The following is a 57,523-nucleotide window of genomic DNA, read 5'->3' as shown; positions in this document are numbered from 1 at the left end:
ACGGCAACGCCATTTGCCCGCAACCCCCGCGCCATGGCGTCGATCCGGTCGCTTTCCTTGACGCGCAGCTCTTTGACGCCCGCCATCATGGTCTCGCCCCGCGCAAAGGAGGCAACGACGGAGAGCACCGGGTATTCATCGATCATCGAGGCCGCGCGTTCAGGCGGCACCTCGCCCCCCTGCATGGAGGGGGAGTAGCGCGCCCGCAGATCGGCGACCGGCTCACCGCCCTCGACCCGCTCGTTTTCATATGTAAGGTCCGCGCCCATTTCCCGCAGGGTGGTGAACAGTCCCGCGCGGGTCGGGTTGAGGCCAATACCCGGCACCAGCACATCCGATCCGGGCGTGATCAGCGCCGCGCAGACCGGGAAAGCCGCCGAGGACGGATCGCGCGGCACCGCAATCACCTGCGGTTTCAGCTCGGGCCGACCAGTGAGGGTGATGACGCGACCTTCTTCCGTCTCTTCGGTGGTAATCTCGGCGCCGAACCCTTCGAGCATCCGCTCGGTATGGTCGCGGGTGGCTTCCTTCTCGATCACCACGGTCTGCCCCGGCGCGTTGAGCCCTGCCAGCAGAACAGCCGATTTCACCTGCGCCGAGGGCACCGGCACCACATAGCGCACCGGCACCGGATCCGCCGCCCCGACGATGGTCATCGGCAGCCGCCCGCCAGAGCGGCCCACCGCCTGCGCGCCGAACAGGGCCAGCGGATCGGTAACCCGCGCCATCGGGCGTTTGTTGAGGCTGGCATCGCCGGTGAAGGTCACGGAAATCGGCGAGGTCGCCATAGTGCCCATGATCAGCCGCACGCCGGTGCCGGAATTGCCACAGTCGATCACATTGTCCGGCTCGGCAAAACCGCCGACACCGACACCAAAGACCGACCACTTTCCGCCGCCATGGTTGATGACCTCGGCCCCGAAGGCCTGCATCGCCTTGGCCGTGTCCAGAACGTCCTCGCCTTCCAAAAGTCCCGAAATCCGGGTTTCGCCCACGGCCATGGCGCCAAGGATCAGGGACCGGTGCGAAATCGACTTGTCGCCCGGCACCTTGGCCACGCCTGCCAGCGGGTCGGCACGGTGAGAGATCATCGGGGTAGGCGTACCGTGTCCGGACATGAAGGCTTCCTTTGTCAGAGTGTCGCGAATGCTTTTGTTTCCGCTATCGGTAACGAATTGCCGTGATCCGGTCCAGCGCCGATCAGCGCAAGATCACGCCCATATCACCCCGATATCAGCCAAGGCGGCGGAAGGTCAGGTAATGCGGCGTGCGCCCCTCTCGCAGGGCCTTTTGCTCGTATCGGGTGGAAATCCAGTCGTCCCAGGGTTCGCGCCAGTCGGCAGGGCGCTCGGCCAGCCACTCAAAGCCCGCTCTTGGCACTTCTTCCAGGGTCTGGCGGACGTAATCAGGAATATCCGTCGCCACCCGGAAAATCGCGCCGGGTTTCAGGCAGCGGGCCAGCGGCTCCAAATGTTCCGCAGTCACAAAGCGGCGGCGGTGATGGCGTTTCTTCGGCCAGGGATCGGGATAGAGCAGGAAGGCGCGCGAAATCGACGCTTCGGGCAGCACATCCATCAGATCGCGCGCATCGCCGGGATGCACTGCGATATTATCCGCATTTGCCTTGCGGATCTTGCCCAGTAGCATGGCCACCCCGTTGATAAAGGGTTCGGCACCGATGATGCCGACTCCTGGGTTGTTCTGGGCCTGATGTACCAGATGTTCGCCGCCACCAAAGCCGACCTCGAGCCAGACATCGCGACCGCCAAACAGCGCCTGCAGATCCAGCGGATTGCGCTCCGGGTTTTCATCCCAGCCCACCGCCCCGGGCGACAACGCCCCGAGGTCCTCGTCCAGATAACGTCGCTGGCTGTCCTTCAGGGTCTTGCCGCTGAAACGGCCATAGAAATTGCGCCAGGGCGCGCCGCTGGCGTGTTTGTCGGCCGCATCGGTCCGCGCCGGGTGGCTGGCAGAGCTGGTTTTCTTGTCATCAGACATCGGACGGGCCTTTTCATTGCCGGTGTTTCCACGCCCGAATTTGCGTTTCGCCATTAACAGGCGCAGGCGGGCGAATGCTGGGCGTCCATCTGCCGCAAGCCGCCCTGCGGGTCAAGAGAGCTGTCCCGGTGCTACTGATCCTGCGGCGCCTGTTCCCGCAACACTCCGGCCGCAACCAGACGTAACCGCGACGGGTACCATTCGGCATTGGGGCGCACCCGCATGGTTTCAATCGCAAAGGCCGGATCGACCCCGCGCGATACCAGATAGGTCAGCTGTTCGTAGATTTCCTCCTGAGTGTCCTGATAGATCCAGGAGCCGAATTCAAAAGGGGTGGCCCAATCTTCGTCATCGCGCCATTCCCGGTAATAGCTTTGCACCGCTTCCGGCGCCCAACTGCGCTGATGAAACCCGATCTTGGACCCCAGCATCATGCGCCGCCGCTGCCCGGCCAGGAAGATATCGACACAGGCGCTGACGCATTCGCCATCGACCGAAGTATTCAGCCCATGGTCCATGACGATCCATGCGATTTCGGCCCCGGCATAGACACTGCCGCCACCACTGTTCAGCCGGATCTCGGTGACCTGCGGGTTGTCTGCCAGGATGCTGCGAAAAGCGTCGATGTCCTCGGGGGTGATCTCGGACGCCGCGCCGGTGATGTCGGTTTCAGTGTCAAACACCAAGGCCTCGCCGTCGATGCGAAATTTCTGCGGAAGTGGCTCCCTGGCCAGCAGGGGTAACGGCAATGCCAGCATCACAAGGCAAAGCAGCGAGAATATAGGCAGGGATGAACGGTTCATATGGACATGGCTTCCTTTGCGCGAAGGGCATTCCCCGCCGGAGAAGACTAGTTCGGCCCCGGCGCGTAGCTCAAGCCCTGCGCCCTACACCAGTCGCGGATCAAAAAAAGGGGCAGGCCCCGTGGCCCGCCCCCGTTTTGCAATACACGGCCTGACCGGATCAGACGGCCTTTTTCAGCGCCTCGACCAGATCAGTGCGTTCCCAGCTGAAGCCGCCATCGGCATCGGGTTCGCGGCCAAAGTGACCATAGGCTGCGGTGCGCTGATAGATCGGCTTGTTGAGGCCCAGATGCGAGCGGATGCCGCGCGGGCTGAGATCCATCACCTGACCAATGGCTTTTTCAATCGCCTCAGGCGCGACGTCGCCGGTGCCGTGGGTGTCGGCATAAATCGACAACGGCTGGGACACGCCAATCGCATAAGACAGCTGGATGGTGCATTTGTCGGCCATGCCAGCGGCAACGACGTTCTTGGCCAGATAGCGCGCGGCATAAGCCGCCGAACGGTCAACCTTGGTCGGATCCTTGCCCGAGAAGGCGCCGCCGCCATGCGGGGCCGCACCGCCATAGGTGTCGACGATGATCTTGCGGCCGGTGAGGCCAGCATCGCCATCGGGGCCGCCGATCACGAACTTGCCGGTCGGGTTTACGTGCCAGATGGTTTCTGCGGTCAGCCAGCCCTCGGGCAGGGTCTCGCGGATATAAGGTTCCACGATCTGGCGGATATCGTCGGATGTCAGCGACTCGTCCAGATGCTGGGTCGACAGCACCAGCGAGTTGACGCCCACCGGCTTGCCGTTCTCATAGTTGATGGACAGCTGCGATTTCGCATCGGGACCCAGCGCCGGTTCGGTGCCGTTCTTGCGCACTTCGGCAAGGCGGCGCAGAATCGCGTGGCTGAACTGGATCGGCGCGGGCATCAGCGCGTCGGTTTCATTGGTGGCAAAGCCGAACATGATGCCTTGGTCGCCAGCACCTTCGTCCTTGTTCTCGGCCGAATCGACACCCTGCGCGATATGGGCGGACTGTTCATGCAGCAGGTTGGTGATTTCCACGGTCTCGTGGTGGAACTTGTCCTGCTCGTAGCCGATGTCCTTGATGCAGGCGCGGGCGATCTCGTCGATCTTGCCCATGTAATCGTGCAGTTTGTCCTGGTCGGACAGACCCACCTCGCCCCCGATCACAACGCGATTGGTTGTGGCAAAGGTCTCTGCCGCGACACGCGCTTCTGGCTCTTCCGCCAGAAAGGCGTCCAGAACGGCATCGGAAATCCGGTCACAGACCTTATCCGGGTGGCCCTCGGAAACGGATTCCGAAGTGAAAATATAGTGCTTGCGGGTCATGAAAAGTGCTCCATTTGGTTTCGCCTCGCCACGCCAGGAAGCCGTTGTGGGAGGAACCGAAACTACCTACGTGGGAAGACGGTTGTCGTCAATGCTTTTACCGGCCAGAGGTTGAGCAGCTATGAACGCGCCTGCATATTTCCGCCGCGGCGCAGCGCCGCACCTGCCAGCCCCAGCAGCAGGATCAGCACCGGCCAGTCCCCGGTTCCGCTGTAAGGGGTCGCGGGAAGCGCCGCGGGCAGGATCACATCCACATAGCCAGCCTCCCCCAAGGGCAGCGACGGGCCAAGGCGCCCATAGGGGTCAATCACGCCGGAAATACCGGTATTGGCGGCGCGCAGCATCGGCAGCCCCTGCTCTGCGGCCCGCATCCGCGCCTGCACCAGATGCTGATAGGGCCCCGAACGAGTGCCGAACCAGGCATCATTGGTGATCTGCACCAGCATGTCCGGGCGATCGGGGACGGCGTTCACATCCTGCGGGAAGACCGCCTCGTAACAGATCAGCGGCAGTGCATTGCCGATGGGCAGATCCATCAGCCGCGCGCCGGGTCCCGCTGCATAGCCCGCCCCGGCCTGAGAGGCCAAACCATGGAATCCGAACCGCGCCATCAGATCGCCAAAAGGCACGTATTCCCCGAAGGGCACCAGATGTGCCTTGTCATAGATCTGCCCGGCAGAACCATCGGCGCTGATCAGAGCAGCCGAATTGAAATAGGCGCCGCCTTCTTCGCGCTGGATCCCCAGCAAGAGCGGCACGCCTGGCGCCTGCTCAAGGATCGCCTCCAGCGTATCCTCGGCATAGTTCAACAATTGCGGCACCGCGGTTTCCGGCCAGATGATCATATCAGGGCGCGTGCCTTGGGCGTTAAAGCCCATGGCGCGGCGCACGAAATCCCACCGCAGATCTGGGTGCCATTTCTGGTGCTGCGGCGCATTGGGCTGCACCAAGCGCACCTTATGCTCGGTCAGCGCAACCTCTGGCAAAGACGGCAGCAGCGCCACAAGGGCAACAAGCACACCGCCGGGCAGGACCGCACGTGCGGGGCTAGAGCGCAGCAGCGCCAGCGGCAGAAAGGCGGCAAGCGTCAGCACCGCCAGCCCCTGCGGACCAATCCACGGCAGCAGCTGCGCTGCGGGCGTATCAATCCAGAACTGTCCGAAAGCGGCCCAGGGAAACCCCGTCAGAAGATAGGCGCGGGCAAATTCTGCAAGGCTCCAGAAGGCAATCAGCAGGGCGACCCGCGCTGCCCCCCTGCTCCACCGCACGGCCCCGGCAAAGGCGGCACCCCAGAACAGCGCCAGACCACCGGCCAGAAACACAAGGGCAAAGGGCGCCATCCAGGCGTGCCGCTGCGCATCCACCTGAAAGGGTTCAACGATCCACGACAGGCCAAAAGCGAAATACCCAAGCCCAAAAGCCCAGCCCAACATGGCGCCAGACCAGGACGTCTGCGCCCGCAGGGCAAAGGCGCCAATCACCGCCAGTGCAATTGGCACGGTCCAGAGCATGTGATTGGGGGCCAGCGCCAGCGACATGAGCGCGCCAAAGCCAAAGGCCAGCGCAAGGACCGGCAAATGGGGTGCTAGCCGCCCCAACCTGCTGCGCAGAACGGAAACCTTCGTCATTCCGCGGCGTGGGGCACCAGTACCCGCAGCCGTTTGATCCGACGGGGATCGGCATCCATGATTTCGAACTCAGGCCCGTCCGGGTGCACGATCACCTCACCGCGGGCGGGCACCCGGCCCGACAGCATGAAGACCAGTCCACCCAGCGTGTCGATCTCTTCTTCGTCGACATCGTCGTGATTGGTCAGCGACTGGCCGATCTCGGCCTCAAATTCATCCAGTGGCGTGCGGGCTTGGGCGATATAGCAGCCGGATTTTTCCCGGAACCAGGTCTGATCCTCGCCGGTGTCGTGTTCGTCCTCGATCTCACCGATGACCTGCTCAATGAGGTCTTCGATGGTCACCAGACCGTCAACACCGCCATATTCGTCGATCACCAGCGCCATGTGCCGACGTTCGGCCTGCATCTTGGCCAGAAGCACCCCGATGGGCATAGACGGTGGCACGAATAGCAGCGGGCGCAGCATCTCGCGCAGATTGAACGGCTCCGCCCCGCAGTTGAACCCATGGGTCAGGGCAAAATCCTTGAGGTGAGCAAAGCCAAGCGGCGTGTCCAGCGTGCCCTCGTAAACCGGGACACGGGTAAAGCCGCTGTCGCGGAAGACCTGCACCAGATCGTCGCTTTCGATTGTCACGGGGACGGCCACGATCTCGGCCGAGGGGATAGCAACATCTTCAACCCGCATCCGGCGCAGATTGATCATGCCATGTGGCTGAACCTCGGAGACAGCGTCTTGGTGCTCTTCCTGTTCCTCCGTCGCGGCAGAGGCCGACAAGGAGCCGAAAATACGCCCCAACAGTCCGGTCTTTTCCGCGTGTTCCGTGGCCTCGATGGCCTCACTCTTCATATGCAGCGCGCCATGCGCTGCGTTAGAACTGCCTTCTATGTCGCCCATTTATCCTATCCAATATGCCCCGTTCAGGGGCTTCCATTTACCGTATATGGGTTATCGATACCCAGTTTGCCAAGTATCTCGACCTCCAGCCCTTCCATAAGTGTGGCGTCGGGGTCGCGAATGTGATCGTAACCCAAAAGATGCAACACTCCGTGAACAAGCAGATGACAGAGGTGATCTGCCAGCGGTTTTCCCGCTTCCTCGGCCTCACGGGCGCAGGTTTCATAGGCAATGGCAATGTCACCCAGCGGGATTTCGCCCGTAAAATCAGCCTCTGGCGGCAGAGGGTCCCCGCCCGGCTCCTCGGCAGAGAGTTCCTCGGCTGGCCAGCTGAGCACATTGGTCGGGGTCGGCTTTTCACGGAATTCTGCGTTCAGATCCGCGATGCGCGCATCGTCGCAGGCCAGCAGGGAAATCTCGCACTCCTCGGCCTCCAGATCAAAATGCGCAAGCGCAGCGCCGATGGACCGCTCCGCCAGCGCCTCAAGCGCAACCGCATCCCAGCGGCTGTCTTCGGTGGAAATCTCTAATGTCATCTGTCGCTTTCACATATCCGCTGGGGTCCGACATCACGGACCCGGCGCAGGGCGCCGGGATCAGATTGCCGGAACATCCGCGTCATAGGCTTCGATGATCGCCGCCACCAGTGGGTGACGCACCACATCGCGGGCGGTGAAATAGTTGAAGCTGATCTTGGGAATGCTGCTCAGCAACCGCTCCGCATCCGCCAGACCCGAGGGCACGCCGCGCGGCAGGTCCACCTGGCTGCGGTCGCCGGTGATCACCATGCGCGAACCTTCGCCAAGGCGGGTCAGGAACATCTTCATCTGCATGGTCGTGGCGTTCTGTGCCTCGTCCAGCACCACAAAGGCATTCGAAAGCGTGCGCCCCCGCATAAAGGCCAGCGGCGCGATCTCGATCGTCTTCTCTTCCTTCAGCTTGGCCAGTTGCTTGCCGGGCAGGAAGTCATTCAGCGCGTCATAAAGCGGCTGCATATAGGGATCGACCTTTTCCTCCTGGGTGCCAGGTAAGAAGCCGAGCCGTTCGCCCGCCTCAACAGCAGGACGGCAGAGGATGATCTTGTCCACCTGTCCAGTGATGAACATGCTGACCCCGACCGCGACAGCCAGATAGGTCTTGCCGGTGCCGGCCGGGCCGATGCCGAATGCCAGCTCGTGTTCATATAAGGCCTGCACATAGGCCTTCTGCGCGTCGGTGCGCGGCTCCACCAGCTTCTTGCGGGTCTTGATTTCGACCTTGCCGCCACTGAACATTTCCAACTGGCCGCCCGGATCGGTCTGATCCGACGGCCCCATGCGCAGTTCGCGGTCCACATCGGCGCTTTCGACGCTGCGGCCTGTTTCCAGCCGGTCATAGAGCGCAGTCAGAACCGCTGCGGCCTGTTCGCGGCTTGCTTCCTCGCCCATCACCGACAGAAGATTGCCGCGGCGCAAGATCTGCACGCCCAGCTTCTGTTCGATATCGGCGATATTGCGGTCGTATTCCCCACAGAGGTCGATCAGCAGGCGATTGTCAGGAAATTCCAGCAGCACTTCATGTGCGGTGTCGGGATGGGGGTGGGACGACGACGGCGGGGCGCTGGTGACCAATCTCTATTCCTCTGGCTTGCGGTTTCCTTCAATGTGCCTCTGCCGCGCGCCCGGTGCAAGCGCAGCCCGGCAAAATTCACACGGTTGAAACAAAAATGGGCTGACACAATACGGACGGGGTCAGAACGGCAAAAGAAAACAGCCGCCCAGAGACGGGCGGCTGCGTTGTTCTCAAAACCGTTCGATGCGCTTACAGCGGGTCGCCATAGGTGGAACCGGACTTGAACGGGCCGGTTGCGACATTGCGCGGCAATTCGCTGTTGCAGACGGGCTTGCCATCCGGCGTACGGCGCAGGTCGGCATAGCCTTCGACACCGTCATCGATGATCCAGTGTTCACAGCCCTGCGGATCGACCCAGATACCGGCAGTCAGCTGCGAAAGATCGCCACTTTTGCCGTCAAAAATGTTCTGGTCGCGAGTCTTGTCGGTGACATCGGTACACGCAGCAACCGAAAGCGCAAGGCACAGAGCAGCGGCCCCTTTGAGAATGGTCATGCTGTAATCCCCCTTAGCGCACACAATAGATTTCGACGCGACGGTTCTGCGCCATATTGGCCGCGCTGGTATTGGGAACGCGCGGATCACGTTCGCCGTAGGCGCGGATATCACCAACCCGCGCACCGGCAGATCGTGCGACCTGAGCCACCGCATTGGCCCGGCGTTGCGACAGGCCGATATTGTATTCATCCGAGGCGCGGCTGTCGGTGTGACCGGCAATCACGAAATACCGTGTGCTCGGTTTTGTCTTCTGGAAGAATTCCGTCAGGCGCTTGCGGCCTGCCGCGTTGATGAAATGCTTGTCCGTGGCAAAGAACTGATCCGTCGGCATCATACCGCACAGCAGACCGGGACGACACACAGGTTTGCCGTCCGGTGTGACATGCGGTGTCATGTAACCTTCGGCGCCATCGTCCATTACCCAATGTTCGCAGCCATCCGGATCAACCCAGATGGTCGGTACATAGCGTTCCCCGACAACAGTGCGTGTCTGCGTATCCTGCGCCTGAACAGACGCCCCTGCCAGACTGAATGCGACCGTGGCAGCGGCCAGCAAAGCGCCTGCTTTTCTCAACTTGAAATTCAGCACAACCAGATATCCTTCACCTAAGTCCCCCCGGGAGCATGCCACCACGAGCGTTAAGCCTCACGGTAACAGCATCAATCCATGTATAAACAATAAACTACACAACTTTTCAGCCTATTGCCCCTTGGCGGAGCCTATTTTTTCCCAAAACTATGCGGATTTCCCCAACACTCAAACAAATTTCTTAAAACTGTCCACAAAATGGATGCAATAAAGACTCACCCCGCGCCAAAGGAGCGAGGTGATCAAAGGCTGCAAAGGCCCGAGGAAATGGTCAGCCGATCAGTTCACCGGCCAGCGAATTTGCCCCCGAGGACACGATGCGCACCCGCGCCAGATCGCCGATGGCGCGGTCGCAATCGGCCACATGCACCGCGTGCAGATAGTCGGATTTGCCCACCATCTGCCCGGGCAGACGGCCCGCCTTTTCGAACAACACGCCAACTTCGCGCCCGACCATGCTGTCCTGCACCTCGCGCTGCTGGCGGGTCAGCAGGGCCTGCAGCCGCTGCAGGCGTTCATCCGCCACTGCGGCCTCTACCTGCGCGCGCTCGGCCGCCGGGGTGCCCGGACGGGTCGAGTATTTGAAGGAATAGGCAGTGCCGTATTTCACTTCCTCGATCAGGTCGAGCGTGGCCTGGAAGTCCTCTTCGGTCTCTTCCGGGAAGCCGACGATGAAATCGCCCGAGATCAGGATATCCGGCCGCGCGGCGCGAATGCGTTCGATCAGGCGGATATAGCTTTCGGCGGTATGGCTGCGGTTCATTCGTTTCAGGATCCGGTCCGATCCGGCCTGCACGGGCAAGTGCAGATAGGGCATCAGCTTTTTGCAGGTGCCATGCGCCTCGATCAGGTCGTCCATCATGTCGTTGGGGTGCGAGGTGGTAAAGCGGATCCGCTCCAGCCCGTCGATCTTGTCCAGTTCCCAGATCAGCTGCGCCAGGGTCCAGTCCGCGCCATTCGGCCCCTCGCCGTGGTAAGCGTTGACGTTCTGCCCCAGCAGCGTGATCTCGCGCACGCCGCGCTCCACCAGTTCCTGCGCCTCACCGATGATGCGGGATACGGGGCGGGAGACTTCGGCACCACGGGTATAGGGCACCACACAGAAGGCACAGAACTTGTCGCAGCCTTCCTGCACCGTCAGGAATGCCGTCGGGCCACGCTTGGCCTTGGGGCGGTTCTTGAGCTTTTCGAATTTGTCCTCTTCGGGGAAATCGGTGTCGAGCACCTTCTCCCCCGCGCGCGCCTTGCTCTCCATCTCTGGCAGGCGGTGATAGCTTTGCGGTCCGACCACCAGATCGACCAGCGGCTGACGGCGCATGATCTCTTCGCCCTCGGCCTGCGCAACGCAGCCTGCAACGCCGATCTTCAGATCCGGCTTCTCTGCCTTCAGACCCTTGAACCGGCCCAGCTCGGAATAGACCTTCTCGGCGGCCTTTTCCCTGATATGGCAGGTGTTCAGCAGGATCATGTCGGCATCATCCGCCGATTTCGTCTCGACATAGCCCTGCCCGCCCAGCGCCTCGGCCATGCGTTCGCTGTCATAGACATTCATCTGACAGCCGTAGGTCTTGATAAACAGCTTCTTGGGGGCGCTCATGGGTTCGTTGCCTTCCAGCCGGACATAGGGATCAGCGGCCTGCCATACTGGGAAATGACGCCGCTTGCAATGCAGGCGCACTTACCCGATTTTGGGAGCAAATGCCAGAAAGGCAGGAGCAGACCGCCGTGATGTATTCTTCCCTCGACGATTTTCTTGAGCAGCAGTCGGCGCTGCTGATCAAGGGGCCCGTCGCGCTGATCTTTTTCGAAGATGACGTGGAAATCGGCACCACCCTGCGCCACCACCTGCAAAGCGGCTTTGCCGAGGTGATCGCCCTGATCCCCGATGCCTTTGACCTGCCGGGGGATGTGAAAAACCGGGTGCACCGGGTGCCGTTTGACTGCAGCGTGCCCGAAACCGTCTTTGCCGCAATCAACAAGGTGATCCGCACCGCAAGCCCCGGATGCTGGCTCTACTACTGCTACAACGCGGAATACCTGTTCTTCCCGTTTTGCGAAACGCGGACTGTCGCGGAAATGCTGACCTTTCACACAGAGGAAAAGCGCGCGGCGATGCTGACCTATGTGATCGACCTCTATGCAGGTGATCTTGAGGCTCACCCCAACGCCGTGTCGCTGGCCAATGCCTATCTGGATAAATCGGGATACTATGCGCAGTCCCGTTACATTGGTGCCAAAAGCAGCCCCGAGGAACGGCAGCTCGACTTTTTCGGCGGTGTGCGCTGGCGCCACGAGGAACACATCCCGCAGGCCAGCCGCAAGATCGACCGGATTTCTCTGTTCCGGGCCAGACCCGACCTGGAGTTGCAGCCGAACCACACCTTCAATATCGACGAATACAACACCTATTCCTGCCCCTGGCATCACAACCTGACGGCAGCCATCTGCTCCTTCCGCACCGCCAAGGCGCTGAAACGCAATCCCGGCTCTTCGTTCGATATCCATAGCTTCCGCTGGCACAATTCCACCCCGTTCGAATGGCATTCGCGCCAGTTGCTGGATCTGGGGTTGATGGAGCCGGGGCAGTGGTTCTGAGGCCGGTTTCCCCGGCACCCCCTGCCCCGCCTTCATAGCAGCCGCTTACCGCTGCAACAGCACCGGGAACCAATCCTCGCGCAGGTGCTGGCCCGGCTGCATGTCATGGCCCGGAAACGGCGGTGAGGTCGGGCCGGGGCGTTCGACATAACGTGCATCGTCGCCCACCAGCCGCAGGGAAAAGGCACGGCGGCGCTGATCTGCGGTATTACCGCGCGCACCATGGAGCGTGCGATAGTTGAAGGCCACGGCGTCGCCCGGCTCCATCTCCCACTCCATGACCCGCATGCCTTCGGCATCGGGATCGGGCACCGGCATGTACTGGCCCTCGTCGGCAAAGAACCCCTCTTCCGAGACCCAGCGGGTGGGCAGCACTTCCTTTTCCCAGGCATGCGATCCGGCAACGCAGCGCAGCGATGCCTCCCGCACGGGATCAAGCGGCGACCAGAAACTGATCGTCTGCTGGCCCTCGACAAAGTAATAGGGGCCATCCTGATGCCAGGGCGTCGCCATCGAGGTGCCCGGCTCCTTGACCAGCACGTGATCGTGGAACATCTGCACCCGGTCAGAGCGCATCAGATCGGCGGCAACCTCGGCCACTGGCGAGGCCTTGATCGCTTCGTCAAACTCGGAAATCCGTGTCCAGTTGCAGTAGTCGTCAAAGAAACGCCCGGTCTGGCCCTTCTTTTCGTTGTTGGAGGCATAGGGGCCCGGCTCTGCCATATTGGCCTCTACCCCCTTGCGCAGCAGATCGACCTGATCCTTGAACAGGCCCTTGATCATCACCACCCCGTCGCGCTGGTAGGCTTCGACCTGCTCTTCGGTGATCAGCGGATGCACCATCTTTCGTCTCCCTTATTGGACGTCTTGCTGCTGGTAAAGTTGATCTGGCTAGAACATAATTTCAAATCATATCTTTCTAATATACCCTTCGGAACATGTTATACCTCACTCTGCGCCACTATGAATATGTCACCGCCATCGCCCGCCACGGCAGCCTGTCGGGTGCGGCGTCGGCGCTGCATGTCAGCCAGCCCGCCCTATCCGCCGCGCTGGCCCGGATCGAGGCACATCTGGGTCGGGTATTGTTCCTGCGCAGAAAAGGCGCGGCGCTGGCGCTGACACCACAGGGGCGCGAGTTTGTCACCGCAGCCGAGGCGCTGTTGTCGGAGGCCGCGCGGCTGGAACACGCGGGCACCGGTGCTGCACCGCAGGGGCGGCTGGTACTGGGATGTTTCCGTGATCTTGCGCCCTTTCTGCTGCCGCGTGCCCTGCGGGTGCTGCGCCAGACCCTGCCGGGGGTGGAGCTGGACCTGCTAGAGAGCGATTTCGAGGATCTCATTGCAGCGCAACTGTCCGGCGCCTGTGATCTGGCGCTGACCTGGGATCTGGGGCTTGATTCCAGCTTTACCCGGCAGGAGCTTTATCGCGTCACGCCTCAGGCGCTGATGCCGCCGGATCATGCGCTGGCCGCCCGTGGCAAGGTCAGCCTTGGCGACCTCGCTACCGAGCCGCTGATCCTGTCGCGCGAGGGGCTTTCGATTGCTCATATGATGCGGCTGTTTCGCGGCGCCGGGCTGGTGCCTGCCATCGCCCATCGCGCCGCCTCGCTGGAACTTCTGCGCAGCCTGGCCGCCAGCGGCGAAGGCATCGGACTGGCCTACAGCCTGCCGCAATCAGACCACAGCTATGAAGGATTGCCGCTGATCGCCCGCCCGCTGGCCGCGCCGCAGGCGGTGGAGCCGGTCGTGCTGACCTGCCACGCGGACCCGGCGCCGCACTCGCTCACTGCGCGGGCGATGGCTGCGCTGACACAGGCTTTCAAAAAGGACGCTACGGAGAGAGAATCAGAAGATCAGCCGTGATCGGCCTTCTTGCGCAAGCGGACCACTACATCGACCGATGCGATTTCCATGCCTTCGGGCGCCTCGGGCAGGCGCTGGATCACCAGCTGATCCGAGGGCGCATCGCTGACGCGGCCTTCCTGCTCCCAGTAGTAATGCGGGTGGTCATGGGTGTTGGTGTCGAAATAGCTTTTCGACCCGTCCACCGTGATCTCCTGCAGCACGCCCGCCTCGCAAAAAGCGCGCAGCGTGTTGTAGACGGTGGCCAGCGACACGGCCGCACCCTTGTCCTTGGCGGCTTCGAACAGGCTTTCGGCGGTGACATGGCGATGCTTGCCATCCCCGACCAGCAGTTCAGCCAGCGCCACCCGTTGCCGGGTCGGGCGCAGACCGGCCTGTCCCAGCCAGTTGGTTGCCAGATCTTCGCTGTTTGGCGTCATGTGCAGATCCTGCCTCGCGTTGCTGACCGTATATATAGGGGCAACGGGGGGGGATTTTCAAATGGATTCCCCTGCGGCGTCTTGCACCGCGCCCCGCGCAAAGCCCCCGCAGCACATGGACGGGACAGATGCAGAACCCTTGCAGGACCCGCAGGGCCGATGCTACAGGAGGCCAGATTGAAAACAGACACCTCAGCAGGAGCACCGCCAGCATGGCCGACTACCCGAGCAGCTTTGACAAAGAAGATTTGCTGAAATGCGCCCGAGGCGAGCTGTTCGGCCCGGGCAATGCCCAGCTGCCCGCGCCGCCGATGCTGATGATGGACCGCATCACCGAAGTGAGCGCCGACGGCGGCAGCCACGGCAAGGGCCACATCCTTGCGGAATTCGACATCACCCCGGACCTGTGGTTCTTCGAATGCCACTTCCCCGGCAACCCGATCATGCCCGGTTGTCTGGGTCTGGACGGGTTGTGGCAGCTCACCGGCTTTAACCTCGGCTGGCGCGGCTGGAAGGGCCGGGGCATGGCCGTGGGCGTCGGCGAAGTGAAGCTAACCGGCATGGTCCGCCCTGACCGCAAGATGCTAACCTACAAGGTGGATTTCAAAAAGGCGATGCAAACCCGCCGCCTGACCATGGGCGTTGCCGATGGCACGGTGGAGGCCGATGGCGAAGAGATCTATCAGGTCAAGGACATGCGGGTGGTTCTGAGCGAGGGCTGAGGCTCGCTACGGCCAAGCCCAGTCACAACCAGGTTAGAAGATCAGGAGGCCCCGCGGGGCCTCTTTTATTGGGGGGGGGGCAATGCGTGGATCAGCCTGCGGTCGTCGTTCCAGGGCTCACAACAGGGGGCTTTAACCTTTGAAAAAGCGCCTTTTGAATAGGGTCGGCTGGTGCTTTTAACGAACCACACCCAAAAGCACGTTTCACGCCCCACGACACAACAAAGGCGTGCATGGGGGCGAATGAATTGTTATCAAGGACCCTATATTTTCGACACTCGACAAATGCAGGCTATCTTCATGTCATTTTTCAGCGGAACACCAAAGCCAGAAGAGGTATTCACACCACGCTCAGCGAGCGTCAACCCTCGCCTATACATTACAAGACCTGATCTGGAGGAAGAACTCGCCGAAGGCCTTCTGGAAAGCCAACATTTAATAATTTTTGGCGAAAGTGGGAATGGAAAATCATGGCTTTACAAAAATGTTTTTGAAAATAAAGGCGTCTTTTACGAGGTAGTAAACCTAGTTCAGGCATCAGCGCTTGGCTCTCTCTCAGCCGCCTTTGAAGACAAGCTGTCTCGGCAAGAACGGTTAGAGAAGGAAGAGTATGAGCTGGCCAAATCGGGTGGTGTGAAGCCGTCAGGCGTAGGGATAGACATTGAGGGAACATGGAGGTACGTAAAAGGAAAAAAGGAGCCATTTGAAAAACTACTTGCCTACATTAGAAAAATGGCAGGCAAGAAGAATGCAGTTGTCGTGTTCGATAATTTTGAACAGGTTGCAGCAGACGCAACCATTTGCAAGGCGATATCTAATTGCGTTGTGCTTCTAGATGACCCCACCTACGCTGAATATGATGTAAAAATTGTAATAGTCGGCACACCAGCCGGAATAGATGAGAAGTTGGCGAAAACCGGGAATGTCCAAACAATATCCACTCGACTGAAGGAAATCCCTGAAGTCGAACGCATGACAGCCCAGGAGGCGAAGACCCTAATGAGCCTTGGCCTGGAAAGCATTCTAAAATTGGAGGTGGTGGGGAACAAGGAAGTATTTTATGAAAGAATGCTGAGGGTAACAGACCGAATAGCGCTCGAACTTCAGGAACTTGGACTAAGAATTGCCCGAGAGGCGAACAAGAAAAACGGGAAGATTGATCAAGTTGTGTTTGATCGGGCGGTTTTAAAATGGGCAAGAAACTCTATTCGAGCAAATTGCGCGATTGTCTCAGGGCGCCTAAACTCCAAGGAAACAAAGGCAGCGAGAAGGAATCAGTGCATCTACGCTTGCGGCGAGATTGAGTCAGATAGATTCAACTACAGGGATGTAGAAGAAAAAATTCGAGAACTTTTCCCAGATACAACAAAGGGTATCTCGCTAAACGTTTCAGGGGAATTAACTAGACTAGCAAATGGAGAGAACCCCCTACTAAGACGCCTCCCAAACGAAAATGCATACAGACTCTCCAGCCCAAAGATACGAATGGCAATACGCACGATGCTATCCATTGAACTCGGAAAAGTAGTCAGGAAAGTAGCTGAACTTTAGCCCAACGTCTGCATTTGACAACAGATGGCAAACAAAAGTTGTGAACACTTCCCCCCGGGCGAAGCCCTCCAACCCCAACCCATCTTGCACCCATGCCCTGCACGGCCTAGTAAGACAAAAGCTATTAAGGGAGTGCACCTATGCGTCGCGTCGTCGTCACCGGTCTTGGCATCGTCTCCTCGATCGGCAACACAGCCGAAGAGGTTCTTGCATCGCTCAAGGCCGGGAAATCCGGTATCGTAGCCAGCCCCGAAATGGCCGAACACGGCTTTCGCAGCCAGGTGGCCGGCACGCTGAAAATCGATCCTGCCGAACATGTGGACAAGCGCACCCTGCGCTTCATGGGGCCGGGGGCTGCCTATGCCCATATCGCCATGAGCCAGGCGATTGCCGATTCCGGCCTGTCCGAAGATCAGATCGTCAACGACCGCACCGGTCTCATTGCAGGGTCCGGCGGACCGTCGACCTCGTCCCTGCTGGCCGCGCATCAGACCGTTCTGAAAACTGGCGCGACCAAGCGGATCGGGCCCTTCGCGGTGCCGAAATGCATGTCGTCCACGATCTCCGCGAACCTGTCGACCGCGTTCAAGATCAAGGGCATCAACTATTCCATCACCTCGGCCTGCTCCACCTCGCTGCATTGCATCGGCAGCGCCGCCGAGCAGATCATGATGGGCAAGCAGGACGTGATGTTCGCCGGTGGCGCCGAAGAGCTGGACTGGACCCTGTCCTGCCTGTTCGACGCGATGGGAGCGATGTCCTCGAAATACAATGACACGCCCGAAAAGGCCTCGCGCGCCTTTGACCAGAACCGCGATGGTTTCGTGATCACCGGCGGCGGCGGCATCGTGGTGCTGGAAGATCTGGATCACGCGCTCGCCCGCGGCGCCAAGATCTATGCCGAGGTCACCGGTTTTGCTGCAACCTCGGACGGGCACGACATGGTTGCCCCCAGCGGTGAAGGCGGCGAGCGCGCCATGCGTCTGGCCCTGTCCACCCTGCCCGAGGGTCGCAAGGTCTCCTATATCAACGCCCATGGCACCTCGACCCCGGTCGGCGACCTCGGCGAAGTCGAAGCTGCCCGCCGCGTCTTTGGCGCAGGCCAGGTGCCGCCGATTTCCTCGACCAAGTCGATGACCGGCCACGCGCAGGGTGCTGCCGGCGCCTTGGAGGCGATCTTCTGCCTTCTGATGCTGGACAATGATTTCATCACCCCGTCGATCAACGTCGAAACCCTGTCCGAAGGCATCGAAGAGGGCGAAATCGCCACCTCCTATGTGGAGAACGCCGGTCTGGACAGCGTGATGACCAACAGTTTTGGGTTTGGGGGCACTAACGGCTCCATGGTTCTGAGCAAGTACAAGGGATAAGCACGTCATGTCTGGAGTTTTGACCGGCAAACGGGGCCTGATCATGGGCGTGGCCAACGAACGTTCCATCGCCTGGGGCATCGCCAAGGCGATGCACGAGGCCGGAGCCGAGCTGGCCTTCACCTATCAGGGTGAAGCCTTTGGCAAGCGGCTGGAACCGCTCGCGGCCTCTGTCGGCAGCGATTTCATGGTTGATGTGGATGTGACCGACGATGCCTCGCTCGACACCGCATTCGAACAGCTGGCAGCGCGCTGGCCGACGATCGATTTTGTGGTGCACGCGATTGCCTATTCGGACAAGACAGAGCTGACCGGCCGGTTCATCAACACCAGCCGTGCGAACTTCAAGAACTCCATGGATATCTCCGCCTATTCCTTCATCGAGGTGGCGCGCCGCGCCTATCCGATGATGGAGGAGAACGGTGGCACCCTGCTGACGCTGACCTATGGCGGCTCCAACCGGGTGACCCCGAACTACAACGTGATGGGCGTTGCCAAGGCCGCATTGGAAAGCGCCACCCGCTATCTGGCCAATGACCTTGGCCCCGATGGCATCCGCGTCAACGCGATCTCACCCGGCCCGATGAAGACCCTCGCCGGGGCCGCCATTGGCGGGGCACGCAAGACCTACAAGCATACCGAACAGAACGCGCCCTTGCGGTCCAATGCTACGCTGGAGGCCGTGGGCGGCACCGCCGTCTACCTCGCCTCAGATGCCGGCGCCTATACAACGGGTGAGGTTATCCGCGTTGATGGCGGCTTCCACATCCTCGGCATGCCGCAGCAGGAACACCTCTAGGCAACCTGCAGGCCGCATCCTTCAACATAGAAAACGGGCGCCCTCACCGGACGCCCGTTTTTCTTTTGTGGCAGGAACAACCCCCAAGCACTTCAGGCTCCGTCAGCCTCGTCCGGGCCATCCTTCTCCTGAACCTTGCGGCGGGAGCGGGCCAATCCTGCCTCGAACCCCTCGCCGTCTCCGAACTCAGAGAACTCGGCATAGCGCGCATGCGCGCCCGCCACCCGCGCCGCATGCTTGATCGGGCACCAATAGGCTTCGGTGCGGCTGGCAACCTCGCGCACCCAGGCGATCACCCCGTTGCAATAGCCGCAGTAGATGCAATTCAGTTTCTGCACCCCGTTTAGATAGGCCAGATGGTGCCGGTCCATCCGGATAAAATCGCGCCTCGGCACCTTTGGGATACCGTAAACCGGGAAACAGGCGGCCTGATAGACAAGCACGAAGAGGTCCAGCAGCACGAAGGGCACGATCAGCGCATAGATGAAAGGGGCGGTGATCAGCACCATCGGCCGTGTGTAGGCAAGAAAGCGTAGCCAGCGCACCCGCAACGCCCGGTGACGACGGCGGGCCTCTTCCTCCCAGACGATGCGGCCGTTCTCCAGCTTGTACTGGAACGCCGCGCGCTTGTCGGCGATTTCATCTTCCAGCTCGTCCTGCAGCTCCCGCATCCGGGCCAGCAGATCCTCCATTCGCGTGCTCATCTCATACCCTCCATCTGCTCGTTACACCGGCGCGCGGATCGCGCTCTGTTTCGCCCGCTGGTCTAGGCCATGGCCGCGCGCCATTCGGCAATCAGCGCAGCCATGATCTCTGCTGCCGGACCGCTGCAGGCATGCGGCGCGCCCTGGCCCGCCCATTGCGCACCAAACCCGGAAGCCCCGGCCGATTTGGCCGCCGCATTCAGCGCCTTTCCCGCATCATAGGCGATCGGGTAGTCCGGAACAGCCGCGCCTGCGTGCTCTGCCGCCCATGCGGTGAAATCGTTGGCGAGGCAACGGGCTGGGCGGCCTGAAATCGCCGCTGTCATCTGCGTGGCGTCTGCCGCTTTCGAATGCAGCCGGGCGCGGTACGCGCCATCAGCCAGGCTCTCGCTACAATCGATAAAAGCGGTGCCCAGCTGTGCTGCAGACGCCCCCAAACGCAGCGCCGCTGCGATATCGCCCCCCGTCATCAACCCGCCTGCGGTGACCACCGGCAGATCAAGCTCCGCCACCAGCCGCCGCGTCAGGTCAAGGGCGTTCAACCTTTCGTCTGGAGCTGCCGGATCAAAGATGCCGCGATGACCGCCAGCCTCCCAGCCCTGCGCCACCACCGCCTGCACCCCGGCGTCACGGATCGCACGCGCCTCCGCCAACGATGTGGCGCTCGCCATCAAAAAGATTCCCGCCTCTTTCAGCGCCAGGATCACATCCGGCGCAGGCAGGCCGAAATGAAAGCTGATCACCGCCGGGCGCTCTGCCAGCAGCATCTTCTGCATATCCCGATCCACCACAAAGCTGGTGTAGATTTCGCTCAAGGCCGCGGGCGGCGCCGCATTGAACCGAGCAAAGACAGGTGCGAGCAGATCCAGCCAGGCTGCCTCCCGCGCCGGGTCGGGTACTGCGGGCTGGTGGCAGAAAACATTGACGTTAAAGGGCCGCGCGGTCAGCGCCCGCGTCTGCTGGATCATCTCCTGCGCCTGCGCCACGCCCGATGCCCCGATGCCCAGCGCGCCAAGCCCGCCTGCATTGCTGACCGCCGCCGCCATGGCAGGAGAGCTGACCCCCGCCATCGGCGCCTGAAAGATCGGCACCTCAAGGTCCAGTGCCCGGATAAGCTCCGTTGCAGCCATGCCATATGTCTCCCTGTTTTGCCCCTCGGCCAGCAAAGCCGCAGTTTCATGCCCATGCAAGTAGAGAAAGCGAAACGCCCATCCCCCCTTTGGCCGGAGCCGGGTCAAGGGCGGCGCAGCCGCCGCACCCTCGGTGCGGCTTGCCCTTAAGGCGGCTCTGGCTGCACACAAACTGGCTCTGGCGTCCAAAGGAGGGGCAAAGCCCTCCCTTTGGCGCCTCTCAGCCGTCCTTCGCGCCGCGCAGCGGCGCCACTCCGACGAAAAGGGCCCAACGGAAAAGGCCGGATCTGGGATCCGGCCTTTTCGGGCGGGAGAACCCCGCCTTGCAGAATAATTCGCAGATCAGTTGATCGACACCAGCTCGATATCGAAAATCAGATCCTTGCCCGCCAGCGGATGGTTGGCATCCAGCGTAACCGTCGCTTCGTCCGCTTCGACCACGGTTACCGGCAGGACCTGGCCTTCCGGGGTCTGCATCTGCAGCTGCGTGCCCGGCTCCAGCGGAATGTCATCCGGAATACCTTCGCGCGGGATCGCCTGACGTGCGTCAGGGTTGGACGGACCGTATGCGTCATCACAGGCGATCTCGAGCGTCTTCTTGTCGCCCGCGACCATGCCCGGCAAACCGGCATCCATGCCGCCGATCACGTGACCGGCGCCAACGGTGAACTCCAGCGGATCACGCCCTTCGGAGCTGTCAAAGACGGTCCCATCCGTCAGTCGGCCCGTGTAGTGGATGCGCACGGTGTCGCCATTCTTTACCTCGGTCATGTGACCTCCAGTTCGTGTTCAGAATCTAAAGGGCCGGACCCTACAGGACCTGTTTGTGATGTAAACCCACGGCCCGGACCGCAGCAGAGACAATATTTGACCGCCATCCGGGCACCCTCGCGCAATTGTGACAGGTACAACTTCCCGCTTTGTTCCAAGCTGCCTCCTATGACAAAGTCGCGGCAACGGAGGACCCCATGCCCATCACCACCTGTGTATTCGACGCCTATGGCACCCTGTTCGATGTTGCCGCCGCCGCCCGGCAGGCCGCGGCCGAGCCGGACTTCCCGCAGCTTCAGGGCACATGGGCAACCCTCGCCGCCAACTGGCGCCAGAAGCAGATCCAATATACCTGGCTGCGTGCGGTGACAGGCGCCCATACCGATTTCTGGGAGGTCACCCAGAACGGGCTGGACTGGTCGCTGGAGGCCGCCGGTCTGGCCGGAGATGACGCCCTGCGCGAGCGTCTGCTGGCGCTCTACTGGGAACTTCAAGCCTACCCCGAAGTGCCCGCCATGCTCACCGCGCTGAAAGAGGCCGGTTTCAACACGGCCATCCTGTCCAACGGCTCGCCCGGCATGCTCGAAGGATGCGTGCAATCCGCCGGAGTGGGCGCGGTTCTGGACGATCTCCTGTCGGTCGAAAGCGTCGGCGTCTTCAAGCCGCATTCCAGCGTCTACGATCTGGTCGGCAAACGCTTTGACTGCGCATCGTCCGAGGTGCTCTTCGTCTCTTCCAACGGCTGGGACGCGGCGGCGGCCAGCGGTTACGGCTTCGAAACCGTCTGGGTCAACCGCGCCGAAGAACCGATGGACCGCCTGCCCTGGACGCCGCAGCACGTGCTGAATGATCTCACCACGATCCCGAACATCGCCAAGGGCTGATCCCCTCAATCCCAAAGGAGCACATCGCGCCGATGCCAAATTTCACCACTTCGGATGGGCTGTCGCTCCACTACACCGACAGCGCGCAGGGTCAGGCCCTGCCGCTGATCTGCCTGCCGGGCCTTACCCGAGATGGGCAGGACTTTCGCTATTTCGCACCGCATGCGACGCGCTACCGGATGATCACGCTGGACGCGCGCGGGCGCGGGCAGTCGGACCTCGATCCTGAGATTGCCAATTACAACGTCATGCGCGAGGCGCAGGATGTGACCGAACTGATGGATCACCTCGGCCTGGAACAGGCGGCGATCCTCGGCACCTCACGTGGGGGAATGGTGGCCATGGTGCTGGCCGCCACCGCAAAGGACCGCCTTAGCGCCGTGGTGCTGAACGATGTGGGACCGGAAATCCCTCAAGGTGGCATTGCCCGCATCATGGAATACGTCGGTCGCCGCCCCGCTGCAAAAACCTATGATAAGGCTGCGCAAACTCTGGCGGCTTTGATGGCACCCGCCTTCCCCGACGTGCCGCCCGCCCGCTGGCGTGAAGAGGTCGAGGTCTTCTACGACGAAACGCCGGATGGCCTTTCCCTGCGCTATGATCCACGCCTGCGCGATGCGCTGCTTGAGCAGGCCAAGGCTGGCCCGCCCCCCGATCTTTGGGCGCTGTTCATGGCGCTTGAGGGGCTGCCCTGCGGCGTGATCCGGGGCGCCAATTCCGATGTGCTTAGCCATGAGACCTATCTTGAAATGCAGCGCCGCCTGCCTGCACTGCAGGCGGTAGAGCTGGACAATCGCGGCCATGTCCCGTTTCTGGACGAACCGGCTGCCCTCACCCTTATTCATTCCGTATTGGACCAGATTTGATGACTTCCATTTCCATGATCGAAGCCGCTGCCCGGCGGCTTGACGGCCACGCCCGCAAGACACCGCTGCTATCCTCGCCCTTCCTCGACGAGGTTGCGGGGCGTCGCCTGCTGGTCAAACCCGAATGCCTGCAACACACTGGATCGTTCAAGTTCCGGGGCGGCTGGGCAGCGCTTTCGGCGATGGACGACGAGACCCGCAAGCGCGGCGTGCTGGCCTATTCCAGCGGCAACCATGCGCAGGGCGTCGCGGCGGCAGCGCAGGCCCATGGCGTCCCTGCCGTGATCATCATGCCCTCTGATGCCCCGCAGCTGAAGATCGACAACACCCGCGCCCTTGGCGCCGAGGTGGTGCTTTATGACCGCGCAGGCGAAAGCCGCGAAGAGATCGGCGCGCATTACGAGAAGACCCGCGGCCTGACGCTGGTCAAACCCTATGACGACCCGCAGGTGATCGCGGGTCAGGGCACCGTTGGTCTGGAGATCGCCGAGCAGGCCGCTGCCGAAGGCGTCACCTCGGGCGATGTGCTGGTCTGCTGCGGTGGCGGCGGTCTGACCGGCGGCGTGGCGCTGGCGCTGGAGGCCCGCGCGCCCGGTCTGCGGGTACGTCCCGCCGAACCCGAAGGCTTTGACGACGTGGCCCGGTCGCTCTCAAGCGGGCAGGTCGAAAGCAATCCCGCCACCTCCGGCTCCATCTGCGATGCTATCCTGACGCCTGCACCAGGGGAAATCACCTTTCCCATCCTTTCGCGCCTTTGCGGCCCCGGCATTGTCATCACCGAGGACGAAGCCCTGCGCGCCATGGCGCTGGCCTTCCTGCGGCTGAAGATCGTTGTCGAGCCGGGCGGCGCTGCTGCCCTTGCCGCGGCACTGTTCCACGGGGATGAGATCCAAGGCGATGCGGTGATCGCCGTGGCCACCGGCGGCAATGTGGATCCCGCGATGTTCATCCGCGCACTGGAGCAGCACGCCTAAGGCGGCACCCGTCCCTCCCCGACCTTTGCTTTACCTTCCCGTGCCTTCGCGGATATGGTGCGCCGCAAACGTGACGGGGAGAGATATCATGCAAATCGCGGATCTGGGCGATGTCCAGCTGCACTACCGTGTCGACGGCGATCCGGACGGCGCGCCCATCGTTTTTGCCAACTCTCTGGGCACCGACCTCAGGGTCTGGGACGCGGTGGTCGAACGCCTGCCTGCGGGTCTGAAGGTGATCCGCTATGACAAGCGCGGGCATGGTCTGTCCACCGTTCCGCCCGCTCCCTATTCCATGGGCGCGCTGGTACGCGATGCCGAGCGGCTCCTGGATCATCTCAATGTGCGCGACTGCGTCTTTGTCGGCCTCTCCATTGGCGGCATGATCGCACAGGGGCTGGCCGTGAAACGCCTCGATCAGGTGCGCGCGCTGGTACTGTCGAACACCGCCGCCAAGATCGGCACCGCCGAGATGTGGCAGGAACGGATCAAGGCGGTCGAGGAACAGGGCATCGAGGCGCTGGCGGACAACGTGATGGAACGCTGGTTCGGCAAGGATTTCCGCGCAACACCCGAGCTGACCCTCTGGCGCAACATGCTGGTGCAGCAATCGCGCGCCGGTTACGCAGGTTGCTGCGCCGCCATCGCGGGCACCGATTTCTACACTCCCACCAGCGGGTTGCGTCTGCCCTGCCTTGGCTTTGCCGGGGCCGAGGATGGCTCTACCCCGCCCGATCTGGTGCGCGAAACCGTCGATCTGATCCCCGGATCGCAATTCCACCTGATCCGCCGCGCGGGCCACATCCCTTGCGTCGAAAAGCCCGATGAATACACCGAACGGCTGACCACCTTCCTCAAGGAGATCGGACACATTGGCTGACTTTCTGCTGATCCACGGATCCTGCCACGGCGCCTGGTGCTGGCGCGACCTGATCCCGGCGCTGGAGGCGCGCAGCCATACCGCCCGCGCCATCGACCTGCCCGGCCACAACGACGGGCGCGACCTGACCAGTGTCACGCTGGAGGAAACCGCCGAGGCGATCCTGATGGCCGCCGGGCCGAACACCATCGTGCTGGGCCATTCCTGGGCGGGTTTTCCGATCTCGGCCGCCGCAGAAAAGGACCCCAGCCGCCTGCGCGGGCTGATCTATCTCTGCGCCTATGTGCCAGTCTCGGGCCTTTCCATGATCGACATGCGCAAGCGCGGCCCGCGCCAGACGCTGGCCCATGCGGCGATCAAAGACGAAGCCAGCAACAGCTACACAGTAGACCCGGCCGAGGTGCCGCGCCTGTTCTACCACGACTGCCCGCAAGAGGCGGTGGATTATGCGCTGGAGCGTCTCTGCCCGCAAGCGATCCGCCCGCAGGACACGCCGCTGACCCTGGGCGCCAACTGGGACGGTACGCCCAAGGCCTATATCCGCTGTGCAAATGACCAGACCATTCCGCCGGAATATCAGGCCGATATGGTCAAGGACTGGCCCAAGGGCCGCGTGCATGTGATGCAGACCTCTCATTCCCCCTTCTTCGCCGCGCCGGATGCGCTGGCGGATCTGCTCACCCAGATCGAAAAGGATCTCTGACATGGCCGGATCGGTCTTTGACAGCCAGCTTTATGGCGATCTTTTCCCGGCGGGCGATGCTGCGCGCCTGTTCAGCGACAGCGCCGAAATCCGCGCCATGCTGCTGGTCGAGGGTGCGCTGGCCAAGGCGCAGGGCGCGGCGGGCGTGATCCCCGCCGACAGCGCTGCCGCCATCCAGCGAGCGGTGATGGAAGTCGCTTTGGACCCCGGTGCGCTGCGCAAGGCCACCGGACAAAATGGCGTGCCGGTGCCCGCGCTGGTCGCCGCACTGCGCAGCGAGATGAACGCGCCGGAACATGCGCAATACGTGCATTGGGGTGCCACCTCGCAGGATATCATGGACACCGGCCTGATGCTGCGGCTGCGGCAGGTTCTGACGGCGGTTGAAACCGATTTGAAAGCAGCGCTGACGGCACTGGCCCGGCTGGCCAAGGACCATGCCGAGCTGCCGATGCCCGCCCGCACCTATGGCCAGCATGCCACCCCGACCAGTTTTGGCGCCGTGGTCTCCGCCTGGGGCGCGCCACTGATCGCGCTTCTTGAAGAGCTGCCCACCTTGCGCCAGTCCTGCCTGCTGGTCTCACTCTCTGGTGCTGCCGGAACCGCCGGGGCGCTGGGGCCCGAGGCGCCGCAGATCCGCACTGCCCTGGCCGAAGGCCTGTCTCTTGGCGATCCCGGACGCAGCTGGCACAGCGACCGAACCCCGGTGCTGCGCCTCACTGACTGGCTGGTGCGGGTCAATCTGGCGCTTGGCAAGATGGGTGAGGATTGCATCGCGCTGGTGCAGACCGGCATTCAGGAAATCCGTCTTGGCGGCGCCGGGGCCTCATCGACCATGCCGCAGAAACAGAACCCGGTTGCGCCCTCGGCGCTGGTGGCGCTGGCGCGGCAGGGATCGGGGCTTCTCTCGGTCCTGCACGGCGCCGCCATGCAGCAGCATCAGCGCGACGGTGCCGCCTGGTTCACTGAATGGATGTGCCTGCCACAGATCGTGCTGGGCGCCGCCAGCGCCGCCGCCATGGCCAAAGATCTGAGCGCCGGGATCACCCCCAACGCTGATGCCATGGGGGCGGCGCTCGCCAGCGGCCTGGACATGATCCACGCCGAGGCGCTGAGCTTTGCCCTCGCCGCCACAATGCCCCGACCGGAGGCGCAGGCCGCCGTGAAAAAGCTCTGCCTGGAGGCCAACGAGACCGCAACGCCACTCAGCACCCTTGCAGCGCGCACCTTTGCCGATCTGGATACTGAGGCGCTGTTTGATCCAGCCCGGCAACTGGGACATGCCCCGGCGGAAGCCTTGCGTTTTGCCGAAAAAGCCGCCGAAATCTGCGGCGAGAAATAACCGGCAAAGAGACACCAGAATGGGACACGGGAAAGACGGTTTGGCAGAGGCTGTGCCCTTCTGATGCGCCTGCCGCTGGTCTTTGTTCTGCTGACCGTGATGATCGACGCCATGGGCATCGGTCTGATCATGCCGATCATGCCCAGCCTGATTGTCGAGGTGCAGGGCGGATCGCTGGCGGATGCGGCGATCTGGGGCGGCGTTCTCAGCACCGTCTTTGCGGTGATGCAATTCCTGTTCAGCCCGGTGCTGGGCTCCTTGTCAGATGCCATTGGCCGCCGTCCGGTGTTGCTGGTGTCGCTATTCGTGATGGCGCTGGATTATCTGGTGATGGCATTGGCCGGATCGCTGTGGTTGCTACTGGCGGGGCGTCTTATCGGCGGCATCACCGCCGCCACCCACTCCACCGCAGGCGCCTATATCGCCGATATCTCGAAACCGCATGAAAAGGCCGCGAATTTCGGCCTTCTGGGCGCGGGCTTTGGCGCTGGTTTCGTGCTGGGTCCGCTGATCGGTGGTCTGCTTGGCGAGATGGGCACCCGGGCACCGTTCTATGCGGCCGCCGCCCTGTCAGCGCTGAACTTTGCCCTTGGTTGGTTCGTGATGCGGGAAACGGTCACCGACAAGACCCGCCGCGCCTTTGACTGGCGCCGCGCCAACCCCTTTGGCGCCTTTCGCGCCATGGCCCGCATTCCTGGTATTGCCAACCTTCTGTGGGTCTATTTCCTCTATTCCGTGGCGATCTACGTTTACCCGTCGATCTGGTCCTATTTCACCGCCGAACGGTTTGGCTGGGACACCAGGGTCATCGGCGTGTCACTGGCCATCTACGGCGTCTCGATGGCGCTGGTGCAGGGCTGGCTCTTGCGCCACTGCGTGCGCTGGTTCGGCGAGCGACGCACCGTGCTTTGGGGGCAAATCTTCGACTTTGTCGCCTTTGGCATTCTCGCCTTCATCACCAGCGGGTCGCTGGCGCTTGCGCTGATCCCGGTCTCGGCCCTTGGCGCGGTGGTGCAGCCCGCATTGCAGGGGATCATGTCCCGCGCGGTGGACGACAACCAACAGGGGGAGCTACAGGGGGTGATGACCGCCGTACACGCCCTGTCGATGATCATCTCTCCGATGATGATGACGCTAACCTTTGCCCATTTCACCCGCGCCGAGACCGCCATCTACCTGCCGGGGGCGCCGTTCCTGCTGGCGCTGGTGCTGATGTTGGGTGGGTGTCTGCTATTCTTGCGCGCCAGCCGTTCCCACACGTAAACGCGCAATCTCCCCTTCAACTCTCCTCTTGCGACAATCAACCGTCCGGGTCACCGTGCGGAAAATGCACGGTCTAAAAAACACGGGCCAACGGGGAGAACGCACCATGCAAACCATCAAAGCCGCCGTCTGCCACGCCTTCGGCAGTCCGCTTGTGATCGAGGAGATTCAGCTGGCCGCCCCGCGCATGGGCGAGGTCGAGGTGACGCTGGATGCGGTGGCCATCTGCCACAGCGATATTTCCTATGCCGAAGGCGCCTGGGGCGGTCACCTGCCTGCCGTCTATGGCCACGAGGCGGCCGGAACGATCACCGCGGTTGGCGGCGGCGTCAACGGATTTGAAGAGGGAGACAGCGTTGTCGTCACCCTGATTCGCGCCTGCGGCACCTGCCCCAGCTGCGCAGGAGGCAAGCCGACGATCTGCGAAACGCCCTATGACGGGGTCAAAAACGGCCCCCTCACCACCGCCGATGGCGGCCCGCTGGAACAAGCCATGGCTTGCGGTGCCTTCGCAGAAAAGGTGGTGGTCGATCAGCGCCAGATCGTGAAGATCCCCGACACCATGGCCAAGGATGTCGCCTCGCTGATTTCCTGCGGGGTGATCACCGGCGTTGGTGCCGCGGTCAATGCCGCCGGTCTGCGCCCTGGGCAGGACGTGGTGGTAATCGGCGCCGGCGGCGTTGGCCTCAACGCCATTCAGGGCGCCCGCATCGCAGGCGCCCGCCGCATTGTCGCCGTCGACATGAGCGAGGAAAAGCTGGAGGTTGCCAAGGAATTCGGCGCCACCCACGGGGTGCTCGGCAGCCAGGCCTCACCCTGGCGCGCCGCTTACAAAGCGCTTGGCGGCAAGGGGGCCGATGCGGTGCTGGTCACTGTAGGCGCCATCCCCGCCTATGATCAGGCCGTGCGCTATCTGGGAAGGGGCGGCAAGGCGGTGATGATCGGCATGCCGCATTCCGGCCAAAAGGCGGAATACGAGCCCGTCGTAATGGCCGCCATCGGTCAGGGCATGGTCGGCTCCAAGATGGGCGATGTGGTGATCCAGCGCGATATCCCCTGGATGATCGACCTTTACGATCAGGGGCGGCTCAAACTGGACGAGCTGATCTCCGGCCGCTGGCGCCTTGACCAGATCAACGAGGCCATCGCCGATACCAAGACCGGCTCAGCCCGGCGCAACGTCATCCTCTTCAACCACTAACGGCTGCCGCAGCCCAAAGGAGCCCTCCCATGAAGCTGCAGAACCTCGACATCATCGTCACCGCACCGCCTGCCCCGGGTTGGGGTGGACGCTATTGGATCCTCGTTAAGGTCACCACAGACACCGGGGTCACCGGCTGGGGCGAATGCTATGCCGCCTCGATCGGGCCGGACGCCATGACCCATGTGATCCGCGATGTCTTTGACCGGCATATGGCGGGCGAGAATCCGGAAAACATCGAGCTGATGTTCCGCCGCGCCTATTCCTCGGGTTTTACCCAGCGTCCCGATCTGACGGTCATGGGGGCCTTTTCCGGCTTGGAAATCGCCTGCTGGGACATTCTGGGCAAGGACAGGGACCGCCCGGTGCACGCACTGCTCGGCGGGCGGATGAACGATCGCATCCGCGCCTATACCTATCTTTATCCGCTGCCCCATCACGACATCGCCGCCTTCTGGACCTCGCCCGATATGGCCGCCGAAAGCGCCACCGAAATGGTGCTGAGGGGCTATACGGCGGTGAAATTCGACCCCGCAGGCCCCTATACGATGCGCGGCGGCCATATGCCCGCGATGCGCGACATCAGCCAGTCGGTCGCCTTTTGCAAGGCGATCCGGGAGGCGGTCGGCGATCGCGCCGACCTGCTGTTCGGCACCCATGGCCAGTTCTCGACCGCAGGCGCCGTACGGCTGGGCCAGGCGCTGGAGCCCTATTCGCCGCTGTGGTTCGAAGAACCCACGCCCCCCGACAATATCGACGACATGGCCCGCGTCGCCCGGCAGGTGCGCATCCCGGTGGCCACCGGCGAGCGGCTGACCACCAAGGCCGAGTTCGGCGCGGTGCTGCGCGCGGGCGCTGCCGAGATCCTGCAACCGGCGCTGGGACGGGCCGGTGGCATCTGGGAGATGAAGAAGGTCGCCGCCATCGCCGAAGCCTTTAACGCGCAGATGGCGCCGCATCTTTATGCCGGGCCGGTGGAATGGGCCGCGAACATCCATCTGGCGGCCTCGATTCCGAATATCCTGATGGCCGAAACCATCGAAACTCCCTTCCACGACGCCCTGATCAAAGGGGCGATCCGCGTCGAAGAGGGCTTCATCCGGCCGCCCGAGGCCCCCGGTCTGGGCATCGAGGTGGACGAGGATCTGGCCCGCGCCAATCCCTTTACGGGTGATGATCTGCACCTCAACATGCAAGAGGCGCCTTGCGACTATGCCAAGGGAAATTCCTTTGCCGGAGGCGCCCCGCCGCTGCCCGAGTGACTCTGTTTCATCGATGGCTTGTGCAACAGGGACAAAATGGGGCATTATACGGTCCATCATTTATCGCAGGACCCCGGACACGTGACCATTCAGCATCCCGATACGATGTCGCCGGATACCCCGATCGACATGGCCCAGCGCGCCGCCGATGCCGCGTCTTTCCTTAAGACGCTGGCCCATGAAGGGCGGTTGATGATCCTGTGCCATCTCGGCACCGGTGAGAAATCCGTCGGCGAATTGGAAGCGCTGCTGAATATGCGTCAGGCCGCCGTCAGCCAGATGCTGGCGCGACTGCGCGACGAGGGGCTGGTCGAAACCCGCCGCGACGGCAAGACGATCTTCTATTCCCTGAAGGACCGGAACACCGAAGAGATCATCGCGCTGCTCTACCGCCAGTTCTGCGGCCCGGAATAAGCACCCACTGCGCCCGGCACCGAGCGGCCCACAGACGTCTCCATTCCAAGACTACACCGGATCAAACCCGCTGGGTTTGAGACCCACGGCACCTGACCCCGTTCGACAAGGACGCGGGTGCTCCCGTGCCTGTCAGGTCCCTTGCCTGCGGCAAAGCCCCAGACACGCTTTGGGCGTGGCGCGGCTTCGCCGCGCCACGCCCAACTGGCACAGGGCATTCCCTGAATGGCCGAAACCAGGCGGGAGTGCCCCGCCTGCCTTTCAACGATGGTGTTTCAGAACGCCCGGATCAGTCGTCCGCACGCACGGTCTGACGTTGACGGCCCAGACCTTCGATTTCCAGCTCCATCACGTCGCCCGGTTTCAGATAGATCGGATCAGGCTTGATCCCCATGCCGACGCCCGGCGGGGTTCCTGTCGCGATCACATCGCCCGGATGCAGGGTCATCAACTGGCTGAGGTGGGCAATGATTTCCGCCACCGAGAAGATCATCTTGCCGGTGGTGCCACTTTGCATGCGCTGACCGTTCACATCGCAGGACAGCGACAGGTTCTGCGGATCGGCAACCTCGTCCCGGCTCACCAGCCAGGGACCGATCGGACCAAAGGTGTCGCAGCTTTTTCCCTTGGTCCATTGTCCGGTCAGCTTGATCTGGAAATCCCGCTCGGACACATCGTTGACCACGCAATACCCGGCCACATAATCCAGCGCGTCTTCTTCGCTCACGTATTTGGCGGTCTTGCCGATCACCACGCCCAGTTCGACCTCCCAGTCGCCAGCGACCGAGCCGCGCGGCAGCACCACATCGTCATTGGGCCCAACAATGGCCGAGGTCGCTTTCATGAACAGGATCGGATGTTCCGGGATCGACATCCCGGCCTCTTCGGCGTGGTCCGAATAGTTGAGACCAATGCAGAGGAACTTGCCCACGCCGCCGACGCAGGGCGCCAGGTCCACATTGCCTTCGACCACGGGTAGGGCCGCCACATCCAGTGCCGCCAGCTTCGCCAGCGCGGCATCATCCAGGGTTGCGCCTGTGATATCCTCTACATGATCCGACAGATCGCGGACCGTTCCATCGGCCGCCAGCATCCCCGGACGCACAGTGTCTCCCACGCGATATCGCAGCAGTTTCATTCTATTCTTCCCGTCTTGTTGGTTGTCTTCGTCAGATCAGCTCGACACGTAGCCGGCCACCACCTGCAACAGCTTAAAGGCCGTCGCGGCGTCGTTTTCCACCACGGCGAGGAACTCTTCCTCGCCGATACGCAGACAGATCAGATTCGTCTGCGCGATCATGCTGAGCGCACGGGGCTCCTTGCGGATCAGCCCCAGCTCCCCGACCAGCCGCCCCGGGCCAACCGTGGCAATCAACCGGTCCTCTTCGCCATCCTGTGGCAGGAATAGCCCCGCTTCGCCTTCGGTGATCATATAGGCACCGTCGCTGGCATCGTCGTCTTTCAAAAAGACCGCATCTCCCGCCTTGGCCTCGTACCAGCGCGCGCCAAAGGCCAGCAACCGCAGCTGGCGCCGGTTGAGACCTGAGAAAAGCTCGGATTGTTCCAGCGCCCGCAGTTTGCGCGCCAGATCCTGGCTGGCGGCGCTGTCGGCCACGGCGGCCTCCTGCATCTGGTCGCTGACCAGCCGCCCCTGGCGCAGCTGGTAGAAAACATCGAAGACTTCGGAACGTTCGAAATCGCTGTCGAGATAGACCAGCGTCGTCTCCGGCAACAGCTTGCGCAGGTTCTTGTGCACCGAAACGCGGGTTTCCAGATCGTAACTCGCCAGCGCCGATTCCAGGATCAGGATATCGGGCCGTTTGATCGTCGCCCGGGCAAAGGCCAGCGGTTCGGCAAAACTGGCAGGCAAGCCCTGCCCGCCCAGCGCCACCGGCAGATCAAAGATCAGTTCGACCACCATGTTGCGGGTGCCATTTTCCACCAGCACGTCCGACACCAGCTTGCGCAGCTCGTCACCGCGGGCGCCGGCAGTGTCGGAGATCTTGCCGAACATGGCGTTCTCCATCACCGTCAGACCCGGGGCAAAGCTGCTGTCGTCGATACGGACAAAGATGTCCTCAAGCGTTTCCATCAGCTCGTCCGCGTGGCTGCGGCGGAACTGCAGGATGCGGTCCTGCATTTCCTGACTGAACGCCGGGCCGATCTGCTCGGCCGAGATGCTGAAGGGCACGATCAGCATCTGTGCCAGCTCGTCCCGGTCCAGCGCATCGACGCCCTTGCTGCGGGTCTTGTCCACCAGCGCCAGCGCCGCCTCATAGGCCGACGGTTCCAGCCCCAGTTTGCGGAACAGCGGGTGGCCGGTACCATCGATACCAAAGATCTGCCGCAGCATGTCCACCACGTCCTGTGTCAGCGTCACAAGGTCGGTGTCCAGCTTCAGCTCGCGCAGCCGGTCCAGAAAATTGACGTGGCGTTTCAGCACCGCTTCGGTGATCGGCTCGCGCAGGGTGGCATACAGCAGGTTTTCCGCCACCGGCAGCGCCGGGTTATAGCGGTCTGGTGCAAAGAAATGCGCTTGCGCCTCCAGTCCAGCCTTTTCAATGGCCGCCTGCACCTTGGGGCGCAGCTCGATCAGGCTGGCGGTCAGGCGAGGATGCGCGTTGCTGTCGAATTTCTGGTCCATGCCGCGCCGGAACAGGGCGGTATCGGTGCCGATGCCCGACACCAGCTGCACCCACCAGTCGCGCAATTCCGCCTCGGTCGAAAAACCCGCAAGCGATGGGTCCAGCCAGGCCGCATCGTAGGGGTCGGGACTGTTGCCCGCCCTCAACGCCGCATCCAGCTGCAACATGTCGCGGGCCTCACCCTGCGGGCGTTGCCGCATCGGCATCATTACGTTGTCCCCGAAAGAGCCCCGAAACAGAACCGGCCGCGAGGTCGCATGACCGATGCGCGAAGCAACGATGGCCTGATGCACCTCGCGCAGATCAAAGGTTGCGACCGTCACGGCGCCCGCCGCAGGCAGCACTTCACGGGTCAGCAATTCGGCCATGGCGCGGCGGTCTTCCTCGGACGGAGCGGCAATGCCGATGACCTTCCCCGCAGGCAGCGTGGCGGTAAGATCCTCCAGCACAAGATTGCCATCGGCGTCGCGCACGCTGACGTCTTTCAGCTCGATATCGCCCTTGAGGCGTGGAATATCGTCAGGTTCGCCGGTCATCAGCGCTTCATCGACCATGCCCGGCGGCGCGAAACGTTCCAGGATCACCTCCCAGCGCAGCGACATGTCCTGCGTCTGGTTGTAATAGGTCAGCAGTTCCTTCCAGGGCGAGGCGATATCCTTGTACGCCGCCAGCGCCGCCACCAGCGCGCCCAGCGACACCTTGCCCTGCAGCACCAGGAAGCCGCCCACGGCGTAAAAGAAGAATGGCGTCAGCTGGGTGATGAAGTTGTTGAGGAACTTCATGAAGAATTTTTTCTGGTAGATATCGAAACGGATATCATAAAGCCGCCCCAGCCGGTCGGTGATCACCGCCATCCGGTAGCGCCAGCCGCCATTGATGCGCAGCGTGGCGGCACCTGCTGCGCTTTCGCCGATTTCCGAGGCCAGCGCCCGCACCTCTTTGATGCGCTCCTTGTTCAGAAGGTTGATGCGCCGCTGCAGCATCGGGATCAACCAGCCCTGAAGCGGGATCAGTGCCACGGCGGCCAGACCGAACCAGAAGCTTTGCACAAACAGGAAATAGAGGATGGTCAGCATCTGCCCGGCCTGCAACACCGGCTGGCTGACGGCATCGCCCATCAGACCGCCCATAGGCTCGGATTCCGATGTCACCATCGACACCAGTTCGCCCTGGCTAACCCGTTCGAAATAGGGCTGCGGGAACCGCAAAACGCGGGCGATCAGCTGATAGCGGAACCGGCGCAGCATCCGTTCGGCCAGAACCCCCTTCATGGTGTTGATGCGCATTTTCAGCAGACCGTGCATCAGCACCGACACCAGAAAGGCCACACAAAGGATCCACAGGAAAGTCAGCTTATCGAAGGAATACCCCAACACCGCAATCGTGTCGGTCTCGGCACCAATGGCATCGTTGATGATACGCTTGGGCAGTTCCAGTGTCAGGTACAAAAGCGGAAACAGGCAGGCCGTGACCACCAGAAGCACGAGCTGATCACGTTTGGAATACTTCCAGATAAAACGGAACAAAGAACGTTCTATGAGACAGCTCCGGATAGGCGTCTGAAATTCGGTACAGCATATGCCTAGCGCGGTTTACCTGTGACAGGCAATGGCAACTGCACCAAAGCCCGTTTTGGCCTGTCGTCGCGGCACAAGGGCACGCAGCATTTGCCATGGCGGCAAAAAAACGTAAGGTTCCCGGACAGTATAGATGACAGGGGACTGTTTTGCCGGAGCATACCGGAACATTATTGCTGCTGCTCTGCCTGATGCAGGTCAAACATATGTTCGCAGATTTCTTTCTGCAGACACCAAAGATGCTGTCGGGCCGCGGCGAATACCTGCACAGCGGTCGTGCGCAGCATGCCGGAGTTCACACGCTGGGTTCCATTCTGGTCTTCGTGCTGATGGGCGCGCCCGTCCTGTTCATCCTGATCACCTGCGTGCTGGAATGGATCGTGCATTTCAACATCGACTACTGCAAGGCGCGCTATTCCGACAGCAAGCAACTGACGCCACAACAGGCGGCTTTCTGGCGCGCTGCCGGTACCGATCAGGCGCTGCACCAGTTGACCTATATCGCCATGGCCGCCGCCTGGCTGAAATACGCGACCTAGGGCACAACCCGCCTAAGGGACAACCGGCCTGTCCCGCTTGATCGTGCGCAGCACCACGTTGGTCTGGGCGCTGGCCACCGCAGGCAGGCGGAACAAGAACTCTTCCAGGAACCGGTTATAGGCCTCCAGATCCGGCGCCAGAACCCGCAGGTGATAATCCGACTGGCCGGTGGTCGCAAAACACTCCTGCACCAGCGAATTGTTCTCAACCGCGCGGATGAACTCCTTCAGCTTTTCCGGATCATGCCGCGTCAGCTGCACATGCACCATGGCGTGAAAGCCAAGCCCCATGGCCGCCGCATTCACCACCGCGCCATAGCGTTCGATCACACCGGCCTCTTCCAGCGCGCGCACCCGCCGCCACAGGGCCGAGGGCGACATGCCTACCGTCTCGGCCAGATCCGCATTGGAAATACGCGAATCCTCCTGCAACAGGGTCAATATACGGCGGTCGCGGTCGTCCAGCTTCATTGTAACGGTTATCCAGTTCAAAATAGTGATCAACACCGGTTAATTTATCCACAAATCACCAAAACGCCAGTAGATGTGGCAAAATTTTCCGCCTCAAATGGATTATCCTTTCGCGATCACAGACTACCCGCGCGAGGACTCCCCGATGACCAAGCTGAGCCACGACTTCCGCAGCTACCAGCTCGATGACCGTTACGAGATGACCAAGGGCCGCGTGTTCCTGACCGGCACGCAGGCGTTGGCGCGGATCATGCTGGACCAGTCCCGCCGCGATCAGAACGCCGGGATGAACACCGCCGGTTTCGTTTCGGGCTATCGCGGCTCGCCTCTTGGCGCCGTCGATCTGGAATTCTGGCGCTCTCGCAAGCGGATGGAAGAGGCCAAGGTCAAATTCATGCCCGCCGTGAACGAGGATCTGGGCGCCACCGCCGTTCTGGGCGCGCAGCAGGCGGTTCTGGATCCCCATTGCGAGGTCGAGGGTGTCTTTTCCATGTGGTACGGCAAGGGGCCGGGCGTCGACCGTTCTGGCGATGCACTGAAGCATGGCAACGCCTATGGATCTTCTGAGAAGGGCGGCGTGCTGGTGGTTGCGGGCGATGACCACGGCTGCGTCAGCTCCTCGATGCCGCACCAGTCGGACGTGGCCTTCATGGCCTGGTTCATGCCGGTGCTGAACCCGGCGGATGTCTCCGAATTCCTGACATTTGGCGAATACGGCTTTGCCCTGTCGCGCTATTCCGGCACCTGGGTCGGCTTCAAGGCCGTGTCGGAAACCGTGGAGAGCGCGCGGTCCGTGGAATTGCAGCCGGATCGCGACTTCATCCTGCCCGAACTGCCCCCCTACCCCGGCGGGCTGCACATCCGCCGCGCCGATCTGCCCTCGCCCGAGATCGAGACCCGGATCCAGGCCAAGATCAAGGCGGTGCGCGCCTTTGCCGAAGCCAACCCGATCGACCGGCGCATCTATGACATCAAGGACGCCAAGTTCGGCTTTGTCACCACCGGCAAGGGGCATCTCGACCTGATGGAGGCGCTGCGCCTTCTGGGGCTGGACGAGACCGCCTGCCGCCGACTGGGTATCGACATCTACAAGGTCGGCATGGTCTGGCCGCTGGCCCGCCCCGAGGCGCTGCGCTTTGTGAACGGCAAGGAAGAGGTGCTGGTCGTCGAGGAAAAACGCGGCATCATCGAAAGCCAGTTCAAGGAATATTTCTACGACTGGCCCGGCGACAAGCCCAAGAAAATGGTCGGCAAATACGACAGCAAGGGTGAGCCGCTGATCCCATGGACAGGGGAGCTGAGCCCGCTGCAACTGGCCCCCATCGTGGCCGCGCGGCTTGATGCCTTCTTCCCCGAAGAAAACCTGCCCGCCAAGGCCGCAGCGCTGACCGCTGAGCCACCCAAGCTGATCAACGTGCCCGGCGCCACCCGCACGCCCTATTTCTGCTCGGGCTGCCCGCACAACACCTCGACCAAGCTGCCCGAAGGGTCCAAGGCGTTTTCCGGCATCGGCTGCCACGTCATGGCCAGCTGGATGGACCGCGACACCGCAGGCTATGCCCAGATGGGCGGCGAAGGTGTGCCATGGGCGGTGGCCTCGCAGTTCAACGGCGGCAAGCATGTGTTCCAGAACTTGGGCGAAGGCACCTGGTATCACTCGGGCAGCCTGGCGATCCGGCAAGCGGTCGCTGCCAAGACCAACATCACCTACAAGATCCTTTATAACGACGCGGTCGCCATGACCGGCGGTCAGCCGGTGGACGGGCCGGTCAGCGTATCAGGCATCGCCCAGACCTGCCGCGCCGAAGGGGTGGACCGCATCGCGCTGGTCTCGGACGATATCGCCAAGTTCAACCGCGCCGATTTCCCCGCCGGAACCTCCTTCCACGACCGCGACGAAATGGACATCGTTCAGCGCGAGTTGCGCGAGATCCCCGGTGTCACCGTGCTGATCTATGAACAGACCTGCGCCACCGAGAAACGCCGCCGCCGCAAGCGCGGCAAGATGGAAGACCCGAAGAAATTTGCCTTCATCAACGATCTGGTCTGCGAAGGCTGCGGCGATTGCTCGGTGGAATCCAACTGCCTGAGCGTTGAGCCGAAAGAGACGCCCTTTGGGCGCAAGCGCAAGATCAACCTCTCCTCCTGCAACAAGGACTTCTCCTGCCTCAACGGCTTTTGCCCCAGCTTTGTCACCGTTGAGGGTGGCGAGCGGCGCAAGAAGCAGCCCGCCGGTCTGGATGCAGACCAGCTGGTGGCCCGCCTGCCCGCCCCGGACCTTCCCTCCCTCGCCGAGCCATTCGATCTGCTCGTCACCGGGGTGGGCGGCACAGGCGTTGTGACCGTCGGCGCGCTGATCACCATGGCCGCGCACCTTGAAGGCAAGGGGTCGAGCGTGCTGGACTTCACCGGCTTTGCGCAGAAATTCGGCACCGTTCTCAGCTATATCCGCCTGTCGAACGCGCCCGAAACGCTGAACCAGGTGCGTATTGATCAGGCCGCTGCCGATGCGGTCATTGGCTGCGATGTGGTGGTGTCCTCCGCCCCCAAGGCCTCGGCACACTACCGTGCGGGCACCAAAGTGGTGCTGAATCGCGCCGAAATGCCCACGGGCGATCTGGTGCTGCGCCGCGATGCCGACCTGATGACCGGTCTGCGCGAAAAGGAGATCGAAGCGGTGGTTGGCGCCCAGAACCTATCGGGCTTCAACGCCAACGAGGCGGCAGAGGCGCTCTTGGGCGATGCGGTTCTGGCCAATGTGATGATGCTGGGCTTTGCCTGGCAAAAGGGGCTGGTGCCAGTCAGCGGTGCGGCCCTCAGCCAAGCGATCGAACTCAACGGCGTGGCCATCGACAAGAACCACCTCGCCTTTGCCATCGGGCGCGCCATGGCGGTGGATCCCGCGCTTGTCAGCCAGTTCTACGACGAAACCCCGGAGGAAGGGGAAACGTTGCAGCAGATGATCGACCGCCGCGCCGCCTTCCTGACTGAGTATCAGGACGCTGCCTATGCAGAGCGCTACCGCAACACGCTGGAGCAGCTGCGCAGTTCCTTGCCTGCGGACGTGCAGGACGATCTGGTGACGCACGCGGCAAAGTCGCTGTTCAAGCTGATGGCCTATAAGGATGAATTCGAAGTCGCCCGCCTGCTGACCGCAGACAGTTTCAAGGAGCAGATCGCGTCGGAATTCGACGGCAACTATTCAGTCAAATACCACCTCGCGCCGCCGCTGCTGGCGCGCGGCAAGGACAGCCGGGGCCGCCCCAAGAAAAGCGCCTTTGGCGCCTGGCTACGCCCGGCTCTGTCGGTCATGGCCAAGGCCAAGGGCCTGCGTGGCAGCGCGTTCAACCCCTTTGGCTATCACGCCGAGGCCCGCCTGCACCGCGACCTTCTGGACTGGTACGAGGCGGCGCTGACCAAGGTCGCACGTGCCTATGGCGCGGACCGGCACGACACCTGCGCCGACATCCTGGCAGCACCGATGGAGATCCGGGGCTATGGCCCAGTCCGCATGGAGGCCGCCGCCAAGGTGCGCCAAGAGGTCGACCAACAGCTCGGCCAGCTCTGAGTGCCGTCTCTCCCGATCAAGGGCGCGCCTGCCTCTGCGCAGCGCGCCCTTTTTTGATCCAAAACTCTTGCTTATCCAGCACCGCTTTCCGCTGTCCCGGATTGAAAACGCCTCTCCCATCGGGCTGCACAGTGCGACCGATTGCGGCCAGTGCCGGATTGGCAATTGTAAAAGTAGCCACAGAAATGCATAATTTTCGAACGATGGGTGACTTCGTTCCGATAAGGACGCAACGCGCCTTGGGAAACCGGCCAAGCAGTGCCGGGACACGCACACCAGACGGTTCGGAAAGGGCCTGCCTGTATGCCAACTGAAATGAACATCCTTCTGGTCGAAGACAGCGACCTGGATGCGATGATCCTGGAACGTACTTTGAAACGGCTTGATCTTCCGGCAACCGTCGTGCGGGCGCGTGACGGCATCGAAGCACTGGATATCCTGGCGGGAACAGCCCCGGGGATATCAATCGAAAGCCCGTTCCTTATCCTGCTGGATATCAACATGCCGCGCATGAACGGCCATGATTTTCTGAGCGCCCTGCGCGCCAACCCGGACACGGCAGATCAGATCGTCTTCATGTTCACCACATCAGACAATCACGCGGACATTGCCGAGGCTTATAAGCACAATGTCAGCGGATATTTCATCAAGCCCCAAGGTGCGGCCGAGCTGAAGACGCTGCTGACCTCTCTTTTCCGGTTTTGGGAGATTTGTCAGCCGCCTGTGCCCAGCCCCGCCTAGGCGATGGTCGCCAGACCCGGTCGACTCAGACGTCCCAGTATCTTTCCGTGTAGATGGCGAATTCTTCCAGCTCCTCCGGCAGGGGTTCTTTGCCTGTGAAGACCCGCAGGTAATGAGGCGTCATCTGCAACCGTTCCTTATGGCTCTCGTTCGGCTCCGCCATGTCATAGCCAAGCTGCATGTAGTAAAGAACCTTGGCCCGGGTCTTTGCCTCCAGCTCCGGATAGCCATAGCGGGAGAACATGTCGCTAAGCGCTTTCACCCTCCTTGCATCGGAACGGTCCAGCAGGCTGCGCACCTTGCCCGAGCGCCGCGCCCAGTCCCGCACCGCGAAATCGAGCGCGGTATTGAACAGATCCGGGTTGGCAATGCAGTGAAAGACGTTCAGCACCGCACCCGTGATCGCGGCGGCAGGGGCTTCGGTCTGGGCAACCATCGCGGCGGTGTTGGTCTGCTCCCACGTCTGCAACAGCGCATCCAGCAGATCCTGCCGCGATTTGAAATACCAGTAGAAGGAGGAGCGCGACACGCCCATGCGCTCGGCCAGGGCCAGCACCTTGACCTGCTCAACCCCGTGGCTGATCAGCACATCCATCGCCACATTCAGCCAGTCGGCCCGGGTAACCTTGACGTTGCCGGTCAGGGGTTCGGCGGTGGGATCATCCCGGTGCAGGATCGGTTTGGGGGGCATGGACAGAACACCTCGTGACGTGCGCCAATCAGGGCAACAAACATCCTGCGGCGCCCACCGCGCCTTGTCCACCGCATTTGACGGTGTTGCGACATTTGTCTCATTTTAAGGCCAGGGCACCTGCGCTCTCGAAATCGTGTCCGTCCATCGTGCGGGCCCGCACCGCCCGCAAATGAACGGTCATTGAGCACCCGCATTTTGTATGCGAGCCTTCACCCTGAGACGGTTTCTAAGGTGACATGAAATGAGCAATGCCTGCACAGTGAGATGCCGCGAGAACATCCGCGGTCATGCCATCTGCCACCGCAAGGGAAACGAGACTACCCGCCCGATTGCCTCGGAGAAAAACCAATGAGCGTGACAGTCCGAGCGTTCAGGGCAGAAGATGCAGAGGCGTTCCGTACTCTTCACCGGGCCTGCCTCGCGTATTACCAGATTGTCCCTGCCACCCATGATCAAGAAGAGCGGGTGCTTTCACTGCTCCGCGCCGAAAGGCACATGGCGTGCCATCTGGCCTTTGATGGCACCCAGCCCGTCGGGTTTGCCACATGGGGACTAAGCTTCCCGGCAGGCCCGGGCATATCGTTGGTGATGAAAGAGCTATTTGTTTCACCGAGCGCACGACAGAAAGGTGTCGGAAAAGCATTGCTATCCGCCCTCATCAATGTGGCACGTCGCGAGGGCTGCACACGTTTTGACTGGGCCACAGACGGCACCAACGGTGGCGCACAACGATTTTATGAGGCGCTTGCAGCACCGAAAATGACCAAGCAGAGTTATCGCGTAGCCGAAACGGAATTTGACGCCTTTCAAGCGCGAATTAAGGGCAAGTAGCGCCTGATTAAATCCTGATATTGGCTCCGAACTCGGGCTGTCAGGACGTGCCATCGCTGCGCGAGACCTCCTCCTCTGCCCTCCCGGCCTACAACTGCGAACTTGGACGCTCCCGAATGGCCTCCTGCCAGGCCAGCGTGGCCGTGTTGGCTTCGGGCACCCGCATCTTGATCACGCGAGCAAAGTCGACAAAGACGAAGGCCGAGATATCCGCCAGCGTGAAATGATCAGTGGCAAGGAATGCGCTGTCCTGCAGACGCTCTTCCAAAAGATCAAAGAACCGCGCGGTCCGCGCCTGTCCCCGTTCGGCCAGCTCAGGGATCTGGGCATAGTGATCGGGGCCGGGAATGGCGCGGTTTTCAAACGCCGGGTGGGTGTTGCGCAGCGCCTCGGCCACGGGGGCGCCGCCCTGCTGTTCGACGATGGAGTTCCACATCAGCACCAGCCCTTTTTCATCGGCGGTGCGTCCCATCAACGGCGGTTCCGGATGCGCCGCCTCCAGATAGGCGGCAATGCCAAGGTTCTCGGTCAGGACAGTGCCCGCATCAGTGACCAGAACCGGGATCGTCGCGCGCGGGTTCACCGCCAGAAAGGCCGCGTCCAGCTGCTCACCCTTGGCGATGGAAATGTCATGGGTTTCAGGGCTCAGCCCTTTCTCCGCAAGAAACATCCGCGCCCGACGCGGGTTCGGCGCGGTGGAGCAATCGTAGAAAATCATGGCGGCCTCCCTCTGTTACTGCCAGCCTAGGGGCAGGGCAGCACGTGAGGCCAGCATGACAGAGCGTCGCGCGGATCAGGAGTCGCGGCGGTAGATGAAGCAGCGCCCCTCGACCGCGTCCGGCGGCAGGGGCATTTCGCGCAAGCTGTCAAAATACATCCGGTCCGAGGACACCATCATGCCGCCCACCGCCAGCAGCGGTTCGATGAGCGGCGACACCAGCCGGGCAAAGGCATCGTTCTTGGCGCGGTTGTGACCGCCCAGATCCGCGTGGATCAGACTGGCGGTCGCACCGAACCGTTCCACAGCTGCCGGTAGCGTTTCACGCACATCGCCAAGGATCGTCAGATCCTCGGGCGGGGTGCTGTCAGGATGCGAGGCAACAGCGCGTTCGAAAACATAGATATCCCGGCCAGTGATATTGTGCTTCATGTGGTGGTAGGTGCGCCCGTTCCCAAGCCCCAGCTCAAAGACCGGGCCGCTCATACCAGCGGTTTCGGCAATGGCGTAATCCAGACAGGCACGCTGGGACACCATGCGATCGATAAAAAGGTCCAGACGGGTGATCATGTTACGGTCTCCTTGCACGCCATGGCCGCGCGGCGGCCAATCCCGTGCAGATGTGTCAGACTTTTACGCAAATGTGTAGCGAATAGCGAAAACGGCCTGAGCGCCTTCACAATTGCGTAAAGACCCCACCGGCGCGTCATATTTCCCGCATCTGGGGCTGCTATCTGCGAATGGGGTTTGACTAGTGCCCGTAGGCCGCGCGATGGTGGGGGAAAAAACAGGGAAACGGGAAGATCATGAAGAGACATCACCGGACCTCAGACGGGTTGAACTGAATGGCGCCGCTGTTGTCAGTCGAGGGCCTCAGCATCGGCTTTGGCCGGGATGAAGCTGTCGTGCGCGATGTTAGTTTTGACGTTGCCCCCGGCGGCACCTTGGCGCTGGTCGGGGAAAGTGGTTCCGGCAAGACGATCACCTGCCGCGCCGTGCTGCGCATTCTGCCACGTGCCGCCCAGATCCGTTCTGGCCGCATCACCCTCCACGGCGGCGACGCGCCGCTGGAGCTGAGCCGCCTTGGCGAACGGCGCATGCGGGATGTGCGCGGCAACCGGATCGCGATGATCTTTCAGGAGCCGATGCGCTCTTTGTCGCCGTTGCACCGGATCGGCAACCAGGTCTCCGAAGTTTTATGGCTGCACGAAGGCAAAAGCGAAGCCGCCGCCCGCAAGGAAGTTCTGGAGTGTTTCGAACGGGTCGGTTTTCCCGAGCCGCAACGCACCTATGACTCGTACCCCTTTGAATTGTCCGGGGGCATGCGCCAGCGGGCGATGATTGCCATGGCGATGGTGGCAAAACCCGATCTTCTGATCGCGGATGAGCCGACCACGGCGCTGGACGTGACAACGCAGGCACAGGTTTTGGGCCTGATGAAGGAATTGCAGCGCGACACCGGCATGGCGATGATCCTTGTGACCCACGATCTGGGCGTCGTTGCCAATATGGCCGAAGAGGTGGTGGTCATGCACAAGGGCCGGGTGATGGAAGCTGGTCCTGCTGCACCGATCCTTTCGGCACCCGCGCATGCCTATACCCGGGCGCTGATCAACGCCGCGCCCAAGATCCCCGCCGCCACGCAGGCTGTGCCGCCAGAGCCCAAGGAAGATCTGATCCTTGAGCTGAAATCGGTGTCCAAGACCTACACCCTGCGCGCCGGAAAGGGCTGGGCTGCCCCCACTCTTATACACGCCTGTCGCGGCGTCGATCTGAAACTGCCACGCGGCAAGACGCTGGCCATCGTCGGCGAAAGCGGCTCTGGCAAGACCACCGCCGCCCGCATCGCGCTTGGCGCCGAACCGCCGGATCCCGGCGGCGAGGTTCTGTTCCGCCCCGATCCGGATGGTGAGATCGTCAAGGTTCACCAGATGGACCGCGCCGCCCGCACCGCGTTTCAGCGCGAGGCGCAGATGGTGTTTCAGGATCCCTATTCCTCGCTCAGCCCGCGCATGCGCATCGCGGACACCATGACCGAGCCGCTGGAGATCCACGGTATCGGCACCCCCGCCGACCGCCGCGACAAGGCAGCAAAGATGCTGAAGACCGTCGGCCTTGGCCCCGAGATGCTGCAACGCTATCCGCATGCCTTTTCCGGCGGCCAGCGCCAGCGCCTGTCGATTGCCCGTGCGCTGATGCTGGATCCCTCGCTGATCGTCTGCGACGAGCCGACCTCGGCGCTGGACGTGTCGGTGCAGGAACAGATTCTGCGGCTGTTGGAAAACATTCAGGAACAGCAGGGGCTGTCCTATCTCTTTATCAGCCACGATCTGGCGGTGGTGGCGCGGATCGCCGATGAGGTCGCGGTGATGCGGCGCGGGCTGATCGTCGAGCAGGCTCCACCGCAGACGCTGTTCCACAACCCGCAGCACCCCTACACCAAGGCGCTGATCGCAGCGCAGCCGGAACCCGATATCGGGCGCCCGATCAATCTGGATCTGGTTTCGCAAGGCGCCGGCGCGCCGGACAGCTGGCCCGAACATTTCAGATTCATAGGAGCCGAGGCCCCGCCTCTGGTCATCCTGGAACCCGGACATAAGGTACGTTGCCATGTATAACGCCCCGAAACCCGCGACAAAACGAACCGCCCTGAAACCCGTACTGGCCATCGCGCTGGCCGCACTTCTGGCACCGCTCGCCGCGCTGGCAGGCACGCTGCCCACCCCGCAGGAAAGCGCCTTCTGGGATCAAGAGGTCGCCTCTGGCAACCTGCCCAAGGCGGCAGAGCGCCTGCCGGATGCGCCGCTTGTGGTCAATCTGGAGGCCAAGGGCCGTGCCTTTGGCGTGCAGGGCGGTGCGCTCAACACCATGGTGACCCGGTCGAAAGACATCCGCCAGATGGTGGTCTATGGCTACGCCCGGCTGGTCGGCTATGACGCGGATTACAAACTGCAATCGGATATCCTGCTGGGCTATGAGGAAGAGGACAACAAGCGCTTTACCTTGCACTTGCGCCCCGGGCACCGTTGGTCGGATGGATCCCCGTTCACCTCGGCCGATTTCGAATACTGGTGGAAGGACATCGCCAACAACCCGCTGCTCAGCCCCGCCGGGCCGCCGGAATTTCTCCGCGCCGAGGGAGAGCTGCCCGAGGTCACATTCCCGGATGAAACCACCGTCATCTTTGAATGGCAGAACCCGAACCCCAGCTTTTTGCACCATCTGGCGCAGGCGCGCCCGCCCTTCATCTACCGGCCCTCGGCCTATCTGAAGCAGTTCCACGCCGATTACGCCGACCCGGCCAAACTGGCCGAGGAAGTGGATTACGCCCGCGTCAAAAGCTGGGCGGCGCTGCACAACAAATACGACAACATGTACAAGTTCGACAATCACGAGCTGCCCACCCTGCAGCCGTGGATGAACGCGACGGCGGGCAAGAAGATCCGCCACTTGTTCGTGCGCAACCCCTATTACCACCGGATCGACGCCAAGGGCGTACAGCTGCCCTATATCGACACGGTGGAGATGGAGATCGTCTCGGGCGGGCTGGTGGCTGCCAAAGCCAACGCCGGAGAGGCAGACCTTCAGGCCCGTGGTCTGGGTTTTCGTGACATTCCGATCCTGCGCAAGGGCGAAGCCGACGGCGGCAACTACAGGACCTTCCTCTGGGGCACCGGCACCGCCTCGCAGATCGCGATCTATCCGAACCTCAACGTAAACGATCCGGTCTGGCGCAAACTGCTGCGCGATGTTCGGGTGCGCCGCGCCCTGTCGGTCGCCATCAATCGCGCCGCCATCAACAAATCGCTCTATTTCAAACTGGCCAAGCCCGGCGCCATGACCGTGCTGGAAAAAAGCCCCTTCTTCGATCCCGCCCTGCGCGAAGCCTGGGCGCAGTTCGATCCCGATCTGGCCAATCAGCTGCTGGATGAGGTCGGGCTGACCGAAAAGGATGGCTATGGCATCCGCCAACTGCCCGACGGGCGTCCGATGGAGCTGATCGTGGAAACCGCCGGAGAGCGGCAGGAGGTCGAAAACGCCCTGCAGATCATCACCGATGATTGGCGCGACGTGGGGGTCAAACTGGTGATGCGTCCGCTCGATCGCGACATCCTGCGCAACCGGGTGTTCTCAGGCACCACTGCGGCCTCGGTCTGGTACGGCTGGGACAACGGCCTGCCACAGCCCTATACCTCGCCCGCCTATCTGGCGCCGACCGATCAGGTCTTTCTGGCCTGGCCGAAATGGGGGCAATATTACCAGACCGGCGGAGAGGTCGGCGAAGCGCCCGATATGGAACCCGCCCAGCGCCTGATGGAGCTGGCACATGACTGGCGGATCGCCACCACCGAAGCGGAGCGGGTCGCCGCCTGGAAAGAAATGCTGAAAATCCATTCCGAGCAGGTCTACGGCATTGGCCTTGTGGCCGAGGCGCCGCAGCCCGTGGTGGTGTCAAACCGCCTGCGCAACGTGCCCGAACGCGGCATCTGGGCCTGGGATCCCGGCGCTCATTTTGGTGTCCACCGCATGGATGAGTTCTTCTTCGAGGATGGTCAGGGCTGATGGAAATCCTGCGCTACGCCATATACCGCTTCGGCACCATGCTGCTGACGCTTTGGGTGGTGTCGGTGCTGATCTTCGTGATCATCAACCTGCCACCCGGCGATTACCTGTCCAACCAGATCGCCGAGTTGCGTGCCAGCGGTCAGACCGCAGGCGTGGCCAAGGCAGAGTTCCTGCGCACGGAATACGCCCTCGACAAGCCCATGTGGCAGCAGTATTTCATCTGGGCGGGCTTCATGCCAGGCCCGCACGGCTTCTCAGGCCTCATTCAGGGCAATTTCGGCTGGTCCTTTGAATTCGACCGCCCGGTGGCCGAGATCGTCGGCGACAGCCTGTGGCTGACGGTTCTCGTCAATCTCGCAGCGGTTCTCTTTGTCTATATGGTGGCCCTGCCGCTGGGAGTTCTGGCGGCGGCGCGCTCGCGCACCTGGGTGGATTACACCTCGGCCTTTGTCGGTTACCTCGGTCTGGCGACGCCGAACTTCCTCCTGGCGCTGATCCTGTTCTACTACGGCCATCGCTGGTTCGACCTGCCCATCGGCGGGCTGATGGACCCCATCTACGAAGGTGAGCCGATGAGCTGGGACAAGGTGAAATCGATCCTCATCCACCTGATCGTGCCGACCTTCGTGATCGGCACCTCGGGCGCCTCGGCGATGATGCAGCGGCTGCGCGCCAATATGCTGGACGAGCTGGGCAAACCCTATGTGGAAACCGCGATTGCCAAGGGCATGGCGCCATCGCGGATGCTGGCGAAATATCCGCTGCGGGTGGCCTTCAATCCCTTCGTGGCCGACATCGGCAACCTGCTGCCCTCGATGGTGTCAGGATCGGTTCTGGTCTCGGTGGTGCTGGGACTGCAAACCATCGGGCCGGATCTGCTGCAGGCGCTGAAATCGCAAGACATGTTCCTGTCGGCCTTCATCCTGATGTTCGTCGCCCTTCTGACCCTGATCGGCACGATGATTTCGGACGTGCTGCTGGTCCTTCTGGATCCGCGCATCCGCTATGAGGGGCGCGACGCATGAGCAAGCTGCCCGACGGTCGCTATGTCGACGATGCCCCCTATGACGCCGAACAGTCCCTGCGCGAGCTGGAGCGCAAGGATCTGGATGCCCCGAACTGGGTGCTGATCTGGCGCAAGTTCAAGACGCACCGGCTGGGCCTGATCTCCGGCGCCTTCCTGCTATTCTGCTATCTGATGCTGCCCTTTGTCGGCTTTGTCGCGCCCTATGGCCCGAACGAACGTCACAGCGAGCATCTCTATGCGCCGCCGCAGGAGATCAATCTCTTCCACGAGGGCGAGTTCCTCGGCCCCTTCATCTACCCGATGACCTCTGAGGCCAATCTGGAAACCTTCCAGTGGGAGTTCAAACCGGATCTGGACAACCCGCTGCGGCTGAAATTCTTCTGCGAAGGCAGCTCCTACGATATCGCCGGGCTGATCCCGGCCGACACCCATCTGGTCTGCGCGCCCGGCGCCGATGTGCCGCTGTTCCTTTGGGGCTCGGACCGGCTGGGCCGCGATGTCTTCAGCCGCATCCTTTATGGCGCGCAGCTGTCGCTGACCGTCGGTCTGATCGGGATTACGGTCTCCTTCGTTCTAGGCATCTTTTTCGGCTCTATTGCGGGCTATTTCGGTGGCCGGATCGACTGGGTGATCAACCGGGTGATCGAGATCCTGCGCAGCCTGCCGGAGCTGCCTCTGTGGCTTGCGCTCTCAGCAGCCGTGCCCTCTAACTGGTCTCCGGTGGCGGTCTTCTTCATCATCTCGGTGATCCTTGGCATATTGGACTGGCCCGGCCTTGCGCGCTCGGTGCGGGCCAAGTTCCTGTCCTTGCGCGAAGAGGAATACGTGCGCGCCGCCGAAATGATGGGCGCCACATCGGGCCGGGTGATCCGCAAGCATCTCCTGCCGAATTTCATGAGCCACCTCATCGCCTCGGCAACCCTGTCGATCCCGGCGATGATCCTGGGCGAAACCGCGCTTTCCTTTCTGGGCCTGGGCCTGCGCGCGCCTGCGGTCAGTTGGGGCGTGATGCTGAACGATGCGCAGAACCTCGCCAATATCGAGATCTACTGGTGGACCGCCATTCCCATGCTGCCCATCGTGGTGGTAGTGCTGGCCTTCAACTTCCTTGGTGACGGCTTGCGCGACAGTCTGGACCCCTATCAACAATGACCCTGCTTGCCGCCCTTCCCGATCCCGCAAGCTATGCCATCACCGGCAGCGGGCACAGGCCCAGTGCCTTTGCGGTGACCGGGCTAGCCACTGCCTCTATTGCTGCCGTCGGCGTGGAGCTGGCCCGCTACATGAAGGTGGCAGGTCTTGCGCCCCGCGCGCCCGAAGTCACCGTGGATCAGCGTTTGGCGGCGCTGTGGTTCGGCTATAGTTTTCGCCCCGCAGGCTGGGAGATGCCATCGCTTTGGGATCCGATTGCCGGGGACTATCCCTGCGCCGATGGCTGGATCCGACTGCACACCAACCTGCCCCATCACCGCGCCGCCGCGCTTCAGGTGCTCGGCTGCGAAGGCACGCCCGAGGCGGTGCGCACGGCCGTCAGCAAATGGGACGGCGACCTGCTGGAGCGCGAGATCGTCGCTGCTGGAGGCGTGTCGGCCACCATGCGCAGCCGCGAGCTGTGGCTGTCGCACCCGCAGGGACAGGCAGTCGGCTCGGAACCGTTGGTACAATGGACCGCCCCCCGCGACGTCTCTCCGCGTGCGCGTCCTGAAGCAAGCGAGGCACGGCCGCTGGCCGGACTGAAGGTGCTGGATCTGACCCGGGTCCTGGCCGGGCCGATTGCCACCCGGACGCTGGCTGGATTTGGCGCCGAGGTGCTGCGGATCGACCCGCCCGGCTGGGATGAGCCGGGGGTGATACCGGATATTTCGCTGGGCAAGCGCATGGCCATGCTCGATCTGCGCAAGGACCCGGACCGGCGCCGTTTCGAGACGCTGTTGGCCAAAGCCGATGTGCTGGTGCACGGCTACCGCCCCGGCGCCCTTGCAGGTCTTGGCTATGATCAGGCAACCCGCGACCGGATCGCCCCAAACCGGATTGAGGCAACGCTCAACGCCTATGGCTGGACCGGCCCCTGGGTGCGCCGCCGCGGCTTTGACAGTCTGGTACAGATGAGCGCGGGCATCGCCGATGCAGGCCGGATCTGGGCAGGCGCGGAGAAACCGACCCCGCTGCCGGTGCAAGCACTGGATCACGCCACCGGCTATCTTCTGGCTGCGGCGGTGATTTCCGCCCTCAGCCGGGCCACCGAGACCGGTAAGACCCCGCAGGCACGGCTGTCCCTGGCCCGCACCGCCGAGCTGCTTGCCAGCCTGCGCCCATCGCAGGGTGGCCCCTCCATCACCCAGGCCGAGGCGCAGGATTATGCACCTTCCCGCGAACATTCCGGATGGGGACCGGGTCTGCGCCTGAAACCGCCGCTTGCGCTGGGAGAGACCGGCATGCGCTGGGACCTACCCGCAGACAAATGCGGCTCTTCCGAGCCGGTCTGGACCAGCTGACCCTTAGCCATCTGGCATCTCCCTCAAGAACGGCAGACCGCCCGCGCCGTGCCCCTGCACGGCGCCCGGCCCACCCCCAGGCGGAGCGCAGAGGCGCTCAGGCGCGGGGGCGGGAGCGCCCCGTTCTCACGCACCGCGAATTTCAGAATTTATGCAGCACAGACCTATCGGTCGTCGCCGCCCCTGCCCTCATCGGCGTCCAGAAGATCGGCATCAATCGCCGCCTGCACGGCCCCCGCCGCCGCCTCCTTTTGCTGCGGGGTCAGGTTCTCGTTCTGATCCTCCGCAAGGCGCACCGTGACCTCGCGATGAGCGAACTTGATGCCTTCACGTGCGAACAGCTGGCGGATTTCCTCGTAGACCTTCTTGCGCACCAGCCACTGATCGCCCGGTTTGGTCATGAATTTCACCCGGATGATCATCGCCGAATCCTGCATCTCGATGACGCCCTGGGATTTCAGCGGCTGGATGAAATTGTCGCCAATGACCGGATCGTCCAACAGCTCCTGCCCCAGTTTCTTGATCAGCTTGCGGACCTTTTCCACATCGGTGTCATAGGTCACCCGCAAGGGCAGCTTCATCATCACCCAGTCGCGGGAATAGTTGGTCAGCACCCGGATTTCGCCAAAGGGAATGGTGTGCAGCGCGCCCAGATGGTGGCGCAACTGGAAGGACCGGACCGAGATCTTCTCGACCGTGCCTTTCACGTCGCCGATGTCGATATACTCACCCTTGCGAAAGGCATCATCGACCAGAAAGAAGGCGCCGGAAAAGATATCCCGCACCAGCGTCTGTGAGCCAAAGCCCACCGCCAGACCGACAACACCTGCACCGGCGAACAGCGGACTGACGTTGATCCCCAGTTGCATCAGCAGGATCAGAGCAATCGACACCACGACCACCGCCAGAATGGCGCCCCGGAACAGCGGCAGCAGCGTGGCAAGCCGACTGGCCCCGCCTGCGCCGCCTTCATCGCCCAGCTCGCTCTCGGGCATATCGCCAACTTCCTCGTCGATCTTGCTGTCGATCCAGATCCGCGAGACGCTGTAGATGATATAGCCGAGGAACAGGATCACCACGATGTCAAAGATCCGGTCGATGGCCGAATTGTCAGTCCAGTCGATGTCCGGGTTCCACACATAGATCAACGCCAGCGCCCCACCGACAAAGGCCAGAACCCCGGCAACCCTGCGCGCCAGATCCTCATAGGTGGCAATCGGGTGGCGCTTTCGCATCGAAGCGGCGGCCACCTCATCTGCTTCTTCAGCCTCCCCGTCAGGGCCATCGGCGTCTTGCGCATCGCTGTCCTCTGGCTGAACCATTTGCGCGGGAAGACGCCGCCTGTCGGCATAGACTTCGATCCCGTAGTTGATGATCCCATAGACCACCAGGATCGAGGTCAGCACCATATAGGTGCCCGCCATCAGCGGGATCGACATCTCCCGCTCCAGCACCAGATCAAAGGCCAGTTGAAGCCAGCCAAAGACGATATAGGCCACGACCGCAGGCGCCCAGGCCACCGACAGCAGCCGCACCAGCCAGGAGCATTCCTCAGCATCGCGGCCCGCGCGGATGGCACGGCTGATGGCTCCCGCGTTAAAGGCGACAAGTGCCAGATTGCCGACAATCCCCAAAAGCGCCAACCCGCCATAGACGATGGCATAGACGTTGTAAGTCAGCCCGAAATCCCCGACCCAGGCGGCAAAGACGAGGGTCGAAATATCATAGGTCGCCAGCACCGAAGCCCAGATATAAAGCCGTTTGGCATCCCGGTCGGAAAATGCCGGTATCCGGTATTGGCTAAGGTAGGGCGACAGCACCATGCGCCACAGGTCCGATATGGTCCGGGACAGGAAAAAGGCGGTATAGATCGCCAGCACCGTCAGCCGCACCGACGAATTGCCTGAGGAACCCAGCACAAGATAGGATCCCAGCAGCGCGATCCCCATCGAAAAGATCGTTCCCCCGACGCCCAGCAGGAAGCGAAAAAACAAAAACGGCATTTTCTCGCGATAGCCTTCGGGCTTTTCCTTGGTGCGGGCCACCACGTGGTGCAGCGCAAACCTCTTGCCGTAGAGCTCAACGGTGACCCAGCGCCCCAGAAACAGGAACAGGAGGCTCCAGAACAGGATTTCCGCATAGGTGGCGATCCGGCCATCGGGGCTGGTCTGGCGCAGGATGTATTTCATCTCAAAGATGGAATAGGGCAGCGCCTCCAAACGACTGCGCAATTCGGCCCGGAAGATATCCATCTCCGACTGGGCTTTCATCAGCATCGATGCACCTTCCATCTTGGCATCGTGTTCGCTGATGGCCTGTTCCGCAGCCCCGTCCTGTGCGCGGGCGCCACCGCTGTCGACGATGATCACATCAACGCCGCTTTCGGCAGCCAGCTCGATGGCCCGGGCGATCGGATCCTCGCCGTTGTCAGCCGCCGTCTGCGCATGTCCTGTGCCCGCAGTCCCGATGACCAGCGCACACAGAAGAAACAGGGCAAACAACCCCGGGAGAAGCCGCCGGACGGGAATGAAGTTCATGGTCTGAAATCCTCAGGACAGTTCAAACCAGACTAGCCAGCGCCCCCAGTCGGCGCAATTGCCCTACTGCAACAACAGCGGAACGATTTTGGCACATCGCGGTGACGCGCGGGGCTTTAGCTGCCATTTGTTGCGCAATCGGGACCGCAAAGGCCGATCGCCCTTGATTTCGGCGCCTGCCTATTGCACCACCCTGATAATACACCTGTTCAGGCGACCCTATGAAAGATCAGACAAGCTCCACCGCCGACAGGGAAAACGGCGCCCGCAGCCCCCGAGTCATGCTCTACAGTCATGACACCTTCGGGCTGGGCCACCTGCGCAGATCGCGGGCGCTTGCCGGAGCGATTACCGCCGCCGATCCTTCTGCGTCGGCGCTGATCCTGACCGGTTCACCAGTTGCCGGGCGGTTTGCCTTTCCCAGCCGGGTCGATCACATGCGCCTGCCCGGGGTGATCAAACGCTCCGACGGCAGCTATGCTTCGCGCACCATGGGGATGAGCATCGAGGAAACCACCGAGATGCGCGCCGGGCTGATCCGCTCCATGGCGCAGCAATACGATCCCGACGTGCTGATCGTCGACAAGGAGCCAACCGGTTTCCGCGGCGAGCTGATGCCCGCGCTGGAATGTCTGCGCAGCCGCGGCCATTGCAAGCTGGTGCTGGGCCTGCGCGATGTTCTGGACGAACCCGAAGTTCTAGCTGCGGAATGGGAACGCAAGAACGCGGTTCCGGTGACCGAACAATTTTACGACGAAATCTGGGTCTATGGTCTCAGCTCGGTCTATGACCCCACGCAGGGGCTGGATCTGTCGCCCGAGGCCCGCGCCCGCATGCACTGGACCGGCTATCTGCGGCGCGATCTGGGCCAGATCGGTGAACCGCCCGAACAGCCCTATATCCTGATCACCCCCGGCGGTGGTGGCGACGGGGCGATGATGGTGGATCTGGTGCTTTCGGCCTATGAACGGGACCCAAACCTCAGCCCGCGTGCCGTGCTGGTCTATGGCCCCTTCCTGTCCGGAGAAACCCGCGAGGCGTTTGAGGCCCGCGTTGCCGCGCTGGATGGCCGCGTCACCAGCGTTGGTTTCGAAAGCCGGATCGAAACCCTGTTTGCAGGCGCCTGCGGCGTGGTTTGCATGGGCGGCTACAACACCTTCTGCGAGGTCCTGTCCTTTGACAAACCTGCGGTGATCGTGCCCCGTACCACGCCGCGTCTGGAACAGTGGATCCGCGCCAGCCGCGCCGAGGAACTGGGCCTTGTTTCCATGCTGGACGAAGACCGCGATGGCTGGACCCCCGAGGCGATGATCCGCGCGATAGACGCGTTGAAGGATCAAAAATCCCCCTCTGCCGCTTTTGGCGAAGGGTTCCTCGACGGGCTCGATTATGTCACCCACCGGGTGAGCGCCCTGCTGCAGGACGCGCCGCGAAAGGCAACCGAATGACCACAAACCGGCCACCGCTTGCGGTGCTGGTCAAGGGCTGGCCGCGCCTGTCCGAGACCTTTATCGCGCAGGAGCTTGTCGCGTTGGAGGCCGCGGGCCACAGTTTCGAAATCTGGTCCCTGCGCCACCCCACCGATGTCAAACGCCACCCGCTGCACGACCGTTTGCAGGCACAGGTGAACTACCTTCCCGAATACCTCTATCAAGAGCCGGAGCGCGTCTGGCGCGCCCGCGAGACGGCGCAAAAGCTGCCGGGCTACGCCGAGGCCCGGCGGATCTGGCGCGCCGACCTGCGCCGCGACCCCAGCCGCAACCGCATCCGCCGGTTTGGCCAGGCCTGCGTGCTGGCCGCCGAAATGCCGGACGCGGTGCTGGGGCTTTACGCCCATTTCCTGCACACGCCGTCCTCGGTGGCGCGCTATGCGGCGATCATGCGTGGCCTGCCGTGGAGCTTCTCCGCCCATGCCAAGGACATCTGGACCTCTCCTGATTGGGAGATCCGTGAAAAACTGTCCAGCGCCGATCACGGCGCTACCTTCGGCGCCACCTGTACTGCCTTTGGCGCCCAGCACCTGCGCGATATGTCGGACGATCCGGCGCGCATCGACCTGATCTACCACGGGCTGGACCTCAGCCGGTTTCCCGCCCCGCCCGACCGCATTTGGCGCAAGGCCAGCGATCCGCTGCACCTGATGTCCGTTGGTCGGCTGGTGGAAAAGAAGGGGTTTGACCGGCTGATCGACGCGCTGGCGCTGCTGCCCAAGGATCTGGACTGGCATTGGACCCATATCGGCGGCGGCGGCCTTGGCGATCTGTTGCAGGGCATGGCCGAGGACGCGGGCGTTGCAGACCGCATCACCTGGCGCGGCGCCTGCGACCAGCCCGAGGTGATCGAGGCGATGCGCCAGAGCGATATCTTCGTCCTGCCCAGTCGCGTTGCCGCAGATGGCGACCGCGACGGGCTGCCGAACGTGCTGATGGAAGCCGCCTCGCAGCGGCTGCCGATCCTGTCGACGCCCGTCTCTGCCATCCCCGAATTCATCGACAGCGGCACCCATGGTCTGCTCAGCGACGATGCGCCCGCAGCGCTGGCAGGCGCCATCTGCAAGATGGCCGAGGACCCAGAGAAGACCGCCGCCATGGCCGAAGCCGCGCTCCAGCGCCTGCGCCGTGACTTTGGCATGGATCCGGGCATTGCCCGCCTTTCCGAACGCCTCAGCGCCATGCTGAACGGCGCATGACCAGCGGCAGCGGCAAACACATCGCCTTTTATGCGCCGATGAAATCGCCGCGCAGCCCGGTGCCCTCGGGCGACCGGGAAGTGGCCCGCAACCTGATGGATGTGTTTGCCGCAGGCGGCGCCCGCGTCGATCTGGTCAGCGAGCTGCGCATCTATGACAAGACAGGCGATGCGGAATGGCAGAACGACCTGCAAGAGGCCGCCCGGCAAGAGGTTCGTCGCCTGCTGGACGAGATGCCGCCCGTGGATCTCTGGGTGACCTACCACAACTACTACAAGGCGCCGGACCTGATCGGGCCTGCCGTGGCCCGCGCCCGTTCCATTCCCTATGTGCAGATCGAAAGCACCCGCGCCACCAGTCGCCTGACGGGCCACTGGGCCGGGTTTGCCAAGGCCGCCCATGACGCTGCCGATGCGGCCGATACCGTCTTCTATTTCACTGCCAATGACCTGATCACTCTGGAGCGCGAGCGCTTTGGCAGCCAGGCGCTGGTGCACCTGCCGCCCTTCCTGCCGCAAGGCGCGCTGCCGGAGCCATCGACGCTGGACGGTCCCATGCTCAGCGTCGGCATGATGCGCGCCGGGGACAAGCTGTCCTCGTATCGCATCATTGCGGAAACGCTCAGCCATCTTGAGGGCGACTGGCAGCTTGAGATCGCAGGCGATGGCCCCGCCCGCCCCGAGGTCGAGGCGATGATGGCGCCCTTTGGCGACCGTGTGCAGTTTCTGGGACAGCTGGATCGCGACGGCCTGACGGCCGCCTATGGGCGCGCCAGCCTGTTCTTCTGGCCTGGCGTCAACGAGGCCTTTGGCATGGCCTATCTTGAGGCACAGGCCCACGGCCTGCCCGTGGTGGCGCAGGATCGTCCCGGCATGCGCGACGTGCTCACCCCTGCCGCATACCCGGCACCGGAAGAGGGGCCAGAGGCGCTGGCAGAGCAGATCAACGCCCTGCTGACCGATTCCGATCTGCGCGCCCGCCGCAGCGCCGAGGCGCGCCAGATGGTCGCCACAACCCACCTTGCCCCCGCCGCAAGCGCCCGTTTCTGGGCCGCTGTGACCCCGTTGATGGAGGCCCGCCCATGATCCGTCTTGCCCTTTTGCGCCATGGTCATACCGACTGGAACCGCGCGGGCCGCATTCAGGGCCGCAGCGATATTGCGCTGGATGATACCGCCCGCAGCGAGCTGGCCGCGCAGGCGCTGCCCGCGCCCTGGGATGCGGCGGATCTGTGGTCCAGCCCGCTGCTGCGCGCCGCCGAAACCGCGAAACTGGTGGCCGGGCGCGATCCTCAAACGGCGCCCGAGCTGATTGAAATGGACTGGGGCGACTGGGAAGGTCTGCGC

General features: G+C 62.4%; 52 protein-coding genes and 1 riboswitch (2 of these 53 cut by a window edge). Of the genes, 29 read left to right on the top strand and 23 right to left on the bottom strand.

Annotation, left to right across the window (positions count from 1 at the left end):
- From aroA to miaB, 11 genes are all read right to left on the bottom strand, one after another.
- On the bottom strand, window positions 1-1,118 hold the 5' portion of the coding sequence (gene aroA / locus SM765_RS16330) for a 3-phosphoshikimate 1-carboxyvinyltransferase (protein ID WP_368981630.1). It extends 229 nt beyond the left edge of the window; 1,118 of the gene's 1,347 nt are visible here — the first part of the coding sequence; its start codon is at window positions 1,116-1,118; its stop codon lies beyond the left edge, outside the window.
- Window positions 1,119-1,233: 115 nt separating this feature from the next.
- Window positions 1,234-1,998, bottom strand: a complete 765-nt coding sequence (gene trmB / locus SM765_RS16325; protein WP_274838034.1) for a tRNA (guanine(46)-N(7))-methyltransferase TrmB — start codon at window positions 1,996-1,998, stop codon at window positions 1,234-1,236.
- A gap of 131 nt (window positions 1,999-2,129) precedes the next feature.
- Window positions 2,130-2,801, bottom strand: a complete 672-nt coding sequence (locus tag SM765_RS16320) for a COG3904 family protein (protein ID WP_274838000.1) — start codon at window positions 2,799-2,801, stop codon at window positions 2,130-2,132.
- Between the two features lie 160 nt (window positions 2,802-2,961).
- Entirely contained in the window at window positions 2,962-4,143 is a 1,182-nt protein-coding gene (gene metK / locus SM765_RS16315; protein ID WP_065272328.1) for a methionine adenosyltransferase, read from the bottom strand.
- A gap of 6 nt (window positions 4,144-4,149) precedes the next feature.
- A riboswitch (SAM-SAH riboswitch) is annotated at window positions 4,150-4,199 on the bottom strand.
- A 63-nt stretch (window positions 4,200-4,262) separates the two neighbouring features.
- A complete protein-coding gene (gene lnt, locus SM765_RS16310; protein WP_274837999.1) occupies window positions 4,263-5,771 on the bottom strand; it encodes an apolipoprotein N-acyltransferase in 1,509 nt (502 codons plus the stop codon).
- On the bottom strand, window positions 5,768-6,667 hold the full coding sequence (locus SM765_RS16305) for a hemolysin family protein (RefSeq protein WP_274835351.1): 900 nt from the start codon (window positions 6,665-6,667) through the stop codon (window positions 5,768-5,770). Before SM765_RS16305 ends, lnt begins: the two co-directional genes overlap by 4 nt.
- A 23-nt stretch (window positions 6,668-6,690) precedes the next feature.
- Complete coding sequence (ybeY, locus tag SM765_RS16300; protein ID WP_274830556.1) at window positions 6,691-7,203, bottom strand: rRNA maturation RNase YbeY; 513 nt, start codon at window positions 7,201-7,203, stop codon at window positions 6,691-6,693.
- 60 nt (window positions 7,204-7,263) lie between these two features.
- Window positions 7,264-8,277, bottom strand: coding sequence for a PhoH family protein (locus tag SM765_RS16295; protein WP_065272324.1), 1,014 nt, complete (start codon window positions 8,275-8,277; stop codon window positions 7,264-7,266).
- A gap of 190 nt (window positions 8,278-8,467) precedes the next feature.
- A complete protein-coding gene (locus SM765_RS16290) occupies window positions 8,468-8,773 on the bottom strand; it encodes a hypothetical protein (RefSeq protein ID WP_065272323.1) in 306 nt (101 codons plus the stop codon).
- A 13-nt stretch (window positions 8,774-8,786) separates the two neighbouring features.
- Window positions 8,787-9,371, bottom strand: a complete 585-nt coding sequence (locus SM765_RS16285) for an OmpA family protein (RefSeq protein WP_370571264.1) — start codon at window positions 9,369-9,371, stop codon at window positions 8,787-8,789.
- 265 nt (window positions 9,372-9,636) lie between these two features.
- Window positions 9,637-10,962, bottom strand: a complete 1,326-nt coding sequence (miaB, locus tag SM765_RS16280; RefSeq protein WP_065273685.1) for a tRNA (N6-isopentenyl adenosine(37)-C2)-methylthiotransferase MiaB — start codon at window positions 10,960-10,962, stop codon at window positions 9,637-9,639.
- Between the two features lie 128 nt (window positions 10,963-11,090).
- Between miaB and SM765_RS16275 the strand changes: the two genes are divergently transcribed.
- Window positions 11,091-11,960, top strand: a complete 870-nt coding sequence (locus SM765_RS16275) for a glycosyltransferase family protein (protein ID WP_065273686.1) — start codon at window positions 11,091-11,093, stop codon at window positions 11,958-11,960.
- 45 nt (window positions 11,961-12,005) lie between these two features.
- Here SM765_RS16275 and SM765_RS16270 read toward each other — a convergent pair whose 3' ends face one another.
- Entirely contained in the window at window positions 12,006-12,803 is a 798-nt protein-coding gene (locus SM765_RS16270) for a phytanoyl-CoA dioxygenase family protein (RefSeq protein WP_274831542.1), read from the bottom strand.
- A gap of 95 nt (window positions 12,804-12,898) precedes the next feature.
- On the opposite strand from SM765_RS16270, the gene SM765_RS16265 reads away from it, so the two are divergent.
- Window positions 12,899-13,825: a LysR family transcriptional regulator gene (locus SM765_RS16265; protein WP_274837998.1), complete on the top strand. Its 927-nt coding sequence runs from the start codon at window positions 12,899-12,901 to the stop codon at window positions 13,823-13,825.
- Here the strand turns inward: SM765_RS16265 and irrA are convergent.
- On the bottom strand, window positions 13,816-14,244 hold the full coding sequence (gene irrA, locus SM765_RS16260; RefSeq protein WP_274830553.1) for an iron response transcriptional regulator IrrA: 429 nt from the start codon (window positions 14,242-14,244) through the stop codon (window positions 13,816-13,818). The two genes, SM765_RS16265 and irrA, sit on opposite strands and share 10 nt — an antisense overlap.
- 212 nt (window positions 14,245-14,456) lie before the next feature.
- Here irrA and fabA point away from each other — a divergent pair, with 212 nt between their 5' ends.
- The 4 genes from fabA (at window position 14,457) to SM765_RS16240 (ending at window position 18,686) form a co-directional block, all read left to right on the top strand.
- Window positions 14,457-14,966, top strand: coding sequence for a bifunctional 3-hydroxydecanoyl-ACP dehydratase/trans-2-decenoyl-ACP isomerase (gene fabA / locus SM765_RS16255; protein WP_065272318.1), 510 nt, complete (start codon window positions 14,457-14,459; stop codon window positions 14,964-14,966).
- A gap of 300 nt (window positions 14,967-15,266) precedes the next feature.
- Window positions 15,267-16,517: an AAA family ATPase gene (locus SM765_RS16250; RefSeq protein WP_274837997.1), complete on the top strand. Its 1,251-nt coding sequence runs from the start codon at window positions 15,267-15,269 to the stop codon at window positions 16,515-16,517.
- Window positions 16,518-16,657: 140 nt separating this feature from the next.
- A complete protein-coding gene (gene fabB, locus SM765_RS16245) occupies window positions 16,658-17,887 on the top strand; it encodes a beta-ketoacyl-ACP synthase I (protein ID WP_274837996.1) in 1,230 nt (409 codons plus the stop codon).
- Window positions 17,888-17,894: 7 nt separating this feature from the next.
- Window positions 17,895-18,686 (top strand): enoyl-ACP reductase FabI, encoded by a 792-nt coding sequence (locus tag SM765_RS16240; RefSeq protein WP_274837995.1) that lies wholly within the window; start codon window positions 17,895-17,897, stop codon window positions 18,684-18,686.
- 92 nt (window positions 18,687-18,778) lie between these two features.
- Here SM765_RS16240 and SM765_RS16235 read toward each other — a convergent pair whose 3' ends face one another.
- From SM765_RS16235 to SM765_RS16225, 3 genes are all read right to left on the bottom strand, one after another.
- Window positions 18,779-19,390, bottom strand: a complete 612-nt coding sequence (locus SM765_RS16235; RefSeq protein WP_274837994.1) for a hypothetical protein — start codon at window positions 19,388-19,390, stop codon at window positions 18,779-18,781.
- Between the two features lie 62 nt (window positions 19,391-19,452).
- Window positions 19,453-20,520 carry an NAD(P)H-dependent flavin oxidoreductase gene (locus SM765_RS16230; protein ID WP_274837993.1) on the bottom strand — a complete coding sequence of 356 codons (1,068 nt, stop codon included), beginning with the start codon at window positions 20,518-20,520 and terminating at the stop codon, window positions 19,453-19,455.
- A gap of 342 nt (window positions 20,521-20,862) precedes the next feature.
- A complete protein-coding gene (locus tag SM765_RS16225; RefSeq protein ID WP_065272312.1) occupies window positions 20,863-21,291 on the bottom strand; it encodes an FKBP-type peptidyl-prolyl cis-trans isomerase in 429 nt (142 codons plus the stop codon).
- 197 nt (window positions 21,292-21,488) lie between these two features.
- Here SM765_RS16225 and SM765_RS16220 point away from each other — a divergent pair, with 197 nt between their 5' ends.
- From SM765_RS16220 to SM765_RS16175, 10 genes are all read left to right on the top strand, one after another.
- Window positions 21,489-22,175, top strand: coding sequence for a haloacid dehalogenase type II (locus tag SM765_RS16220; protein WP_274837992.1), 687 nt, complete (start codon window positions 21,489-21,491; stop codon window positions 22,173-22,175).
- A 32-nt stretch (window positions 22,176-22,207) separates the two neighbouring features.
- Window positions 22,208-23,041, top strand: coding sequence for an alpha/beta fold hydrolase (locus SM765_RS16215; RefSeq protein WP_274837991.1), 834 nt, complete (start codon window positions 22,208-22,210; stop codon window positions 23,039-23,041).
- Window positions 23,041-24,015: a threonine ammonia-lyase gene (locus tag SM765_RS16210; protein WP_274837990.1), complete on the top strand. Its 975-nt coding sequence runs from the start codon at window positions 23,041-23,043 to the stop codon at window positions 24,013-24,015. The genes SM765_RS16215 and SM765_RS16210 overlap by 1 nt, the downstream gene beginning before the upstream one ends.
- Before the next feature lie 88 nt (window positions 24,016-24,103).
- Window positions 24,104-24,895 (top strand): 3-oxoadipate enol-lactonase, encoded by a 792-nt coding sequence (gene pcaD, locus SM765_RS16205; protein ID WP_065272308.1) that lies wholly within the window; start codon window positions 24,104-24,106, stop codon window positions 24,893-24,895.
- Window positions 24,888-25,598: an alpha/beta fold hydrolase gene (locus tag SM765_RS16200; RefSeq protein ID WP_274837989.1), complete on the top strand. Its 711-nt coding sequence runs from the start codon at window positions 24,888-24,890 to the stop codon at window positions 25,596-25,598. The genes pcaD and SM765_RS16200 overlap by 8 nt, the downstream gene beginning before the upstream one ends.
- A gap of 1 nt (window position 25,599) precedes the next feature.
- Window positions 25,600-26,940 (top strand): lyase family protein, encoded by a 1,341-nt coding sequence (locus SM765_RS16195; RefSeq protein WP_274837988.1) that lies wholly within the window; start codon window positions 25,600-25,602, stop codon window positions 26,938-26,940.
- A 63-nt stretch (window positions 26,941-27,003) separates the two neighbouring features.
- On the top strand, window positions 27,004-28,203 hold the full coding sequence (locus SM765_RS16190; protein ID WP_274837987.1) for a TCR/Tet family MFS transporter: 1,200 nt from the start codon (window positions 27,004-27,006) through the stop codon (window positions 28,201-28,203).
- Between the two features lie 106 nt (window positions 28,204-28,309).
- Complete coding sequence (locus tag SM765_RS16185) at window positions 28,310-29,404, top strand: Zn-dependent alcohol dehydrogenase (RefSeq protein ID WP_274837986.1); 1,095 nt, start codon at window positions 28,310-28,312, stop codon at window positions 29,402-29,404.
- 29 nt (window positions 29,405-29,433) lie between these two features.
- Complete coding sequence (locus tag SM765_RS16180) at window positions 29,434-30,666, top strand: mandelate racemase/muconate lactonizing enzyme family protein (RefSeq protein ID WP_274837985.1); 1,233 nt, start codon at window positions 29,434-29,436, stop codon at window positions 30,664-30,666.
- A 105-nt stretch (window positions 30,667-30,771) separates the two neighbouring features.
- Complete coding sequence (locus tag SM765_RS16175; protein WP_335645308.1) at window positions 30,772-31,080, top strand: metalloregulator ArsR/SmtB family transcription factor; 309 nt, start codon at window positions 30,772-30,774, stop codon at window positions 31,078-31,080.
- Between the two features lie 289 nt (window positions 31,081-31,369).
- Here SM765_RS16175 and SM765_RS16170 read toward each other — a convergent pair whose 3' ends face one another.
- Window positions 31,370-32,218, bottom strand: coding sequence for a fumarylacetoacetate hydrolase family protein (locus SM765_RS16170; protein WP_274831555.1), 849 nt, complete (start codon window positions 32,216-32,218; stop codon window positions 31,370-31,372).
- Between the two features lie 36 nt (window positions 32,219-32,254).
- Window positions 32,255-35,251, bottom strand: a complete 2,997-nt coding sequence (locus tag SM765_RS16165) for an ABC transporter transmembrane domain-containing protein (RefSeq protein ID WP_274837984.1) — start codon at window positions 35,249-35,251, stop codon at window positions 32,255-32,257.
- Between the two features lie 242 nt (window positions 35,252-35,493).
- On the opposite strand from SM765_RS16165, the gene SM765_RS16160 reads away from it, so the two are divergent.
- Window positions 35,494-35,841, top strand: a complete 348-nt coding sequence (locus SM765_RS16160; RefSeq protein ID WP_274829523.1) for a DUF3307 domain-containing protein — start codon at window positions 35,494-35,496, stop codon at window positions 35,839-35,841.
- 12 nt (window positions 35,842-35,853) lie between these two features.
- On the opposite strand, the gene SM765_RS16155 is transcribed toward SM765_RS16160, so the two are convergent.
- Entirely contained in the window at window positions 35,854-36,312 is a 459-nt protein-coding gene (locus tag SM765_RS16155) for an Lrp/AsnC family transcriptional regulator (RefSeq protein WP_274829522.1), read from the bottom strand.
- A gap of 145 nt (window positions 36,313-36,457) precedes the next feature.
- Between SM765_RS16155 and SM765_RS16150 the strand changes: the two genes are divergently transcribed.
- Window positions 36,458-39,880, top strand: a complete 3,423-nt coding sequence (locus SM765_RS16150; RefSeq protein ID WP_274838033.1) for an indolepyruvate ferredoxin oxidoreductase family protein — start codon at window positions 36,458-36,460, stop codon at window positions 39,878-39,880.
- A gap of 303 nt (window positions 39,881-40,183) precedes the next feature.
- Window positions 40,184-40,621, top strand: a complete 438-nt coding sequence (locus SM765_RS16145) for a response regulator (RefSeq protein WP_274839011.1) — start codon at window positions 40,184-40,186, stop codon at window positions 40,619-40,621.
- A gap of 25 nt (window positions 40,622-40,646) precedes the next feature.
- On the opposite strand, the gene SM765_RS16140 is transcribed toward SM765_RS16145, so the two are convergent.
- Entirely contained in the window at window positions 40,647-41,312 is a 666-nt protein-coding gene (locus SM765_RS16140) for a TetR/AcrR family transcriptional regulator (RefSeq protein WP_274837981.1), read from the bottom strand.
- Between the two features lie 351 nt (window positions 41,313-41,663).
- Here SM765_RS16140 and SM765_RS16135 point away from each other — a divergent pair, with 351 nt between their 5' ends.
- Entirely contained in the window at window positions 41,664-42,146 is a 483-nt protein-coding gene (locus tag SM765_RS16135) for a GNAT family N-acetyltransferase (protein ID WP_274837980.1), read from the top strand.
- An 88-nt stretch (window positions 42,147-42,234) separates the two neighbouring features.
- Here SM765_RS16135 and SM765_RS16130 read toward each other — a convergent pair whose 3' ends face one another.
- Both SM765_RS16130 and SM765_RS16125 read right to left on the bottom strand, forming a co-directional pair.
- Window positions 42,235-42,864 (bottom strand): glutathione S-transferase family protein, encoded by a 630-nt coding sequence (locus tag SM765_RS16130; protein WP_274837979.1) that lies wholly within the window; start codon window positions 42,862-42,864, stop codon window positions 42,235-42,237.
- A gap of 75 nt (window positions 42,865-42,939) precedes the next feature.
- On the bottom strand, window positions 42,940-43,434 hold the full coding sequence (locus SM765_RS16125; RefSeq protein ID WP_368947785.1) for a class I SAM-dependent methyltransferase: 495 nt from the start codon (window positions 43,432-43,434) through the stop codon (window positions 42,940-42,942).
- A 275-nt stretch (window positions 43,435-43,709) separates the two neighbouring features.
- On the opposite strand from SM765_RS16125, the gene SM765_RS16120 reads away from it, so the two are divergent.
- From SM765_RS16120 to SM765_RS16100, 5 genes are read left to right on the top strand one after another with little or no spacing between them, the layout of a single operon-like run.
- On the top strand, window positions 43,710-45,482 hold the full coding sequence (locus SM765_RS16120; RefSeq protein ID WP_274837977.1) for an ABC transporter ATP-binding protein: 1,773 nt from the start codon (window positions 43,710-43,712) through the stop codon (window positions 45,480-45,482).
- Window positions 45,475-47,427: an ABC transporter substrate-binding protein gene (locus SM765_RS16115; RefSeq protein WP_274837976.1), complete on the top strand. Its 1,953-nt coding sequence runs from the start codon at window positions 45,475-45,477 to the stop codon at window positions 47,425-47,427. The genes SM765_RS16120 and SM765_RS16115 overlap by 8 nt, the downstream gene beginning before the upstream one ends.
- Window positions 47,427-48,455: an ABC transporter permease gene (locus tag SM765_RS16110; RefSeq protein WP_065272294.1), complete on the top strand. Its 1,029-nt coding sequence runs from the start codon at window positions 47,427-47,429 to the stop codon at window positions 48,453-48,455. Before SM765_RS16115 ends, SM765_RS16110 begins: the two co-directional genes overlap by 1 nt.
- Entirely contained in the window at window positions 48,452-49,609 is a 1,158-nt protein-coding gene (locus SM765_RS16105) for an ABC transporter permease (protein WP_065272293.1), read from the top strand. Before SM765_RS16110 ends, SM765_RS16105 begins: the two co-directional genes overlap by 4 nt.
- Window positions 49,606-50,952, top strand: coding sequence for a CoA transferase (locus SM765_RS16100; RefSeq protein ID WP_274837975.1), 1,347 nt, complete (start codon window positions 49,606-49,608; stop codon window positions 50,950-50,952). Before SM765_RS16105 ends, SM765_RS16100 begins: the two co-directional genes overlap by 4 nt.
- A 164-nt stretch (window positions 50,953-51,116) precedes the next feature.
- On the opposite strand, the gene SM765_RS16095 is transcribed toward SM765_RS16100, so the two are convergent.
- Window positions 51,117-53,489 carry a mechanosensitive ion channel family protein gene (locus SM765_RS16095; RefSeq protein WP_274837974.1) on the bottom strand — a complete coding sequence of 791 codons (2,373 nt, stop codon included), beginning with the start codon at window positions 53,487-53,489 and terminating at the stop codon, window positions 51,117-51,119.
- A gap of 221 nt (window positions 53,490-53,710) precedes the next feature.
- Between SM765_RS16095 and SM765_RS16090 the strand changes: the two genes are divergently transcribed.
- The 4 genes in view from SM765_RS16090 to SM765_RS16075 are tightly spaced (each overlapping or abutting the next) and all read left to right on the top strand, a layout consistent with a single transcriptional unit that may run on beyond the window.
- On the top strand, window positions 53,711-54,937 hold the full coding sequence (locus SM765_RS16090) for a glycosyltransferase family protein (RefSeq protein ID WP_274835372.1): 1,227 nt from the start codon (window positions 53,711-53,713) through the stop codon (window positions 54,935-54,937).
- Window positions 54,934-56,178 (top strand): glycosyltransferase family 4 protein, encoded by a 1,245-nt coding sequence (locus SM765_RS16085; protein ID WP_274837973.1) that lies wholly within the window; start codon window positions 54,934-54,936, stop codon window positions 56,176-56,178. The genes SM765_RS16090 and SM765_RS16085 overlap by 4 nt, the downstream gene beginning before the upstream one ends.
- Complete coding sequence (locus SM765_RS16080; RefSeq protein ID WP_274837972.1) at window positions 56,175-57,263, top strand: glycosyltransferase family 4 protein; 1,089 nt, start codon at window positions 56,175-56,177, stop codon at window positions 57,261-57,263. Before SM765_RS16085 ends, SM765_RS16080 begins: the two co-directional genes overlap by 4 nt.
- Window positions 57,260-57,523, top strand: partial view of a histidine phosphatase family protein gene (locus tag SM765_RS16075; protein WP_274831570.1) — the 5' end (the start) only. The gene runs 324 nt beyond the window's last position; only the first 264 of its 588 coding nucleotides appear in the window; it begins with the start codon at window positions 57,260-57,262; its stop codon lies beyond the right edge, outside the window. The genes SM765_RS16080 and SM765_RS16075 overlap by 4 nt, the downstream gene beginning before the upstream one ends.

The organism is Pseudophaeobacter sp. 1A09344, from assembly GCF_041008745.1.
GTDB classification, from domain to species: domain Bacteria; phylum Pseudomonadota; class Alphaproteobacteria; order Rhodobacterales; family Rhodobacteraceae; genus Phycobacter; species Phycobacter gallaeciensis_A.
Note: the sequence above shows the minus strand (reverse complement) of the source record. Positions and strands in the feature narration are given on the sequence as shown.

Bases quoted from the DNA above. Each gene is read 5' to 3' on its own strand.
- SM765_RS16140 (WP_274837981.1), bottom strand. From the start codon at position 41,312: ATGCCCCCCAAACCGATCCTGCACCGGGATGATCCCACCGCCGAACCC.
- lnt (WP_274837999.1), bottom strand. From the start codon at position 5,771: ATGACGAAGGTTTCCGTTCTGCGCAGCAGGTTGGGGCGGCTAGCACCC.
- SM765_RS16175 (WP_335645308.1), top strand. From the start codon at position 30,772: ATGTCGCCGGATACCCCGATCGACATGGCCCAGCGCGCCGCCGATGCC.
- fabB (WP_274837996.1), top strand. From the start codon at position 16,658: ATGCGTCGCGTCGTCGTCACCGGTCTTGGCATCGTCTCCTCGATCGGC.
- SM765_RS16105 (WP_065272293.1), top strand. From the start codon at position 48,452: ATGAGCAAGCTGCCCGACGGTCGCTATGTCGACGATGCCCCCTATGAC.
- SM765_RS16290 (WP_065272323.1), bottom strand. From the start codon at position 8,773: ATGACCATTCTCAAAGGGGCCGCTGCTCTGTGCCTTGCGCTTTCGGTT.
- SM765_RS16195 (WP_274837988.1), top strand. From the start codon at position 25,600: ATGGCCGGATCGGTCTTTGACAGCCAGCTTTATGGCGATCTTTTCCCG.
- SM765_RS16270 (WP_274831542.1), bottom strand. From the start codon at position 12,803: ATGGTGCATCCGCTGATCACCGAAGAGCAGGTCGAAGCCTACCAGCGC.
- SM765_RS16170 (WP_274831555.1), bottom strand. From the start codon at position 32,218: ATGAAACTGCTGCGATATCGCGTGGGAGACACTGTGCGTCCGGGGATG.
- SM765_RS16135 (WP_274837980.1), top strand. From the start codon at position 41,664: ATGAGCGTGACAGTCCGAGCGTTCAGGGCAGAAGATGCAGAGGCGTTC.
- SM765_RS16250 (WP_274837997.1), top strand. From the start codon at position 15,267: ATGTCATTTTTCAGCGGAACACCAAAGCCAGAAGAGGTATTCACACCA.
- SM765_RS16080 (WP_274837972.1), top strand. From the start codon at position 56,175: ATGACCAGCGGCAGCGGCAAACACATCGCCTTTTATGCGCCGATGAAA.
- ybeY (WP_274830556.1), bottom strand. From the start codon at position 7,203: ATGACATTAGAGATTTCCACCGAAGACAGCCGCTGGGATGCGGTTGCG.
- SM765_RS16305 (WP_274835351.1), bottom strand. From the start codon at position 6,667: ATGGGCGACATAGAAGGCAGTTCTAACGCAGCGCATGGCGCGCTGCAT.
- SM765_RS16090 (WP_274835372.1), top strand. From the start codon at position 53,711: ATGAAAGATCAGACAAGCTCCACCGCCGACAGGGAAAACGGCGCCCGC.
- SM765_RS16190 (WP_274837987.1), top strand. From the start codon at position 27,004: ATGCGCCTGCCGCTGGTCTTTGTTCTGCTGACCGTGATGATCGACGCC.
- SM765_RS16160 (WP_274829523.1), top strand. From the start codon at position 35,494: ATGCAGGTCAAACATATGTTCGCAGATTTCTTTCTGCAGACACCAAAG.
- SM765_RS16225 (WP_065272312.1), bottom strand. From the start codon at position 21,291: ATGACCGAGGTAAAGAATGGCGACACCGTGCGCATCCACTACACGGGC.
- SM765_RS16125 (WP_368947785.1), bottom strand. From the start codon at position 43,434: ATGATCACCCGTCTGGACCTTTTTATCGATCGCATGGTGTCCCAGCGT.
- irrA (WP_274830553.1), bottom strand. From the start codon at position 14,244: ATGACGCCAAACAGCGAAGATCTGGCAACCAACTGGCTGGGACAGGCC.
- fabA (WP_065272318.1), top strand. From the start codon at position 14,457: ATGGCCGACTACCCGAGCAGCTTTGACAAAGAAGATTTGCTGAAATGC.
- SM765_RS16150 (WP_274838033.1), top strand. From the start codon at position 36,458: ATGACCAAGCTGAGCCACGACTTCCGCAGCTACCAGCTCGATGACCGT.
- SM765_RS16180 (WP_274837985.1), top strand. From the start codon at position 29,434: ATGAAGCTGCAGAACCTCGACATCATCGTCACCGCACCGCCTGCCCCG.
- SM765_RS16215 (WP_274837991.1), top strand. From the start codon at position 22,208: ATGCCAAATTTCACCACTTCGGATGGGCTGTCGCTCCACTACACCGAC.
- SM765_RS16115 (WP_274837976.1), top strand. From the start codon at position 45,475: ATGTATAACGCCCCGAAACCCGCGACAAAACGAACCGCCCTGAAACCC.
- SM765_RS16120 (WP_274837977.1), top strand. From the start codon at position 43,710: ATGGCGCCGCTGTTGTCAGTCGAGGGCCTCAGCATCGGCTTTGGCCGG.
- SM765_RS16110 (WP_065272294.1), top strand. From the start codon at position 47,427: ATGGAAATCCTGCGCTACGCCATATACCGCTTCGGCACCATGCTGCTG.
- metK (WP_065272328.1), bottom strand. From the start codon at position 4,143: ATGACCCGCAAGCACTATATTTTCACTTCGGAATCCGTTTCCGAGGGC.
- SM765_RS16230 (WP_274837993.1), bottom strand. From the start codon at position 20,520: ATGGCTGCAACGGAGCTTATCCGGGCACTGGACCTTGAGGTGCCGATC.
- SM765_RS16220 (WP_274837992.1), top strand. From the start codon at position 21,489: ATGCCCATCACCACCTGTGTATTCGACGCCTATGGCACCCTGTTCGAT.
- SM765_RS16100 (WP_274837975.1), top strand. From the start codon at position 49,606: ATGACCCTGCTTGCCGCCCTTCCCGATCCCGCAAGCTATGCCATCACC.
- SM765_RS16155 (WP_274829522.1), bottom strand. From the start codon at position 36,312: ATGAAGCTGGACGACCGCGACCGCCGTATATTGACCCTGTTGCAGGAG.
- SM765_RS16240 (WP_274837995.1), top strand. From the start codon at position 17,895: ATGTCTGGAGTTTTGACCGGCAAACGGGGCCTGATCATGGGCGTGGCC.
- pcaD (WP_065272308.1), top strand. From the start codon at position 24,104: ATGCAAATCGCGGATCTGGGCGATGTCCAGCTGCACTACCGTGTCGAC.
- SM765_RS16085 (WP_274837973.1), top strand. From the start codon at position 54,934: ATGACCACAAACCGGCCACCGCTTGCGGTGCTGGTCAAGGGCTGGCCG.
- SM765_RS16145 (WP_274839011.1), top strand. From the start codon at position 40,184: ATGCCAACTGAAATGAACATCCTTCTGGTCGAAGACAGCGACCTGGAT.
- SM765_RS16265 (WP_274837998.1), top strand. From the start codon at position 12,899: ATGTTATACCTCACTCTGCGCCACTATGAATATGTCACCGCCATCGCC.
- SM765_RS16210 (WP_274837990.1), top strand. From the start codon at position 23,041: ATGACTTCCATTTCCATGATCGAAGCCGCTGCCCGGCGGCTTGACGGC.
- SM765_RS16235 (WP_274837994.1), bottom strand. From the start codon at position 19,390: ATGAGCACGCGAATGGAGGATCTGCTGGCCCGGATGCGGGAGCTGCAG.
- trmB (WP_274838034.1), bottom strand. From the start codon at position 1,998: ATGTCTGATGACAAGAAAACCAGCTCTGCCAGCCACCCGGCGCGGACC.
- miaB (WP_065273685.1), bottom strand. From the start codon at position 10,962: ATGAGCGCCCCCAAGAAGCTGTTTATCAAGACCTACGGCTGTCAGATG.
- SM765_RS16095 (WP_274837974.1), bottom strand. From the start codon at position 53,489: ATGAACTTCATTCCCGTCCGGCGGCTTCTCCCGGGGTTGTTTGCCCTG.
- SM765_RS16320 (WP_274838000.1), bottom strand. From the start codon at position 2,801: ATGAACCGTTCATCCCTGCCTATATTCTCGCTGCTTTGCCTTGTGATG.
- SM765_RS16185 (WP_274837986.1), top strand. From the start codon at position 28,310: ATGCAAACCATCAAAGCCGCCGTCTGCCACGCCTTCGGCAGTCCGCTT.
- SM765_RS16130 (WP_274837979.1), bottom strand. From the start codon at position 42,864: ATGATTTTCTACGATTGCTCCACCGCGCCGAACCCGCGTCGGGCGCGG.